The organism is Streptomyces sp. NPDC001194, assembly GCF_042896985.1.
Lineage (GTDB): Bacteria > Actinomycetota > Actinomycetes > Streptomycetales > Streptomycetaceae > Streptomyces.
On sequence record NZ_JBIAXU010000009.1, the window covers coordinates 1 to 57,671 of the forward strand.

At 75.1% G+C, this 57,671-nt stretch carries 37 protein-coding genes, 1 tRNA gene and 2 pseudogenes (1 of these 40 running past the window's edge); 26 read left to right on the forward strand and 14 right to left on the reverse strand.

What is annotated here, in order from left to right; translation table 11 throughout:
* Together ACFY1T_RS19925 and ACFY1T_RS19930 are read left to right on the forward strand one after the other, a co-directional pair.
* Window positions 1–100 (forward strand): annotated as a pseudogene (locus tag ACFY1T_RS19925) (ABC transporter permease); the annotation flags it as partial.
* Window positions 101–117: 17 nt separating this feature from the next.
* Window positions 118–897, forward strand: coding sequence for a sirohydrochlorin chelatase (locus tag ACFY1T_RS19930; RefSeq protein WP_390789284.1), 780 nt, complete (start codon window positions 118–120; stop codon window positions 895–897).
* 185 nt (window positions 898–1,082) lie between these two features.
* Here the strand turns inward: ACFY1T_RS19930 and ACFY1T_RS19935 are convergent, their stop codons facing one another.
* Entirely contained in the window at window positions 1,083–2,084 is a 1,002-nt protein-coding gene (locus ACFY1T_RS19935) for a ketopantoate reductase family protein (protein ID WP_390789285.1), read from the reverse strand.
* Window positions 2,085–2,130: 46 nt separating this feature from the next.
* On the opposite strand from ACFY1T_RS19935, the gene ACFY1T_RS19940 reads away from it, so the two are divergent.
* On the forward strand, window positions 2,131–2,979 hold the full coding sequence (locus ACFY1T_RS19940) for an aldo/keto reductase (RefSeq protein ID WP_030863362.1): 849 nt from the start codon (window positions 2,131–2,133) through the stop codon (window positions 2,977–2,979).
* Window positions 2,980–3,009: 30 nt separating this feature from the next.
* Here the strand turns inward: ACFY1T_RS19940 and ACFY1T_RS19945 are convergent, their stop codons facing one another.
* On the reverse strand, window positions 3,010–3,561 hold the full coding sequence (locus ACFY1T_RS19945; protein ID WP_390789286.1) for a DUF1697 domain-containing protein: 552 nt from the start codon (window positions 3,559–3,561) through the stop codon (window positions 3,010–3,012).
* Window positions 3,558–4,864 (reverse strand): annotated as a pseudogene (gene mgt, locus ACFY1T_RS19950) (macrolide-inactivating glycosyltransferase). The gene ACFY1T_RS19945 and the pseudogene mgt overlap by 4 nt, the downstream one beginning before the upstream one ends.
* A gap of 86 nt (window positions 4,865–4,950) precedes the next feature.
* Between mgt and ACFY1T_RS19955 the strand changes: the two are divergent.
* Window positions 4,951–5,811 carry a phosphotransferase enzyme family protein gene (locus ACFY1T_RS19955; RefSeq protein WP_390789287.1) on the forward strand — a complete coding sequence of 287 codons (861 nt, stop codon included), beginning with the start codon at window positions 4,951–4,953 and terminating at the stop codon, window positions 5,809–5,811.
* A 377-nt stretch (window positions 5,812–6,188) separates the two neighbouring features.
* Here the strand turns inward: ACFY1T_RS19955 and ACFY1T_RS19960 are convergent, their stop codons facing one another.
* Entirely contained in the window at window positions 6,189–6,914 is a 726-nt protein-coding gene (locus tag ACFY1T_RS19960) for a 3'-5' exonuclease (RefSeq protein ID WP_390789288.1), read from the reverse strand.
* A 72-nt stretch (window positions 6,915–6,986) separates the two neighbouring features.
* The gene (locus tag ACFY1T_RS19965) at window positions 6,987–8,285 is read right to left on the reverse strand and encodes an SAV2148 family HEPN domain-containing protein (protein WP_390789289.1); all 1,299 of its coding nucleotides are present in this window, start codon (window positions 8,283–8,285) and stop codon (window positions 6,987–6,989) included.
* 307 nt (window positions 8,286–8,592) lie between these two features.
* Between ACFY1T_RS19965 and glgX the strand changes: the two genes are divergently transcribed.
* Entirely contained in the window at window positions 8,593–10,707 is a 2,115-nt protein-coding gene (glgX, locus tag ACFY1T_RS19970; RefSeq protein WP_030863347.1) for a glycogen debranching protein GlgX, read from the forward strand.
* Here glgX and ACFY1T_RS19975 read toward each other — a convergent pair.
* The gene (locus tag ACFY1T_RS19975) at window positions 10,692–12,005 is read right to left on the reverse strand and encodes an MFS transporter (RefSeq protein ID WP_390789290.1); all 1,314 of its coding nucleotides are present in this window, start codon (window positions 12,003–12,005) and stop codon (window positions 10,692–10,694) included. The genes glgX and ACFY1T_RS19975 overlap by 16 nt on opposite strands.
* Window positions 12,006–12,087: 82 nt before the next feature.
* On the opposite strand from ACFY1T_RS19975, the gene treY reads away from it, so the two are divergent.
* Together treY and ACFY1T_RS19985 are read left to right on the forward strand one after the other, a co-directional pair.
* On the forward strand, window positions 12,088–14,346 hold the full coding sequence (gene treY, locus ACFY1T_RS19980) for a malto-oligosyltrehalose synthase (RefSeq protein ID WP_390789291.1): 2,259 nt from the start codon (window positions 12,088–12,090) through the stop codon (window positions 14,344–14,346).
* Window positions 14,347–14,462: 116 nt separating this feature from the next.
* Window positions 14,463–15,797, forward strand: a complete 1,335-nt coding sequence (locus ACFY1T_RS19985) for a M14 family zinc carboxypeptidase (protein ID WP_390789292.1) — start codon at window positions 14,463–14,465, stop codon at window positions 15,795–15,797.
* Here the strand turns inward: ACFY1T_RS19985 and ACFY1T_RS19990 are convergent.
* Both ACFY1T_RS19990 and ACFY1T_RS19995 read right to left on the reverse strand, forming a co-directional pair.
* Window positions 15,787–16,302: a GNAT family N-acetyltransferase gene (locus tag ACFY1T_RS19990; RefSeq protein WP_390789293.1), complete on the reverse strand. Its 516-nt coding sequence runs from the start codon at window positions 16,300–16,302 to the stop codon at window positions 15,787–15,789. The two genes, ACFY1T_RS19985 and ACFY1T_RS19990, sit on opposite strands and share 11 nt — an antisense overlap.
* Window positions 16,303–16,343: 41 nt before the next feature.
* On the reverse strand, window positions 16,344–16,907 hold the full coding sequence (locus ACFY1T_RS19995; RefSeq protein ID WP_390789294.1) for a DUF1707 and FHA domain-containing protein: 564 nt from the start codon (window positions 16,905–16,907) through the stop codon (window positions 16,344–16,346).
* 109 nt (window positions 16,908–17,016) lie between these two features.
* Here ACFY1T_RS19995 and treZ point away from each other — a divergent pair, with 109 nt between their 5' ends.
* Together treZ and ACFY1T_RS20005 are read left to right on the forward strand one after the other, a co-directional pair.
* Complete coding sequence (gene treZ, locus ACFY1T_RS20000) at window positions 17,017–18,771, forward strand: malto-oligosyltrehalose trehalohydrolase (protein ID WP_390789295.1); 1,755 nt, start codon at window positions 17,017–17,019, stop codon at window positions 18,769–18,771.
* Window positions 18,772–18,780: 9 nt separating this feature from the next.
* Window positions 18,781–19,551, forward strand: a complete 771-nt coding sequence (locus tag ACFY1T_RS20005; RefSeq protein ID WP_390789296.1) for a class I SAM-dependent methyltransferase — start codon at window positions 18,781–18,783, stop codon at window positions 19,549–19,551.
* Between the two features lie 12 nt (window positions 19,552–19,563).
* Here the strand turns inward: ACFY1T_RS20005 and ACFY1T_RS20010 are convergent, their stop codons facing one another.
* On the reverse strand, window positions 19,564–20,709 hold the full coding sequence (locus ACFY1T_RS20010) for an aminopeptidase P family protein (protein ID WP_390789297.1): 1,146 nt from the start codon (window positions 20,707–20,709) through the stop codon (window positions 19,564–19,566).
* A 196-nt stretch (window positions 20,710–20,905) separates the two neighbouring features.
* On the opposite strand from ACFY1T_RS20010, the gene ACFY1T_RS20015 reads away from it, so the two are divergent.
* Window positions 20,906–21,424, forward strand: coding sequence for a hypothetical protein (locus ACFY1T_RS20015; protein WP_390789298.1), 519 nt, complete (start codon window positions 20,906–20,908; stop codon window positions 21,422–21,424).
* A 143-nt stretch (window positions 21,425–21,567) separates the two neighbouring features.
* Window positions 21,568–21,640, forward strand: a tRNA-His gene (locus tag ACFY1T_RS20020).
* A 61-nt stretch (window positions 21,641–21,701) separates the two neighbouring features.
* Here ACFY1T_RS20020 and ACFY1T_RS20025 read toward each other — a convergent pair.
* A complete protein-coding gene (locus tag ACFY1T_RS20025) occupies window positions 21,702–22,457 on the reverse strand; it encodes an alpha/beta fold hydrolase (RefSeq protein WP_390789299.1) in 756 nt (251 codons plus the stop codon).
* A 317-nt stretch (window positions 22,458–22,774) separates the two neighbouring features.
* Entirely contained in the window at window positions 22,775–24,835 is a 2,061-nt protein-coding gene (locus ACFY1T_RS20030) for a phosphocholine-specific phospholipase C (RefSeq protein ID WP_390789300.1), read from the reverse strand.
* Window positions 24,836–25,022: 187 nt separating this feature from the next.
* Here ACFY1T_RS20030 and ACFY1T_RS20035 point away from each other — a divergent pair, with 187 nt between their 5' ends.
* The 8 genes from ACFY1T_RS20035 (at window position 25,023) to ACFY1T_RS20070 (ending at window position 36,144) form a co-directional block, all read left to right on the forward strand.
* Window positions 25,023–27,308 (forward strand): hypothetical protein, encoded by a 2,286-nt coding sequence (locus ACFY1T_RS20035; protein WP_390789301.1) that lies wholly within the window; start codon window positions 25,023–25,025, stop codon window positions 27,306–27,308.
* Between the two features lies 1 nt (window position 27,309).
* Window positions 27,310–28,620, forward strand: coding sequence for a hypothetical protein (locus tag ACFY1T_RS20040; protein ID WP_390789302.1), 1,311 nt, complete (start codon window positions 27,310–27,312; stop codon window positions 28,618–28,620).
* Window positions 28,617–31,142: a GTPase-associated protein 1-related protein gene (locus ACFY1T_RS20045; protein WP_390789303.1), complete on the forward strand. Its 2,526-nt coding sequence runs from the start codon at window positions 28,617–28,619 to the stop codon at window positions 31,140–31,142. Before ACFY1T_RS20040 ends, ACFY1T_RS20045 begins: the two co-directional genes overlap by 4 nt.
* Complete coding sequence (locus tag ACFY1T_RS20050; protein WP_390789304.1) at window positions 31,139–32,830, forward strand: hypothetical protein; 1,692 nt, start codon at window positions 31,139–31,141, stop codon at window positions 32,828–32,830. Before ACFY1T_RS20045 ends, ACFY1T_RS20050 begins: the two co-directional genes overlap by 4 nt.
* A 46-nt stretch (window positions 32,831–32,876) precedes the next feature.
* Complete coding sequence (locus tag ACFY1T_RS20055; RefSeq protein WP_390789305.1) at window positions 32,877–33,005, forward strand: hypothetical protein; 129 nt, start codon at window positions 32,877–32,879, stop codon at window positions 33,003–33,005.
* Between the two features lie 36 nt (window positions 33,006–33,041).
* Window positions 33,042–33,704, forward strand: coding sequence for a VWA domain-containing protein (locus tag ACFY1T_RS20060; protein WP_390789418.1), 663 nt, complete (start codon window positions 33,042–33,044; stop codon window positions 33,702–33,704).
* Window positions 33,705–33,796: 92 nt separating this feature from the next.
* A complete protein-coding gene (locus ACFY1T_RS20065; protein ID WP_390789306.1) occupies window positions 33,797–34,816 on the forward strand; it encodes a protein phosphatase 2C domain-containing protein in 1,020 nt (339 codons plus the stop codon).
* Complete coding sequence (locus ACFY1T_RS20070) at window positions 34,813–36,144, forward strand: protein kinase (RefSeq protein WP_390789307.1); 1,332 nt, start codon at window positions 34,813–34,815, stop codon at window positions 36,142–36,144. The genes ACFY1T_RS20065 and ACFY1T_RS20070 overlap by 4 nt, the downstream gene beginning before the upstream one ends.
* A gap of 13 nt (window positions 36,145–36,157) precedes the next feature.
* Here ACFY1T_RS20070 and ACFY1T_RS20075 read toward each other — a convergent pair whose 3' ends face one another.
* The 3 genes from ACFY1T_RS20075 to ACFY1T_RS20085 form a co-directional block, all read right to left on the reverse strand.
* The gene (locus ACFY1T_RS20075) at window positions 36,158–36,484 is read right to left on the reverse strand and encodes a hypothetical protein (protein ID WP_390789308.1); all 327 of its coding nucleotides are present in this window, start codon (window positions 36,482–36,484) and stop codon (window positions 36,158–36,160) included.
* A 29-nt stretch (window positions 36,485–36,513) separates the two neighbouring features.
* Window positions 36,514–38,016: a hypothetical protein gene (locus tag ACFY1T_RS20080; RefSeq protein WP_390789309.1), complete on the reverse strand. Its 1,503-nt coding sequence runs from the start codon at window positions 38,014–38,016 to the stop codon at window positions 36,514–36,516.
* 196 nt (window positions 38,017–38,212) lie between these two features.
* Complete coding sequence (locus ACFY1T_RS20085; protein WP_030863290.1) at window positions 38,213–38,416, reverse strand: MbtH family NRPS accessory protein; 204 nt, start codon at window positions 38,414–38,416, stop codon at window positions 38,213–38,215.
* A gap of 231 nt (window positions 38,417–38,647) precedes the next feature.
* Here ACFY1T_RS20085 and ACFY1T_RS20090 point away from each other — a divergent pair, with 231 nt between their 5' ends.
* From ACFY1T_RS20090 to ACFY1T_RS20120, 7 genes are all read left to right on the forward strand, one after another.
* Window positions 38,648–40,999 carry a lantibiotic dehydratase gene (locus ACFY1T_RS20090; RefSeq protein ID WP_390789310.1) on the forward strand — a complete coding sequence of 784 codons (2,352 nt, stop codon included), beginning with the start codon at window positions 38,648–38,650 and terminating at the stop codon, window positions 40,997–40,999.
* Window positions 40,999–42,507 (forward strand): amino acid adenylation domain-containing protein, encoded by a 1,509-nt coding sequence (locus ACFY1T_RS20095; RefSeq protein WP_390789311.1) that lies wholly within the window; start codon window positions 40,999–41,001, stop codon window positions 42,505–42,507. Before ACFY1T_RS20090 ends, ACFY1T_RS20095 begins: the two co-directional genes overlap by 1 nt.
* Complete coding sequence (locus ACFY1T_RS20100) at window positions 42,504–43,619, forward strand: threonine/serine dehydratase (protein ID WP_390789312.1); 1,116 nt, start codon at window positions 42,504–42,506, stop codon at window positions 43,617–43,619. Before ACFY1T_RS20095 ends, ACFY1T_RS20100 begins: the two co-directional genes overlap by 4 nt.
* Window positions 43,620–43,734: 115 nt before the next feature.
* Window positions 43,735–44,016: an acyl carrier protein gene (locus ACFY1T_RS20105; protein ID WP_390789313.1), complete on the forward strand. Its 282-nt coding sequence runs from the start codon at window positions 43,735–43,737 to the stop codon at window positions 44,014–44,016.
* A 10-nt stretch (window positions 44,017–44,026) separates the two neighbouring features.
* Window positions 44,027–46,318, forward strand: coding sequence for a lantibiotic dehydratase (locus tag ACFY1T_RS20110; RefSeq protein WP_390789314.1), 2,292 nt, complete (start codon window positions 44,027–44,029; stop codon window positions 46,316–46,318).
* Between the two features lie 198 nt (window positions 46,319–46,516).
* Window positions 46,517–52,870 carry an amino acid adenylation domain-containing protein gene (locus ACFY1T_RS20115; protein WP_390789315.1) on the forward strand — a complete coding sequence of 2,118 codons (6,354 nt, stop codon included), beginning with the start codon at window positions 46,517–46,519 and terminating at the stop codon, window positions 52,868–52,870.
* A gap of 51 nt (window positions 52,871–52,921) precedes the next feature.
* Window positions 52,922–57,671, forward strand: partial view of an amino acid adenylation domain-containing protein gene (locus tag ACFY1T_RS20120; RefSeq protein WP_390789316.1) — the 5' portion only. Its footprint extends 2,588 nt past the window's final position; the window shows 4,750 of its 7,338 coding nt (coding positions 1–4,750); its start codon is at window positions 52,922–52,924; the stop codon falls past the right edge of the window.

Below are 57,671 nucleotides of genomic sequence, written 5' to 3' on the forward strand. Positions count from 1 at the left end.
CCTCCTCATCCTCGTCGTCGGCATCGCCATCGACCTCCTCATCTTCAGCCCCGTCGAGCGCCGGGTCCTGCGCAGCCGCGGCCTGCTGGTCAAGAGCTGAGGCGCGCCGTGCGTTCCGTGTTCCGTACTCCCGGCGCCGGCCCCGCCCCGGCTCCCGTGCTGCTGGTCATCGCCCACGGCAGCCGCGACCCGCGGCACGCCGCGACCGTGCGCGCCCTCACCCGGCGGGTGCGGGCGCTGCGGCCGGGGCTGCGGGTGGAGACGGCCTTCCTGGACTTCGACACCCCGACGGTGGCGCAGGTGACCTCCGCCCTGTACCGGTCGGGCGTACGGGAGGTCGTCGCCCTCCCGCTGCTCCTGACCCGGGCGTTCCATGCGAAGTCCGACATACCCGCGGTGCTGGCCGATGCCACGTCCCGGCTGCCGGGCTTCTCGGTCCGGATCGCGGACGTCCTCGGCCCGTCCCCGCTGCTGGTCGGCGCCCTGGAGCGCCGCCTCGCGGAAGCCGGCCTCACCCCGGCGGACCGCGCCACCACCGGCGTGGTGCTCGCGTCCGCCGGTTCCTCCGACCCGGAGGCGATCGCAGTGATCGCTGAAATCGCGCGGGAGTGGCGGCACACCGGTTGGTGCGCCGTGCGGCCTGCGTTCGCCTCCGCCCGCCTGCCCCGTACGGAGGACGCCGTACGGGCCCTGCGCGCCGAGGGCGTCCGCCGGGTGGCGGTCGCCCCGTACGTCATCGCCCCCGGGCGCCTGCCGGACCGTATCGCCGCGGGCGCGGAGACCGCCGGGGCGGACCTGGTGTCCGGTGTCCTCGGCGCGGCCCCCGAGCTGGCCCGCCTGCTCCTGCGCCGCTACGACACGGCGCCGCGCACCGCACCCCTCCTCGCCGCGGCCTGACGCCGTGCCCGCCCGGCGGGCACGGCGACCGCACGTTCCGACGCACCGTCCAGGGACCGACAGGACAACCCCTAGGGGGTGTCCGCAAAGTCCCGCCTGTCCCGCGACGCCCGGCACGCGCTCTCGGCGCACCGGACGCCGCGGGACCGCCCTTCGGGCGGACGGCGCCACTTTGCGGACACCCCCTAGGCCCTGGCCGCCGCTTCGTCGGCCAGGGTCGTCAGGTCCTCGATCGCCATCGCGCCCGGCGGCAGGCCCTCGCGGGCGAAGATGTTCGCCGCGTGGCGGAGGGTGTCGTTCACCGGGGTCGGGACCCCGTGGAGGCGGCCCAGCAGGGAGATCTCGCCGTTGAGGTAGTCCGCCTCGATGGAGCCGGTGCCCCGGTGCAGGGACTGCCAGGAGGAGCCGCCGCGTACGCCCGGAGGCTGGCCGACCTTGCCGTCGCGGGCCGCCGCCTGTTCCGCGTCGGAGGCGTAGGCGATCCCCGCCGCCCCGAGCGCCGCCCGCCCCTCCCGCTGCGCGCGCAGCAGCAGGGCCGCCTTCGCCGGGTGCGGCTCCGGGCCCGTCGTCGCCTGGACGGCGTTGCCCAGGTTCCCCAGCAGCTTCGCGTACTTCCAGCGCATCACGTCCTCGACGACCGGCGCCTCGAACCCGGACTTCTCCAGGTCGGCGGCGATCCGCCGGGCCCGTGCGTCCGCGCCCCCGGCCGCGAGCCCGATGTGCAGGATGCCCGTCAGCGGCGCGCACAGCGCGGAGACCACGCCCGGCTCGAGGAAGGTGGCGGGCAGCCAGACGCAGACCCCGTACACGCGGGCGAAGCGGCGCAGCGCCAGCCGCTCGCTCTCCACCCCGTTCTGGGCGCAGAGCACCGGCAGCCGCTGGGCCGCCGTACCGCCGCCCGCCACCTCCGCGTCGCCCCACGCGTCGAGCGCGGCGATCGCGTCCTGGGTCTTCACGGTGAGCAACAGGACGTCGTCGGGGCGCAGTTCACCCAGTTCCGCCGGGCCCGTGACCACGGGGATCCGGTGCACCCGGGCCCCGTCCGCCGTGGTGAGCCGCAGCCCGTCCGCCGTGAGGGCCTGCGCGTGCGCGCCGCGCGCGACGAGGACGGCCTCGGCGCCCGCCTCCGTCAGCCGTCCGCCGATGGTCGCGCCGATCGCCCCGGCGCCGATGATGATGTAACGCATGCTCCGGAGCCTGGCACATCCGGTGCCCTGCGTTACCGTCGGGGGCATGGTGGACGACGTGTTCCTTCTCGGCGGAGAACTCCCCGTACGGCGGCTCGGTCTCGGCACGGGCGGCCTGGTCGGCCCCGGTTACTGGGGCCCGCGCGGCAGTCGCGCCGGGGCCCGGGCACTGCTGCGCACCGCCGTCGAGCGCGGTGTCACGCTCATCGACACCGCCGACAACTACGGCCCCGACCTGGCCGAGGAGCTGATCGCCGAGGCCCTGCACCCGTACGGGGAGCGGCTGGTCGTCGCCACGAAGGGCGGGGTGGTGCGCACCGGCCCCGACCGGTGGCACGCCGCGGGTCGGCCCGAGCAGCTGCGGGCGATGTGCGAGGCGAGCCTGCGCCGGCTGCGGGTGGAGAGCATCGGCCTCTACCAGCTGCACCGCTTCGATCCGGCGGTCCCGGTGGCGGAACAGCTGGGCGCGCTGGCCGCGTTGCGGGCGGAGGGCAAGATCCGGCACATCGGCCTGGACACGGTGACCGCCGGTCAGCTGCGGCAGGCGCTGGAGGTGGTCCCGGTGGCCTCCGTGCAGAACCCGTACAACCTGATGGACCGCTCTTCGGCGGAGGTGCTCGCGCTGTGCGAGGAGCGCGGGATCGCCTTCCTCCCGTACTACCCGCTGGGCAGCGGCGCCCTGACGCGCGAGAGCGCGGCGGCGGTGACGGCCGTGGCCTCCGAGCACCGGGCGGGGCCGGGGCAGATCGCGCTGGCCTGGCTGCTGCACCGGTCGCCGGTGCTGTGTCCGACGCCCGGGACCGGGTCCCCGGCCCACCTGGCCGAGAACCTGGACGCGGCGACCGTCCGGCTGACGCCGCGGGAGATGTCCGTACTGGACGCGCTCGGCCGGTAGCCCGGCGCCGTCGCGGCCGTCGGCCCGCCGTCAGCCGGCCGTGAGCTCGACGAGTTTGGCGACGGTGTTCCAGTTGCGGGTCGTCGCGTCGATGCCCTTGAACACGGCGGGTTTGTGGAGCGCCTCGCCCAGCTTGGAGCGGCCCAGGCCGTCCGGGGCGTAGAGGTAGACCACCCGGTCCCCGATCCGGTACTCCTCCGGGAGGTACGAGGGCCCGTCGATCGAGGCGAACCGTTCCTCGGCGGGCTGTGCGGAGAGGAAGGTGGCGTGCAGCTGCCGGCCCTCCAACTCGGCGGCCGGGAAGGGGCAGGCCTCGGCGACGGCGCGCAGGTACTCCCCGTCGGCCACCAGGCAGGCCACCGCGAAGCCGAAGCGGGCCTCGATGGCCCGCTCCAGCTCGCGGGCCAGGGCGGCCGGGTCCTTCTCCGGGCTCGTGAAGACGGCGTTGCCGCTCTGCAGGTACGTCCGGACCTCGGTGAGGCCGAGCCCCTCGAGGACCTCGCGCAGCTCGGCCATCGGGACCTTCCTGGCACCGCCGACATTGATTCCGCGCAGCAGGGCGGCGTACTTCTTCGTGGTCATGACCGAACGATAGGACGGCGCGCCGACGATGCGGGCGGTGCGGGCGGTGTGGGCCGTGCGGCCAGTTCGGCCTCGATGAGGTCGGCGGCCTGTCGCGTACCGCCCTCGGTGGCCATCTGCGCGCGGACCGCCTCGGCGCGGGCGGCGACCCCGGGGTCCGCGACGAGTGCGAGGACGGCCTCCCGCAGGGTGCGGGCGTCGGCCTCCTCCATGGGGAGGTGGCGGGCGACGCCGAGCCCCTGGAGCATGTCGGCGTTGCCGAACTGGTCGACGGCCTGCGGGACGGCGACCATCGGGGTGGCGGTGGCGAGGCCCTCCTGGCTGCCGCCCGCGCCCGCGTGGGTGATGAAGGCGTCCGCCTGGCGCAGGACGTCCAGCTGGGGGACCCAGCGGCGGACCTCCACGTTGGCGGGGACGGCGCCGAGTTCGGCCTCGTCGGTGAACTTGCCGATCTGGAGGACGACGTGCCAGTCGGGGAGGTCGCGGAAGGCCTCGACGCAGGCGCGGTAGAACGCGGGCTGCTTGGTGAAGGTGGAGCCGAGGGAGACGAGCAGGACCTTCTTCCCGGCGGCCGCTTCCGGGCGTTCCCAGCTGCCCTGGGCGGCGCTGCGGTCGCCCTGGCAGGCGCCGACGAAGGTGTGGACGGTCTCGTCGACGCGGTCGGCGTGCGGCTGGAGGGCGCGCGGGATGAGCACGATGCTGCGGCGCGGCCGGCCGACGAAGGGGTCGCAGTCCTCTTCGATGCCGTTCTCGTCGAGCCAGGCGCGGAAGCGGGCGTAGTACGCCCGTCCGCGCTCGGTGGCGCGCAGTGCGGCCGTCATCGGCTCGCCGACCTCCTCCTCGTAACCGGTCCAGGCGACCAGGTTCGGGGAGAGGGAGACGGCGGGGACGCCCCAGCGGTGGGCGAGGACGCGCGCCGGGTAGGAGGTGATGTCGTGGAGGACGAGGTCGGGCTCGTCGCCCTCGAAGGCGGCCGCGAGCTGCGGCAGGGCCTGGACGGCGTCCCGCAGGAACGGCTCGAGGTTGTCGATGGGCTCGGCGCCCCAGGCCTCGGGGTCGTCGTCGGTGGGGAGGGTGGAGTTCCAGATCACCGGAGCGGCACCGGTCTCCGCGATCTTCCCGGCGAAGGAGGCCGGGATGGCGTAGCTGACCCGGTGGCCGCGGGCGACGAGTTCCCGGATCACTTCGATGCTCGGGTTCACGTGCCCGTGGGCGGCGATGGAGAACATGGCGATGTGCGCGGGCTTGGCGGGGATGGCTGAGGTCATGCACCGAACCTAACGAGACGAGACGTCTCGTGCAACGCGAATTTCCGGCCACCCACGGACCGGGGTGCGAAACTGGGCGGATTCACGAAGATCCGGATCCGGAGAGGCTCGGAACGAGGGCATGGACGAAGCGCAGGCCAGGGACGTACTGACGGCGGCGGGCCTGGCCGGACCGGCCGGTCCGGCCACACTGCTGGCGCTCGGCGAGAACGCGGTGTTCGCGGTGGGCGGGCTGGTGGTGAAGGTCGGCCGGGAGGCGGCGCTGCTGGAGCGGGCCGGGCGGGAGCTCGCGGTGGCGGGCTGGCTCGAAGAGGCCGGGATCCCGGCGGTCCGCGCGGCCGAGCCTCAGGCCCGGCTGGTGGCGGGCCATCCGGTGACGGTGTGGCACCGCCTCCCGGACCCGGTCCGCCCGGCCGGCCCCGAAGACCTGGCGGTGCTGCTGCGGCGGATCCACGCCCTCCCGGCGGCGCCGGTCGCGCTGCCCGCGCGGGACCTGCTGGGCGGGGTCGAGCGCTGGCTCCGGCTGGCCGGGGAGTCCGTCGACCCGGCCGACGCCGCCTACCTGCGGGCCCGGCGCGACGCCTACGCCGAGGAGGTCGCCGCGCTCACCCCGCATCTGCCGCGGGGCCCGATCCACGGCGACGCCCTGCCCCGCAACGTCCACGTGGGCCCGGACGGGCCGGTCCTGGTGGACCTGGAGACCGTCTCGGCCGACCTGCGCGAGCACGACCTGGTGGTGATGGCCCTCTCCCGCGACCGGTACGGCCTCCCGGCGCAGTCGTACGAGGCCTTCGTGACGGCGTACGGCTGGGACGTACGCGACTGGGAGGGCTGCGCGGTCCTCCGCGGCGCCCGAGAGACGGCCAGCTGCGCCTGGGTGGCCCAGCACGCCCCGGCCAACCCGAAGGCCCTGACAGAATTCCGCCGCCGCGTCACCTCCCTGCGCGACGGCGACCCGGAAACCCGCTGGCACGCCTTCTAGGGCGTACCAGGAGCGGCACACGACACTGCGCACCACGATCCACACCGCCCGCCTGGGCGCGGCGGAGTTCAAGGTCATCCGCCCGGCCCGGACCCCCGTCCGCGCGCTGCTCGTCGACGACCCCTGGTACGTGAACGGCTGGTTCGACCAGGAGAACCGGGACCGGTTCCGCCAGGACGTCCACGGCAAGACGCTGTTCAAGACCGGCAGCGCCCGGACCTGCCGGGAAGCCGCCGGGGAGTTCGCCGAGCTCGCCCGCACGGGCCCCGGCCGGCAGTTCAACCACGGGGGGAGGCACTGCTGCCGGAGCGTGGACTGCCATCCCGCCGACCGCGACCTGCACATCGTCCACCGCGAGGAGTGGCCGGCCCGAGCCGTCAGGCCGTCGCCGGGAGGGCCGTGCGCAGCGGCCAGTTGGGGTCGATCACCGCGTCCGGGGTGCCCTGGCGGCGCAGGTAGGACTGGAAATCGCGGGCCCAGCGCTCGTGCCAGGCGCCCTGGCGGGCGTGCAGGGCGGCCGGGGTGAGCTCCGCCACCTCGGGGTGGCGGGCGGCTATCGCACGGGCCACCTGCACCGCGGCCAGCGCGTCGGCGCCCGCGTCGTGCGCGGAGTCCAGGGTGACCCCGTACACCCCGCACACCGCCTCCAGCGTCCGCTTGCCGCGGCGGTAGCGGTCCACGGCCCGGTCTATGGTCAGCGGGTCCACCACCGGCCCGGTCTCGGCCCCGCCCAGCCGGTCGGCCAGCGAGGGCAGCCCGTGCCGGGCGAGCTCGGCCGTCAGCAGGGACAGGTCGAAGGCCGCGTTGTACGCGACGACGACCGCGCCCCGGCGCCAGTGCTCCACCAGCGCCCGCGCCACCTCGTCCGCGACCTCCCGCACCGGGCGGCCTTCCGCCACCGCCCGCTCCGTGCTGATCCCGTGGATCGCCGCGGCCTCCTCGGGGATCGGTATGCCGGGATCCGCGAGCCAGCCGCGCCGCCCGCGCACCTCGCCCGCCCGCACCTCGACCACCGCCGCCGTCACGATCCGCGACTCCCCCGGCTCCGTGCCGGTCGTCTCCAGGTCGAATCCGATCAGCACACCGCCGTGCCAGTCCCCCATGCCGCGCCCCTCCCCCGCACTCCCCGTGCACCTTCTGTCTGTGACTTTCAGCCTGCCACGGGGCACTGACAGTCAGGACACCGGGCGGGAGTCCTCCCAGATCGACTCGAATTCCTCGCGGTACGTCGGGAACAGCCCGTGCTCCGCGTCCCGCGCCGGACCGCGGGTGCCGCCGCCCCGCAGGACCAGCACCGGCGCCTCCATGCCGCGCGCCCGGCGCAGGTACGACTGCACGACCGCGATGCCCGAGGTCTCCCCCTCCACCAGGTAGGCGGTGAAGCGGGGTGTCTCGTCGAAGACGTGGATCTCGAACCGCGAGGGATCCCGCAGCCCCGCCCGCACCCGGCGCACGTGCAGGATGTTCATCTCCACCGAGCGGCTCAGCTCGCCCTTGCGCAGGCCGAGCTCGCGCTCGCGCCGCTTCACGGCGCTGCTGGCCGGGTTCAGGAACAGCAGCCGGACCCGGCAGCCGGCCTCCGTCAGGCGCACGAGTCTTCGCCCGGAGAAGTTCTGCACCAGCAGGTTGAGCCCTATGCCGATGGCGTCGAGCCGCCGCGCGCCCCCGAACAGGTCCTCGGCCGGGAGCTGCCGCTGCAGCCGTACCCGGTCCGGGTGGACCGAGATGACGTCCGCGTACCGGTCGCCCACGAGGTCCTCGACGGCGTCGATCGGCAGCCGGTCCGCCCCCGGGGAGCCCGCGCCGCCGCCCAGCACCTCCAGCAGCCGCGCGGAGGCCCGCTCGGCCTGCTCCAGCACCGCCCGCGACAGGGCCCGGTTGCGGGAGACCACGTTCCGGGTGACCTCCAGCTCGTCGAGCGCGAGCTCGATCTCCCGCCGGTCGTCGAAGTACGGCTCGAAGCACGGCCAGTGCTGGACCATGAGCTCGCGCAGCTGCGGGAGCGTCAGGAAGCTCAGCACGTTGTCGTCCGCGGGGTCGAGCAGGTAGCCCTTGCGCCGGCTGACCTCGCGGACCGCGACGGCCCGCTGCACCCACTCCTGCCCGGCGGGCCCGGCGGCCGCGACCACCCAGTCGTCCCCGCCGTGCACGGGCTCGTAGATCGGCCGCAGCACGGCGCCGACGACGGCACGCAGCCGCTGCTCGATCAGATTCAGCCAGATGTACGCGCGGCCGGCCCGCTGCGCGCGGGTGCGGACCTCGCTCCACGCGTCCGCGCCCCAGTCCAGCTCGGCGCCGGCCCGCACACTCCCGGCCGCCGTCGGGGCCAGCGACACCGCCCCGGCCGGCACCCCCGTCGGCATGCCGCCGGACACCCCGCCGGGCGCACCATCGGGTGCACCTCCTGGGGCGTCCTCCGGGCCGCCCTCGTGACCGCTGTCACCAGGGGGCAGCTCCAGACCTCCCGAGCTCACCCGTGCACCGCCTTCTGCGTCTGGACGCCCGTCTCCAGTGATCACGGAAGGGTACTCCGAGCTCGGCGCCCGGTGCAGCCCGATGCGGTCCGACGGGCCGCACACGGGTGGTCCGTTGACCCATTATCGGATGCCCGCATAGTCCGCTGACCCGCCTATCAGCTCTCCGGGTCACCCGGTAGGAGCATCCCAAGTCCCCGCGTGCGGGCCCACTTTCGGGGAAGATCTGGAACAGACACGGTCCACGCCGGATCGGCACCGAGACATCAGCCCGCCAGCCGGGGGAACGAGGGGAAGAGCCGAATCCATGCAGGTCTGGCCGGGACAGGCGTATCCGCTCGGCGCCACGTACGACGGCGCCGGCACCAATTTCGCGGTCTACTCCGAGGCCGCCCGACGCATCGAGCTGTGCCTCCTGCACGACGACGGATCGGAGACCGCGGTCGAACTGCGCGAGACCGACGCCTTCGTACGCCACGCCTACCTGCCCGGAGTGATGCCCGGGCAGCGCTACGGCTTCCGCGTGCACGGCCCGTACGAGCCCGAGCGGGGGCAGCGGTGCAATGCGGCCAAGCTGCTGCTGGACCCGTACGCGCGGGCCATCGCCGGGAGCGTCGACTGGGGTGAGCAGGTCTACGGCTACCACTTCGGCCGGCCCGACTCGCGCAACGACCTCGACTCGGCTCCGCACACGATGAGTTCGGTCGTGGTGAATCCGTACTTCGACTGGGCCAACGACCGCCCGCCGCGCCACGAGTACCACCACACCGTGCTGTACGAGGCGCACGTCAAGGGGCTGACCATGCGTCACCCCGACCTGCCCGACGAGCTGCGCGGCACGTACGGGGCGCTCGCCCATCCGGCGGTCATCGGGCACCTCACCAAGCTGGGGGTGACGGCGCTGGAGCTGATGCCCGTGCACCAGTACGTCAACGACCACCGGCTGGTCGACGACGGGCTCAGCAACTACTGGGGCTACAACACGATCGGCTTCTTCGCCCCGCACAACGGCTACGCCTCCGGCGACCGCGGCCAGCAGGTGCTGGAGTTCAAGTCGGCGGTGCGGGCCCTGCACGAGGCGGGGATCGAGGTCATCCTCGACGTGGTCTACAACCACACCGCCGAGGGCAACCACCTGGGCCCGACGCTGTCCTTCCGCGGGCTCGACAACGCCTCGTACTACCGCCTCACGGACGACCCCCGGCACTACATGGACACCACGGGGACGGGGAACTCGCTGCTGATGCGGTCCCCGCACGTGCTCCAGCTGATCATGGACTCGCTGCGCTACTGGGTCACCGAGATGCACGTGGACGGATTCCGCTTCGACCTGGCCGCCACCCTCGCCCGGCAGTTCCACGAGGTGGACCGGCTCTCCTCGTTCTTCGACCTGGTCCAGCAGGATCCCGTGGTGAGCCAGGTGAAGCTGATCGCGGAGCCCTGGGACCTGGGCGAGGGCGGCTACCAGGTGGGGAACTTCCCTCCGCTGTGGACCGAGTGGAACGGCAAGTACCGGGACACCGTGCGGGACTTGTGGCGCGGGCAGCCGCGCACCCTCGCGGAGTTCGCGGGCCGGCTGACCGGCTCCTCGGACCTGTACCAGGACGACGGCCGCCGCCCGCTGGCGTCGATCAACTTCACCACCTGCCACGACGGTTTCACCCTGCACGACCTCGTCTCGTACGACGAGAAGCACAACGAGGCGAACCGCGAGGGGAACAGGGACGGGGAGACCCACAACCGGTCCTGGAACTGCGGGGTGGAGGGGCCCACGGAGGAGCCGGAGGTCCTGGAGCTGCGCGAGCGCCAGATGCGCAACTTCACGGCCACGCTGATGCTGTCGCAGGGCGTGCCGATGCTCAGCCACGGCGACGAGTTCGCCCGCACGCAGGGCGGCAACAACAACGCGTACTGCCAGGACAACGAACTGTCCTGGGTGAACTGGCCGGAGCCGGGCAAACCGGCGCCCGCCCTGCTGGAGTTCACGCGGCGGATGGTGTGGCTGCGGCGCGACCACCCGGTGTTCCGGCGGCGCCGGTTCTTCCACGGCCGGCCGGTGGAGGGGACCGACGACGAGCTCTCCGACATCGCCTGGTTCACCCCTCACGGGGAGCCGATGCGGGCCCGCGACTGGCAGGCGCAGCACGCGCGCTCGCTGACGGTGTTCCTCAACGGGGAGGCCATCTCCGAGCCGGGCTCGCGCGGGGAGCGGATCACCGACGACTCGTTCCTGCTGATGTTCAACGCGGGGGCGGATCCGCAGGAGTTCACGATCCCGGCCGGGCACGGCGCGCAGTGGCGCCTCGTCGTGGACACCGCACGTCCGGACGTACTGCCACCCGGTACCGGACCGCAGTTCGCGGCCGGGGACCGGGTGGCCCTGACGGGGAGGTGCCTGGTGGTGCTTCAGCGCCCGGCGTAGGGGGTGCCGGACGGGGCTCCTTCCGGGGAGGCGGTCTGCTGCGCCGGGATGAACGCCTTCGGCGCGGCCGGGTGCGCCCGGGCGGCCGGCACCCGGGTCACGAGGGCGAGGACGAGGGACAGCGCGGCCGCCCCGACGGCGACCGCGAAGGCCCCGGCGGGCCCGTACCGCTCCGCGAGCCGTCCGGAGGCGGCGAGCGCCGCGGCCTGCCCGGCGACGAGCGAGCTGGCGGCGAAGGCCATGGCCTCGGCGAGCCGGGCGGGCTCCACGGCCCGCTCGGTGAGCGCGAAGGCGGTGATCAGGTGCGGAGCGTAGGCGGCCCCGAGCACCGTGACGGCCGCGTACAGCGGCCACAGGGCGTCGGTGAAGAGCAGCGGTACGGAGAACACCAGCGCGGCGGCGGTGGCCGCCCGCCAGCGCACCCGCAGCCCGATCCGGGCGGGCAGCGCGCCGAGCGCGAGGCCCACGGCGGCGCTGACGACACCCATCGCGGCGTACACGATGCCCGCCTGGCCGGGGACGCCCAGACGAGCGGTAAGGGCGGCTATTCCGGCCTGGCAGGCGCCGAACATGGCGCCCTGGAGGAGCAGGGAGCCCCGTACGGCGTACACGACGCGCGGGTGGCGGGCGGGGCGGCGGGCGGCGGCCCCGGCTCCGTCCCGCGCTCCGCCCTTCGGGGCCGTGCCGGCCGTGACGGAGGCGGTCGGGTGCAGGGCGAAGGCGGTGCCGAAGACGGCCACGAGGGCGGCGGCCCCGCCGAGGGCGAACGCGGGGTGCGCGACGAGCGCGGCGAGTCCGACGAGGGCCGGACCGAAGACGAAGGAGACCTCGTCCAGGGTGCCTTCGAGCGAGTGGACGGCCCCCACGACGCCCTCGTCGGACCCGGACCGGCGGGCGAGGGCCACGGAGCGGGTCCGGGCGAGCGGCCCGATCAGCGGTACGGAGGCCCCGGTGACGGCGCCGACCGCGGCGAGCGGGGCGGTCGCGAGACCGCCGAGGGCCCCCGCCACCAGGGCGCCCGTGGCGACCGCGTTGACGGCGGCGGCGGCGAGCACCACGGGCCGCTGCCCGTACCGGTCGGCGAGCCGGCCCAGGACGGGCCCGAAGACCACCTGCCCGGCGGAGAGGGTGCCGCCGACGATGCCGGCGGTGGCGAGCGAGCCGCTGGTCTGCGCGACCAGCAGCACACTGCCGAACTGGGACATCGCGACGGGCAGTCGCGCGAGGAAGGAGAGGAGCGGGAGGAGGGGCCCGGTCAGGGCGATGACTCTTCGATAGGTGTTGACGGTTCCGGCCACTTGATCAACGCTAACCCGGTGCAGTCACCCGGATGCATTGGGTAATGGCACGGAATCCGGCAAGCTGGGTACGTACGTTCTCATGAGCCAGCCGTATGCGCGCATCCAGACGGAATCAGCCCCGAGTTCGACGTACCGGCTTCAACTGCGACCGGAGTTCCCCTTCGCCGCGGCCGAGGCGGCCGTGCCCTACCTCGCCTCGCTCGGGGTGTCCCACCTGCACCTCTCGCCGGTGCTGGAGGCGGTCCCCGGCTCGGCGCACGGGTACGACGTCACCGACCACACCCGGGTGCGGGCCGAGCTCGGCGGCGAGCCCGGGCTGCGGGCGCTGGCCGCGGCGGCCCGGGGGCACGGGCTCGGCCTGGTGCTGGACATCGTCCCGAACCACATGGCGGTGCCGTCCCCGCTGCGGCTGAACGGGCCGCTGTGGGAGGTGCTGCGGGAGGGCCCCGGCTCCCCGTACGCGCGGTGGTTCGACATCGACTGGGAGGCGGGCGGCGGCCAGGTGCTGCTGCCGGTGCTCCCGGGGCCGCCCGAGCCGGACGCGTTCACGCCCGACCGGGACCGCGGCGTGCTGCGCCACGGGGAGCTGGAGTTCCCGCTGCGGGAGGGGACCGCGGGGCTGGCGCCGGCCGAGCTGCTGGCCGCCCAGTGGTATCGGCCGGCCTGGTGGCGAGAGGCCCGCACGCGGCTCAACTACCGCCGGTTCTTCACCATTTCGGAGCTCATCGGGGTCCGGGTGGAGGACCCGGAGGTGTTCGCCGCCACGCACGCGAAGGTGCTGGAACTGGTGCGCGACGGGGTGGCCGAGGGGCTGCGGATCGACCACGTGGACGGGCTGGCAGACCCGGAGGGGTACCTGCGGAGGCTGCGGGCGGCGGTGGGCGGGGGCTGCTGGGTGGTGGTGGAGAAGATCCTGGCCCGCCACGAACGGCTGCCGCCCGCCTGGCCGGTGGCGGGGACCACCGGGTACGACGCCCTGCACCGCGTGGACGGGGTGTTCACCGACCCGGCCGGGGCCGCGGAACTGGCCCGGCGGTACGTGGAGTTCACCGGCAGCGCGGCCTGGGAGCAGACGGCCGGGGCGTGCGCGCGGGAGGTGCTGACCGGCGACCTGGCGGCCGAGCTGGCGGCCCTGGAACGGGCAGCCGGGCCGGAACTCGCTCCGGCTGTGAGGGAGTTGCTGATCGCTTATCCGGTCTACCGGCCGTACCCCGGGCAGCCGGAGCTCGACCGGCAGGCCCTGGCGGCGGCCGCCGCGCCGGCCGGTCCGGGCGCGGTGGCCGGCGTACGGGACCTCGTACGGGGCGATCCGGCCTTCGCGGCCCGCTTCGCCCAGACCTCGGCGGCGCTGCGGGCCAAGTCGCTGGAGGACCGCGCCTTCTACCGGTACGCCCCGCTGCTGTCGGCCACGGAGGTCGGCGGGGACCCGGGGCGGCCGGCGCTCCCGCCCGCCGAGTTCCACGCGTACTGCGCCGAGCTCGAGCGGGACTGGCCCGGCTCCGGGACGGTGCTGTCCACGCACGACACCAAGCGCAGCGCGGACGTCCGGGCCCGGATCTCCGCCCTCTCCCAGGCCCCCGAGGCGATGGGCGGGCCCGCCGGACCCGACCCCCAACTGGCCTGGGTGGCCCGCCAGACCTCGCTCGGCCTCGGGGAGGTCCCCGAGCGCGCCGAGCGGCTGCGGGAAGCGCTCCTGAAGGCCGTCCGCGAGGCCGCCCTGCACACGAGCTGGACCGACCAGGACCCGGCGTACGAGGCCACCGTCTCGGACCACGTGCCGGACGGCCCGGAGCTGCCCGCCGCTCTGGCCGAGGCGGCCCGGGCGAACCTGCTCGGCATGACGCTGCTGCACCTGGCGATGCCCGGGGTCCCGGAGGTCTACCAGGGCGCCGAGACCGAGTACCGGGCCCTGGTGGACCCCGACAACCGGCGCCCGGCCCTGTTCCCGCACGAGGCCCTGGCCCGGCTGGACGCGGGGGCTACGCCGCGGGGGCAGGCGGAGGAGAAGCTGGCGCTGACGGCCGCGCTGCTGCGGCTGCGGCGGAACAGGCCCGGGCTGTTCTCCGGGTACGCCGCGCTGACCGCCCGCGGCGCGGCGGCGGAGCACTGCCTGGCCTTCGCCCGCCCGGCCGGGCTCGTCGCGGCGGCCACCCGGCTCTCGCACCGGCTCGCCGGAGCGGGGGGCTGGCGGGACACCGTCCTGCCCCTGCCGCCGGGGCGGTGGACGGCGCTGCTGGAGCTGGGCGGCCCGCAGGCGTACGAGGGCGAGGTCCGGCTCGCGGAGCTGCTCTCGGCGCGGCCGGTCGCCGTCCTGCTGCGCGAGGAGGGGAGCGGCTGAGGGGGTCTTCCGGATCACGCGGAAGGCCGCCGCGGCAAGGCGTTGGCCAGGGGTTTCCGGGAAGTGTGGGGCGCGCGGAGCAGTAGGGGGCGTGCACGGCGGGCATTGCATGAGACGTGACCCTCCTCCGTGACATCCGCTACCCCACACCATCCGAACTTGCCCTGGCCGCCCGCGCCCTGGCCGACGAGCATCCCGGCCCGGTACGGCTCCGCCGGACCGGCACCTCCCGGGCCGGCCGGCCCCTGTGGCTGCTCTCCGTCGGGCCGAGCGGCCGCCCGCGGGGCGCGGGCGTGCTCGTCGTCGCCGGGGCCCACGCCAACGAGCCCGTCGGCGGGGCCACCGCGCTCGCCCTCGCCCGGCGCGTCCTGCACGATCCGGTGTTCCGCGCCGGACGCGGCTGGCACTTCCTGCTCTGCGCAGATCCCGACGGGGCGGCCCTGCACCGCACGCCCCGCCCCCACTCCCTGCTCGACTACCACCGCAACTTCTTCCGTCCCCCCGGCCCCGAACAGCCCGAGTGGGCGCCGTCTTTACTGCCCCCGGACCGGCTGCCGCCCGAGACCCGGGCCCTGACCGCGCTCATCGACGAGCTCCGCCCCGCCCTTCAGGTCTCCCTGCACGGGACCGACCTCGGCGGCTCCTGGGTCCAGCTCACCCGGGACATACCGGGCCTGGCGGAGCCGTTCGCCAAATCGGCCGCCGAGCTGCGGATCCCGGTGGAGACCGGGGCCTCGGACGCGGCCGGCTGGCCCTCCCCCGGGCCCGGGATCTTCGTGATGCCGCAGCCCGGGGCCGACCCGGGCGGGGCGTTCCACCCGGAGGACACCCGGCTCAGCACCTGGTACCACGCCCACCGGTACGCCGGCACCACGGCCATCGTGGAAGTCCCCATGTGGGCCTCGGACCTGGTGGACGATCCCGCCCCGCACCCCGACCCGCGCGGCGCCCTGCGAACCCTGGCGGGGCGGCTCACCGCCGACGCCGCGCTGGTGGCCCGCGTACGGGACCGGGTGCCGGCGGCGCCGGAGCCGGGCGCGGACGCCGATGCGGCCGCCCTGCTGCGCGCCGTCGACTGGACGCTCGCGCTGATCCCCCGGATCACCGTGGAGTGGACCGGTGCCGGGGCCCCAGCCGAGGCCACGGCGGCCGCCATCGGCAGCATCGACGCCTTCGGGCGGCGGCTGTCGCTGCGCGCCGCCGCGATGCTGCTGCGGGTGCTCCGCGCCCAGGGCCACCCGGCGGCCCCGGGGCTGGACCGGCTCGTCACCGGCTGGTGCGAGGAGTTCTCCTCCCGGTTCCGGGCGCGCCCGATCCCGGTGGCCGCGCAGGTCGAGCACCAGACCCGTACGGTCCTGGCGGCGTACGAGCGCCTCCTTCTCACGGAGGGGCCGGCCGGGGCCGCCGGCCCCGGCCGGACGGAGGGACCCGACGGGACGGTCAATGCGTAGCGTCCGCCGCGGCCTGCCCGGGCCGCGGCGGCACGGGCAGGGCGTAGCGGCGCTTGGGCGCGCCGGCGGCCCCGAGCCGGTCGTAGAAGCGGATCGCGCCCTCGTTCCAGTCCGGGGTCTGCCACTGGACCTGGTCGAGGCCGAGCTCGCGGGCGAGGTCCGACACCCCCTCCATCAGGGCGGCGCCGAGTCCGTGCCCGCGGGCCGCCTCCGCGAGGTAGAGGCAGTCCATGTGGAGGTGGTGGCGGGCGTCCCAGAAGGCGAACTCGGCGGAGCAGGCGGCGTATCCGGCGACCGATCCGTCCGGGGCCTCGGCCAGCAGCACCCACAGCCGGGAGCCTTCCTCGAACAGCTGCGGCCCGAGCCGGCCGGCGAGGTCCGGGGGCCGGGGCGCGGACTTCTCGTACGCGACGTGCTCGTGGACGAGCTCGACGAGGCGGGGCAGGTCCGCGGGGCGCGCGGCGCGCACGACGGGCCGGTGTTCCCTGGTTTCTTCGGCTTCCATGGGCACCATCTTCGGGCCGGACAAGATCGGCGGGGCACCCGCTAGCCGGACGAGAGCCGGAAGTTCATCCGCCCGAAGCCGATCTGGTCCCCGTCGCGGACCGCCACCGAGCCGGTCACGCGACGGCCGTTGACCGTGGTGCCGTTGGAGGAGCCGAGGTCCGTGAGCACCCACACCCCGTCGCGCAGCCCGAGCTCGGCGTGGACCCGGGAGACCGTCTCGTCGGTGAGCCGCAGCCCGTTCCCGGGGTCGCGGCCGATCCGCAGGGACCGGGCGCTCGGGTGCGGGAGCAGCAGCTTGGGCAGCCTCTCGGCGTTCCAGGCCCGCCGGACCCCGGCGGACACGGCCGAGGCCCGGCCCACCCAGGCGAAGACGCGACGGGTCCACGGGCCTTCGCCGCCCCCGCGGCTGCCGAGGTCTGCGGTGAGGACCGCGAGGTCCTCGGAACGGCGGGCGACGAGGGCGAGTTCCATGCGGCGCAGGAACGTGTCGTGGGACAGCTTCCCGAGGGCCGCACCCTCGCGGAGCTGCTCCAGCGCCCGGTCGCGCTCCGCGTCGGACAGGCGCGGTACCGGGAAGGCGGGGAACTCGAAACTCGACGTCACAGGGTGATTGTCGGCCCGTCAGGGCCGGAGTGTCCAGAACTCCTCCGGCCGTCCGCGCGATGATGGCCCCGGCACACGTTCCGGGTACCGCAGACGAGGGGAACCGTCCGTGCAGTTCGAGGTGTGGGCACCGCTGACAGACCGGGTCGCGCTGCGGCTCCGCGAGGCGACGTACGAAATGGCACGCGATCCGGACCGGGCCGGGTGGTGGACCGCCGAGGCCGAGGCCGCCGAAGGGGACCGGTACGGATTCCTGCTGGGCGTGGCGCCCGGGGAGGAGCCCGTACGGCCGGACCCGCGCGGGCGGCGTTTGCCGGACGGGCCCGACGGCCTCTCGGCGGTGGTGGATTTCGAGCCGCTCACCCCGCGGGCTCCGGCGCCCGGCACCCGGCTGCAGGACGCGGTCCTGTACGAGCTGCACATCGGTACCTTCACCCCCGAGGGCACCTTCGACGCGGCCGCCGCCCGCCTGGGCCACCTCACCGCGCTCGGGGTCACGCACGTGGAGCTGATGCCGGTCTGCCCCTTCCCCGGCCGGCACGGATGGGGGTACGACGGGGTCGCGCCGTGGGCGGTGCACGAGCCGTACGGCGGCCCGGCCGGGCTGGCCCGGTTCGTGGACGCGGCCCACGGGGCCGGGCTCGGGGTGGTGCTGGACGTGGTCCACAACCACCTGGGCCCCTCCGGCAACCACCTGCCGGCCTTCGGCCCGTACTTCACGGACACCCACCACACCCCGTGGGGCGCGGCGGTCAACCTGGACGCGGCCGGCTCCGACGAGGTGCGCGCGTACCTGCTGGGCAGCGCCCTCGCCTGGCTGCGGGACTACCGGATCGACGGGCTGCGGCTGGACGCCGTGCACGCGCTCGCCGACGGGCGGGCGCTGACCTTCCTGGAGGAGCTGTCGGCCGCCGTGGACGAGCTGGCCGCGGAGACGGGCCGCCCGCTGTTCCTGATCGCCGAGTCCGACCGGTGCGATCCGCGCACCACGACCGCGCGGGGGGCCGGGGGGCTGGGCCTGCACGCGCAGTGGAACGACGACTTCCACCACGCCCTGCACTGTGCGCTGACCGGCGAGTCCCAGGCGTACTACGCAGATTTCGCGGACGCCCCGCTCGCCGCCCTGGCCAAGACCATGACCCGGGCGTTCTTCCACGACGGGACCTGGTCCTCGTTCCGGGGACGCAGCCACGGCCGCCCGGTGGACCGGCGCCGGACCTCCGCGCACCGCTTCCTCGGCTACACGCAGACCCACGACCAGATCGGCAACCGGGCCTTCGGCGACCGGCTCGCGGCCTCGCTCTCCCCCGGGCTGCTGGCGTGCGGCGCGGCGCTGGCGCTGACCGGGCCGTTCGTGCCGATGCTGTTCATGGGCGAGGAGTGGGCCGCGGGCACTCCGTGGCAGTACTTCACCGACCATCCGGATCCGGAGCTGGCCGAGGCCGTACGCAGCGGCCGGCGCCGGGAGTTCGCGGCGCACGGCTGGAAGGCGGAAGAGATCCCGGACCCGCAGGACCCGGCCACCCGGGACCGCTCCTGCCTGGACTGGGCGGAGCCGGAGAGCGCCCCGCACGACCGGCTGCTGGCCTGGTACCGGACCCTGATCGCCCTCCGGCGCACCCACCCGGACCTGCGCGATCCGGACCTGGGGGCGGTGCGCGTGGCGTACGACGAGGAGCGCCGCTGGGTGACCTTCCGGCGGGGCGACGTCCGGGTGGCGGTGAACCTCTCCCCCGAGCCGGTGACGATCGCCCTGGGCCGCAACGGGGTCCGGGTACTGGCCGCCTGGGAACCGGTCGAGCACCCGGGGCCGGACGGCCGCGTGCACGTCCCCGCGGAGTCGGCGGTGCTGCTGGGGCCGTAGCTTTCCCCCATGGAACAGACACGTGAAGGGGAACACGCGCCGGCGGCCGTCTACGACCGCATAGGGATCGGCTACAAGAAGGTACGGCTGCCCGATCCCCGGCTGGCGGGACTGATCCGGCAGGCGCTGGGCGGTGCCCGCACCGTCGTCAACGTCGGTGCGGGGACCGGGTCGTACGAGCCGCGGGACGCCGAGGTCACCGCCGTGGACCCGTCCCAGGTGATGCTCGACCAGCATCCCGGTCGGCGCAAGGTGAAGGCGGGGGCGGAGGAACTGCCCTTCGGGGACGGCGCGTTCGACGCGGCCATGGCCGTGCTGACCGTGCACCACTGGCGCGATCCGCACCGCGGGCTCGGCGAGCTGCGCCGGGTCTCGCGCCGCCAGGCCGTCTTCACCTGGGACCCCGGTCACCGGCCCGAGCTGTGGCTGGTGGAGGAGTACCTGCCGGAGATACGGGAGATGGACGCGTCCCGGTTCACGCCGCTGGCCGAGGTCGTGGAGGCGCTGGACGCGCACACCGTCCTGCCCTTCCCGATCCCGCACGACTTCACCGACGGGCTGCAGACCGCCCACTGGCGCAGGCCCGAGGCCTACCTCGACCCCGCCGTACGGGCGGCCAGCTCGACCTTCGCCACGCTGCCCGCCTCCGTGGTGGAACCGGCGATGGAGCGGCTGCGCGCCGACCTGGAGTCCGGGGCCTGGCACCGGCGCCACGCCCGCCTGCTGGAACAGGAGAGCGTGGACTACGGCTACCGCCTGCTCGTCGCCGGAGAGTCGTGACGGATCGGGCGCTCACTCCACGACGGCCAGCTCGCGCGGGGCGTTGTTGAGGCTGCGGCCGCCGTCCTCGGTGACCGTCACGATGTCCTCGATGCGCACCCCGAAGCGGCCGGGCAGGTAGATGCCCGGCTCCACGGAGAAGCACATTCCGGGCACCAGGGGCCGCTCCTCGCCCTCGACCATGTACGGGGGCTCGTGGGTGGTCACGCCGATGCCGTGGCCCGTGCGGTGGATGAACCGGTCGCCGTAGCCGAACTCGGTGATCACCGCGCGGGCCGCCCGGTCCACGTCCTGGCAGGCGATGCCCGGGCGGACGGCCGCGCAGGCGGCCCGCTGGGCCTCGCGGACGATGTCGTGGACGCGCTGCTCCTCGGCGCTCGGCTCGCCGACGTGCACGGTGCGGGAGATGTCGGAGCCGTAGCCGTGCTTGAGCCCGCCGAAGTCGAGGACCACCATGTCGCCGCGCTCGATGGTCCGCTCGTCGGCCTCGTGGTGCGGGTCGGCTCCGTTGGGGCCGGAGCCGACGACCGTGAAGTCCACCTGGGAATGGCCGTGTTCGCGCAGCAGCGCGGCCAGGTCGGCGGCGACGTCGGTCTCCCGGCGGCCGGCGAAGGGGACCCCGAGGATCTGCGCGTACGCGGCGTCGGCGGCCGCGGCGGCCGCCGCGAGCCGCTCCAGCTCCCGCTCGTCCTTGACCGCGCGGAGCATCGGCAGGACGTCGGTGAGCGGGGCGTACGAGGTCGCCGGCAGCTCCCGCTGGAGGCCCAGCAGATGCAGGGCCCAGGTGTTGTCGCTGACTCCGAACCGGCCGCCGGCGTCGAGGAGCGGCGCGGTGGCCCCGTACGGGCTCTTCCCGTCGGCCCAGTCGCGCAGGGCCAGCGCGGGCGCCCCGGGGGCCTTGGCCGCGTCGGGTGCCTCCAGGGCGGGCACGACCAGGACGGGCTCCTGCCCGGCGGCGAGCACGAGCACGGTCAGCCGCTCGGTGTCGGCCGGCCGGTAGCCGGTGAGGTGGGCGAGGTCGGGTCCCGGGGCGATGAGCAGGCCCGCGAGGCCCGCCTCGGCGGCGCTCTGCGCGGCGGCGGCCATCCGGGCCGCGTAGTCGGCGTGGGTGAAGGGATCGGGTTCGCGGTCGAGGTCGAGGTCGCGTTCGAAGTCCATGGGGCGATCCTCCCGCCGCCCCGGGCCGCGCGCGAGCGGTTGCCGGAGATGGCGAGCCGGGCGGCGGGCGGCGGCGTACCGCCGTCGCGGGACGGGCCGGGAGAGCGCCGTCGCGGGACCGGCCGGGAGACCGCCGTCGGGCGTACCTTCGGCGTGGCCGGGGTGCGGCGGGGCGCGGGCTCCCTATCGTGGCGGGGTGAGCATCCCCAGTGGCCGGCCCGCGGGCCGCAGCAGGCCACAGCGCGCCCGCCGGACCGACTCCGCCGGGGCCGTCTACGGCTCCCTGCTCGCCACCTCCGTGGTGGCCACCGCCGGCACGGCCGGCGAGTATCCACGGGTTCAGCTCGTGGTTCTCCTGATCGTCACGGGGCTGGTGTTCTGGGCCACGCACGTGTACGCCCAGCTGGCAGGGGAGCGGCTGGTCGGCGAGCCCTGGAGCCGGCAGGAGATCCGCCGCGTCGCCCTGCACGAGTGGCCCATCGTCGAGGCCGCAGCCCTGCCCGCGGCCGCCGTCGCCCTCAGTGGCGTCCTCGGGCTGGACTACGCGGAGACGGCGTGGCTCGCCATGGGCGTGGCGGTGGCCCAGCAGGTCGTCTGGGCGTGCCTCGGTGCCGCCCGCGCCGGTGCCACCCGCGGCCAGCTGGCCACCGAGGGGGTCGTCAACCTGGTCCTCGGACTGGTGCTGGTGGCCACCAAGGCCGCGCTGAAGCACTGATCAGGTCGGCCCTTCCCGCGGGCCGGGCCGGGCCCGCACGCCGCGTCCGCACTCGGCGCGGCCGGATAACGCGTGGCGGGACCACCCTCCTGATCAGCTATGCTGTGCATGCACATCGAACGGGCGGCCCGCCGCCCTTCGTGGTGGGTGTAGCTCAGTTGGTAGAGCACCTGGTTGTGGTCCAGGTGGCCGCGGGTTCAAGTCCCGTCACTCACCCTGATCCCCCTGGGGTACGAGGTCTCCTCGTACCCCAGGGGTTTTTCGCGTCCGCCTCCCGCTACCCCCGCAGGAACGCCTCCACCGCCGCGGCGAACGCGACCGGGGTCTCGTGCGGCGGGTAGTGCCCGGCTCCGGGGACGGGGTGGACGCGGCAGTCGGGGTACGAGACCTGCCAGGTGGCGCGCATCACCTCGGGGGTGAGGGCGAGGTCGTACTCCCCGACGAGGACGAGCACCGGGACGGTGCTGCCCTTCACGGCGGCGGACAGGTCCAGCGGCTGCCAGCTCTCGAGGTAGGCGGCGAAGGCCTCCGGGCGGGAGACCTCGAGCGAGTGCCCGATCATCCGGTCCAGCCAGTGGCGGCTCGCGCGGTGGCCGGTGACGAGGTCGAGGATGGTCCGCCGGTTCTCGGCGCTGCCCGCGGCGCCGTGGAAGAGGGCGTGGGTCGCGTCGTCCATCTCGTACGGGCCGGCGGGGACCGGGTTGATCCCGATCAGCTTCTCGATCCGCTCGGGGGCCCGGACCAGGACCTGCTGCATGACCTTTCCGCCCATGGAGTGGCCCATGAGGGAGAAGGTGTCCCAGCCGATCTCGTCGGCGAGCGCGAGGACGTCGTCGGCGATCTCGGGGACGGTGTAGCGGCCGGCGACGTCCCTGCGGTCGCCGTAGCCCCGGTAGTCGAGGAAGACGTACGAGAACCCCTCGGGGTCCAAGTAGTCCAGTGCGGAGCCCCAGTTGGCGGAGGTGCCGAACCAGTCGTGCAGCACGATGACGCGGACGGGGCCGGTGCCGGTCCTGCGGTGGGCGATGGCCATGCGTTCTCCCTCGGTGACGGTGGTGGCGGAGGCGGACGCCGTACGTTCTGCCCAACCGCCCCGCCGTCACACCGCCCGGTGCCCCGCGCGTGACGCGGCCGCTCTCAGGCCACCGTGGACTCGGTGTCGCCGACGGATCTCCGCGAGCCGGTACGCCCGGACCTCTGCCGGGAGCCGGACCACGGCCGCCCGCTCGCCTCGAACCGCTCCGCCACCTCGCCCACGAGGATCACTTCCCTTGAGCCGCGCCCGTGAAGTCGACGCAAGCGTTGACTTCACGGGCGCGAAAGTCGAGGCGCTCACCCCTGGAGGTGGTGTCACACGGTCTTGATCGCCGGGTCCGAGATGCCCGGGGTGCCGGTTTCCACGTGGCCCGCGAAGCGGCGGAGGAAGGTGGTGTCCGCGGCGGAGGTGACCTTCACGTCGTACCACCGGCCCGTCGCGGACAGGTCCGCCGTGTACGGGGCCGTGCCGCCCGCCGCCACCCGCAGGGTCTGGGTCGCGCCGCCGTAGGCGTTGGTCACCGTGAGGTCGACCGCCGCCGTGCCCGAGTTGGCCAGCGTCAGCTTCAGGTTGCCCGTCGCCGCGTCGTGGCGGGCCGTGACCTCCGGGCCGGTCTTCTTCGCCGGGCCCTTCCAGGTGCGCAGGAACCCGTTCGGGCCCCAGACCGTCAGGTTGATCTGGTTGCCGGTGGAGCTGCTGGTGCTCCAGGTGTCCGAGAGGGTCTTGCCCGCCTCGACCGTGTAGGGCCAGGGGCCGTCCGTCCGGTTGCCCGAGGTGCTGTGGAAGTGCGCGCCGAGGGCGGGGCCGGAGGAGAAGGTCAGCGTGAACTGGCCCGTGGAGGGGGTGGCCTTGCCGTCCACGTAGGGGGCGTAGCCCAGCGCGCGCGTCGGCTTCCCGCCCGCCTCCTGCCTGGGCAGGGTGCCCGTCGCCGGCGGGACCGGGTGGTAGGAGGGGTGAGCGTTGTGGTCCGGCGGGACGTAGCCGGCCGTCGAGGGCAGGGCCGCCGGCGTCGCGTCGGCCTTCGTGAAGTCGAACGCCGAGGTCAGGTCGCCGCACACCGCGCGGCGCCACGGCGAGATGTTGGGTTCCTGCACGCCGAAGCGCTTCTCCATGAACCGGATCACCGAGGTGTGGTCGAAGGTCTCGGAGCAGACGTAGCCGCCCTTGCTCCACGGGGAGACCACGATCATCGGGACGCGCGGGCCGAGGCCGTACGGGCCGGCCGCGTAGCCGCCGCCCCCGGCGTACAGGTCCCGGGTGACGTCGGCCGTGGACAGGCCCCACGCGGCCGAGGCCGGCGGGTACGGCGGGACGACGTGGTCGAAGAACCCGTCGTTCTCGTCGTAGGTGATGAAGAACGCCGTCTTGGCCCACACCGCCGGGTTGGCGGTCAGCGCGTCCAGGACCTGCGAGATGTACCAGGCGCCGAAGTTGACCGGCCAGTTCGGGTGCTCGCTGAAGGCCTCGGGGGCGGCTATCCAGGAGACCTGGGGCAGCGTGCCGTTCACGACGTCGGCGCGGAGCCGGTCGAAGTAGCCTTCGCCCGCCTTTGCGTTGGTGCCCGTACGGGCCTTCTCGTACAGGGCGCTGCCCGGCGCCGCGTTGCGGTAGCTGTTGAAGTACAGCAGCGAGTTGTCTCCGTAGTTGCCGCGGAAGGAGTCGCTGATCCAGCCCCAGCCTCCGGCGGCGTTCAGACCGTCGCCGATGTCCTGGTAGATCTTCCAGGAGACCCCGGCCGCCTCCAGGCGCTCCGGGTAGGTCTTCCAGCCGTAGCCGGCCTCCTGGTTGCCGAGGACCGGGCCGCCGCCGGTGCCGTCGTTGCCCGTGTGGCCCGTCCACATGTAGTAGCGGTTCGGGTCGGTCGCGCCGATGAACGAGCAGTGGTAGGCGTCGCAGACGGTGAAGGCGTCGGCGAGCGCGTAGTGGAACGGGATGTCGTTCCGCGTCATGTACGCCATGGTCGTGGCCGTCTTGGCCGGAACCCACTTGTCGTACTTGCCGTTGTTGTACGCGGCGTGGCCGCCGGCCCAGTCGTGGTTGAGGCCCTCGACGAACTGCATGCCCAGGTTGGTGACCTGGGGGTTGAAGGGGAGGATGTCCTTCGTCCCGCTGGACTGGTAGAAGACGGACTTTCCGTTGTCCTGGAGGACGGGGCGCGGGTCGCCGAAGCCGCGTACGCCCTTCATCGAGCCGAAGTACTGGTCGAAGGACCGGTTCTCCTGCATGAGCACCACGATGTGCTCGATGTCCTGGATGGTGCCGGTGGCGCCCTGGGCCGGGATGGCGGCCGCGCGGGCGATGCTCTCGTTCAGCATCGCGGCCGCGGCGGTTCCGCCCGCGATCTGCAGGAACCTGCGGCGATTGAGTTCAGCCATGGGGTGACGACCTCTGCGGGTGAGGGGGTTGTCGAGGGGCGCCCCAAGGAGAGCGGCCCCGGGGTACCGGACGGAGATCGGTTCGTGACGCCACGCGGTACAGCTGGAGAACGGAAAGACCTCCCGCACGCTCCGCACATCTGCTGAAATGACCTCCGAAACACACTGCACGGGGGGTGCGGAGCAGATGACGGGGACCGAGTTCGGGCATGCCCTGGGGCGGTCCCGCGCGCTTTCCGGCCTGCCGGCCGCTCCGCTGGTGGCACGGTACGGGGAACTCCTCGCCGAGCAACAGGCCCTGGGTATCAGCCACTTGGGCGAGTTACTGGTCCCGGCCGGGGGGCGGCTGCGGGTGCTCGACGGCATCTTCGCGGTCGGCGGCCCCGGGCGGCGCCGGCACATGGGCGCCGAGGCGCTGCGGGAGCTGCGCGAGCTGCGGGCCCCCCGCGGTGGCCCCGAGGACGGGACCGGCGCGTTACTGGACCGGCTGATCGCCATCCAGGAGCGGGACCCGGCCGCGCTGCGGCGGATCCTGCTGTACCAGCTGGTGCGGCTGCTGCACGACCATCCCCGGGGGGATCTGGCCGACACGGCCGCCGGGTTCGGGGTCGACCCCGACGAGGCTGCGGCCCTGGTGCACGCCGCCGCCGCGAGCCCCCGGCTCGACGCGGCCGGGCGGGCGGCCGCCGAGGGGCTGGAGGACGCCTGGCTGGCCGGGCGGGTGCGGGCCGCCGCCCGCGACGCCGCCGCGCTGCCGCGGACCGCGGCCGCCGGGGATCCGCTGCTGGCCGGCCGGCTGGCCGGGCTGGCCGCGCGGGTACGGGCCGCGGACGCCCTGCTGGACGAGGCCCGCACGCACGAGGACCGGCAGGATCCGGCGCGGGCCGCGGCGGCGTACGGGCGGGCGGCCCGGCTGGCCTGGGACTGCCCGCGCGCCGTGCGGGGCCTGGTCCGCACCCACCGGCCGGCCGAGGGGGATCCCGGACCGCTGGAGGCCGTCCCGGTACCGGGCGGGGTGGCCCTGCGCAGACCGCCCGGCGCCGACCCGGACGGGACCTGGCGGGTGGTCCGGCTCACCCGCCGCGAGCCGGTCACCACGCCGCTCCCCGAGGTTGCGGGTCCGCTCGGCTCCGGGCCGCTGACGGACGGCCGGGCCCCGCTCGGCCGCGAGGTGCGGTACGTGGCCCTGCCGGGCGACGGCGGCACCCCGCTGATCAGCGCCCCGCTGCTGGTGGCCCCCGAGGTGACGGAACTGCGCCTCGCCGACGGCCGCTCCCGCGTCGCCGCCTCCTGGCTCCGCCCGCCCGGCGCGGCCGGTGTACGGGTGACGCTGACCGACCCCGAGGGGCGCACCACGGACCTCGGCGCCCCGGGCGCGGCCGTCCCGGCGGACGCGGACTCCGGGACGGACGGCCGGGAGACCGGCCGCGAGGGTGTGCGGGCCGAGGGGATCGGGCCCGGCCGGTACGTCCTTCGGGTGCGGTGCCGGTACGCGGGGGTCGGCGGTGAGGTGGTGTCCGGCGGGGTCGAGGCCGCCGCCACCGTGCATCCCTGGCCGGAACCGGTGGCCGGGCTCAGGGCGACCGCCCGCGGCGCCGGGGGGCTGGAGCTGCGGTGGACGGGGGGCGGCGGGGGCGACGTACGGTTCGTCCAGTGGCCCGGCCAGGCTCCCGCCGAGGGGGCCGAGCTGGCGGCCGCCGAGCTGCCCGCCGCACTGGCCTGGGTGGATGCCGCCGGGATCGCCCAGCCCCCGCCCGGCACGCTGGCCACCGTCAGCGCCGTCGCCGTCCTCGGCGAGCGGGCGCTGGCCGGCCCCGGCGTGGCGGTCGAGGCCCCCGAGGCGGTCTCGGGGCTCACGGTCCGGCGGACCTCCGCCGGACGGGCCAAGGTCAGCTTCGACTGGCCCGAGGGCACCGGCCGGGTCACGGTCGCGGTCACCCCCGAGTCCGGCGGCGAGCGCGCCGAACACGCCGTCGTACGGGCCGTGTTCCTGCGCGAGGGGCTGGAGCTGCCCGTCGGCCCCGGCGCCGCCCGCATCACCGCGTACGCCGCCCCGCGCAGCGCGCACGCGGTCGCGGCCGCGCCCCGCGACGCCGGGCAGGCGAGCCTCCCGGCCGACGTGGCCATCGCGTACCGGCTCCTGCCCGGGGCCCGGCGGTTGCTGCGGCGCGGTCCCGCCGTCCTCCGGGTGAGCCTGCTCTCCCCCGGCGGCGACCCCGGCTCCGGGCTGCCCGACTTCGTCCTCGTCCGCGGAGCGGGCGGTGGCGGCCCACGGCCCCACCGGCCCTCCGACGGCGCCGAGTTGTGCCGGGTGACCGGTGCCGAGCTCGCGGACTCGGGGACCGTCGAGCGTGAGATCCTCCCCGACCTCCCCGGCGGCGGCCCGTACGCCGTACGCGGATTCCTGCTCGGCGGCCGTGCCGCCTCCGTCCGGCTCGACGAGCCCTCCCTCACCTCCCTGGTGGTCCGCTGACATGACCTCCGTCGTCTGCCCCTACTGCTTCGACCGCTCGGCCGCCGCCCGGCTGCCGTTCCGCTGCCAGATGTCCGCCACCGGGGTACGGGGCGGCAGACCCTGCACCGCAGAACTCGACGACACCTGGGCGGAGTTCATGGGCCCGAGCGTGCCGCCCGCGCTCAAGATGCGCGGACCGGTCTTCACCGCCCCGCGCGGCCTCGCCGGCCGCCTCGTCAGCGGCGGGGGGACGCGCGCGGACTGCCCGCACTGCGGGGTGTCCACCCCCGTCCGGGTCTGCCTGCGCTGCCACAGCGACTTCCCGAGCGACTACACCGACCAGGACACCCGGATCATCGCCCTGCTGGGCCCCAAGGCTTCCGGCAAGAGCACCTACGTCTCGGTGCTGATCAACGAGCTGCGCAACCGGGTGGGCCGGGCGTACGGCGCCTCCATCACGGCGATGGGCGGCGAAACCCAGCGCCGGGACCGGGAGATGGCCGAGGACCTGTACGACCGGCTGCGGCTGCCGGAGGCGACCAGACCCGCCGCGCTCGGCTTCAACGACCCGCTGCTGTACCGGCTGAGCCTGCCGCTGCGCCGCCGGCTGCGCGGGGACGGCAGCCGGCACACCGCGCTGGTGTTCTTCGACGCCGCGGGCGAGGACCTGGGCAGCGCCGAGGCCATGGACCGCTACACGCACTACCTGGCGGCCGCCGACGGGATCATCCTGCTGGTGGATCCCCTCCAGATGAGGGCCGTGCGGGACCAGCTGCCGGTGGACGCGGACCTGCCGCTGCCCACGGTGGAGACCCCGCCGCAGCAGATCGCGGCGGACCTCGCGGCGCAGCTGCGGGCCCACGGGCGGGGCACCTCGCGCGGCCGGGTCACCACGCCCGTGGCGGTGGCGGTGACCAAGACGGACTCCCTGTTCTCGCTGGTGGGGCCGCACTCCCCGCTGCGGCGCAACGCCGGCCACGCGGCCGGTGCGGTGGACGAGGAGGACCGGCTGGCGGTGCACGAGGAGATGCGGGGGCTGCTCGACGGCTGGGACTCCGGGGCGCTGTTCCGGCAGCTGGACCGGGACTTCGCGCAGCTGTCGCTGTTCGGGCTCTCGGCGCTGGGCTCCCCGCCTCCCGCGCACGCCCCGGCCGACGCCCCGAAGTCGGGGCCGCAGCCACTGCGGGTCGAGGACCCGCTGCTGTGGCTGCTGGGGCTGGGCGGGCTGCTGCCGCGCACCGGTACCGGCGGCCCCGGCGCGGGGCGTCGTACGGCGGCCGCCGCGAGCGGGGCCGAGGGCCTGCGTCACGGTGCGGGAGGAGAGGCGTGAACCTCGCGCAACTGCACTACACCTCGGCGCCGCCGGGTCCGGACGGCTCGGGCTTCCGGTTCACGGCGGTCAGCCCCGGCGTGCCCGCCTCGCTGCTGCGCGAGGCCGAGCAGCTGATCGGGTACGAGCCGCCCCGGGACGCGCCACCGCGCCCCAACGCCGCCGAACTGGGCTCCTTCCCGCAGGCCTTGAGCCTGAACGTGCTCTCCGACGGCAGCCGGCTGTTGGCCCGCTCCGTCTACACCGGCGCCGACTACAGCGGCCGCTGGGGCAATTTCCACGCCCACGCGATCCACCTGCCGCAGCCCGCCGACGCGGAGCGGCCGGCCCGCGGGCAGCTGCCGATCACCGCCTGGGGCTCCCCGCAGTGGGCGGCCGACTCCCCGCCGGCCGGCGCGCCCGTACCGCCGCTGGCGTCGGTGCCCGCCCCCGGTCCGCTGGACCTCGGGGCGCTCGCGGCCTTCGTGGCCTCCAGGGGGCGCTGGCTCGCGGGGTTCTTCGCCGATGTGCGCCGGCTCGCCGAGGAGCCGGCGGCCCCGCAGCTGGTGCTGGTGGAGCAGGACAGCGAGGCCGTGGCCTGGTGGATCATGCTGGCCTGCAGCGTGCTGCCCCACCGGCGCGGGCAGTGGCTCACCTTCACCACGTACACCCGGCGGCCGCAGCTCGCCCGGCAGCAGATCATCGGCGTGGTGCCGGAGGACGGGCTGGGCCTCTCCGGACAGGAGCAGCGCTACCGGGTGTACGACGCAGCCCGCGCGGCGGCGCCCGCCCCGGCCCACGATCCGTGGGCGCAGACCGCCGCACGGATCTGGCAGGCACAGCGGCAGGAGCTGTTCGCGCACGTCCGGCGGCTGCCGTCCGGACCGCCCGGCGCCCCGTCGGACGGTCCGTACGAGGCGGGGCCGCTCGCCGCGCTCGCGCTCGTCGCCGGGGTCGGCCTGGACTCGGCGGGCCGGGCCGCGGCCGCCGACTGGGCGGCCGGACACCGGGACGCGCTGGACGGGGCACAACTGCACGAGCTGGCCCGGGCGCTGGCCCGTCCGGCCGGGGACCGGGGGCCCGAGGAGGCCGCCGCGAGCGGGCGGCTGCTGTCGGCCCTGGCCGGCTGGGCGCCGCCGGCGGTGAGCGAGCCGCTGGTGGAGCTGGCGGTGGCCGGGGCGGTCCGCTCGGGCGGCGCCGCGCCGCCCGCGGGGCTGCTGGGCGAGAGCGCCCGGCTGCGGCTGGCCGCCGAGCTGGAGCCGGAGCTGCGGGCGGCGCTCACCGACCCGGGGCGCGGGCCGGCCGACCGGGTCGCCCTGTTGCGGGTGTCCGCGCAGCTCGGAGTCGACACCGAGGCCCTCCTGCCCGATGTGGCGCGGCAGTTGGCACAGGCCCTGATCTCCGATCCGGAGTCGGCGTACGGGGAGGCGGCAGGGGCCGCGCTGGCGGAGCTGCCGCGGCTGCGGGAGCTCGTACTCGACCGGCTCGACGGGCTCGCGGCGGGCGATCCGGCCGCGGGGGCGCGGCTGTTCGCCCTCACCCCGCTGCGGCCGGCCGGGGCCGGGGCGCTGCCGCATCTGCGGATGTGCGCGCAGGCGCCCGGGGCGGCCGCCGGGGACCGGGTGAAGGCGCTGACCCGGCTCGTGGAGTGCTCCGGGGTCTCGCCGGAGGAGGATCCGCTGGTGCTGCGGACGGCGATGCGGCTGGTGTGGGGCGCGGAGCCGCCCACCACGGGCGAGGCCTGGCTGGCCCTGTCGGCGCTGGGCGAGCGGGCCCACCGGGAGGCCGGCACCTGGGAGTCGCTCGCGCGGGCGGCCGTGTCCGCCCCGGCCGGGGACCGGGACGCGGAGGCCCTGGCGGTGGAGCTGCTGCGCCACGGGTCCGCCGGACTCCCGGCCCCGCTGCGGGCATCGCTGCTGCTGCTGGAGCTGGCGCGGAACCTGCGGACCGGGGAGATCGGCCCGGGCTGGGTCCGCCAGGCCATGGCCCTGGGCACGGCGGACCCGTCGCCGTCGGCGCGGGAGCACGCGTACGCGGCGGTGGCCGCGCAGCTGCTCGCCGAGGACCGGCCCCAGAGCGAGCTGCGGGCCCTGATCGAGAGCAACGACGCCGAGCTGCTGGCGGCGTACCGCCGGGCCGCCCGCCAGCCGCGGATCGCGGACCGGCTCACGCTCGACGCCCGGTACGCGGCGGAGCGCTTCGCCGACTGGTCCTCGCAGCCCCAGGCGAGCCCGGTCTGGCAGGAGGCCCGCGCCGACCTGCTCGACGGCGTGCTGCGCCCGGTCGTACGGGGCCTGCCGGCGGGGCAGCTGGCCGCGGTGGAGGAGGCGCTGGCCCGGCTGGGCGGACGCTGGGCGGAGGACTTCCGCGGCTGGCAGCGGCCCGGCGCGTTCGGTCGGCTGCGGGACCGCTTCGGCGGTTCGGGCCGGCGCGGCGCGAAGGGCGGGTCCGGGAACGCGCCCCTGCGGGGCGCGGGCGGCCCCCTCGCCCCCGGTGACGCCGGCGGATCCGGCGGATCAGGCGACGACGGGAGGCGGCCGTGACCACCGGCGACGTGGACCCCGTGGTCGTGGCGAGGATCTTCGGGCTGGCCACCGTGGCGATCGGGGTGCTGATCTGCCTCGGGTTCGGGCTGTGGCGCTTCCTCGGGCTGGCCCTGGGGGCGGCCGCGACCGCCTTCTCGCCGCGCACCCCCGGGGCGCCCGACCCGCGGATCTCCCCGTACACCGGTCCGGAACCGACGCAACCCGCCTACTGGGCGCGGCAGATGTGGACCGACGCGATGGCCGCCGGGCGGACGGCCGCGCGTGCCGTGTGGTACCTGCTGGTCCACCACTGGCTCGACGAACTCGTCCGGCGCCGCCTGCTGAACGGGCGGGGCCCGTCGTCCGGGGAACGTGCCGAGCACGTCCTCGGGCGGCTCGTGCTGCGGCTGCTGGCCCCGGCGACGGCGCTGGCCGCGCTGCTGTCGGCGCTGCTCGCCTCCGCGCTGCTCCTCGGCGTCGCGGTGGCGCTCGCCGCCCAGCTGGCGCTCGTCGGGGGCGTGGCACTGGCCGGGGTCCTGGGCGGGAGGGGCGCGGAACGGCTGTGGAAGCTGGCCCGCGGCATCCGCATGAAGTGCCCGTACCCGGGCTGCTACCGGCCGTTCCCGCTGGCCGTGCACCTGTGCCCGGGCTGCGGGGCCGCCCACCGCGAGCTGCGGCCCGGCCGGTTCGGCGCGCTGCGGCACGCCTGCCGGTGCGGGCGGGCGCTGCCCACCACCGCCCTGGCCGGCAGGCGGGGGCTCGCGCTGCGCTGCCCGCACTGCGACCAGGCGCTGCCGGCGGCGGTGGGTACGACCCGGGTGGTGCACCTGCCGCTGATCGGGGGGACCTCCGCGGGGAAGACGATGCTGATGGCGGCGATGCTCGAGGGGCTGCGGTCCTGGTCGCACGAGTCCGCCCTCACGGTCGAGTTCGCGTCGACCGCGGACCGGCGCGAGGCCAACACCCTGAGCCGGCAGCTGGGGACCTCGGGGTGGGCGCTCAAGACGCAGGGCGGGCAGCCCCGAGCCCTGATGCTGCTCGTCGGGCACGGGCGCGGCCCGCTGAAGCGCCGGCGGCTGTTGTACGTGTACGACCCGATGGGCGAGTCGCTGCGCGACGCGGCCACCACGCGGCTGCAGCAGTACCTCGCGCACGCCGACGGGGTGGTGCTGGTCGCGGACGTGCTGGCCGCTCCCGGCGTACGGCGCGCGCTGCGCGAGGGCGACGGGAGGCTGGCGGTGGCGGCCAGGCCCGCCGACCTCGGTCCGGTGGACACGTACGCGGCGTTCGCCGGGGAGCTCCAGGGCCTCGGCGGGCGGCGGGGGCGCCTGGGGGTGGCGGTGGTGGTGACCAAGCGGGACGTACTGGACCGGCTGAGCTCGCTGCCGCGGCCGGACGGACCGGTCGACGCCTGGCTGGGCGAGATCGGGCTGGACGGGCTGGTCCGTACCCTGGACCACGATTTCGCGGCGGCCCGGTACTGGGCCGTCAGCGCCCACGCCGCCACCGGGGCGGGCGCCTTGGTGGCGGAGCAGCGGCGGGCGGCGGAGCCGGTGCTGTGGCTGCTGTCGCGGACGGGCCTGCGCTTCGGCGGGCCCTCGGCGGCGGCCCGCAAGCCCCGGCTGCCGCGCCCGCGCGGCCGTACGCGCGCCGCCGGGCCGACCGGCCCGGACGACCCGCCGACACCGGATCGATCAAGCCTGTGACGTGGGGCGAGCGACCCCCTAAGGTCGCTGGGAGGAGCAAGTGCCCATGGTGACACCGCAGATCGCACGGGGACGGCTGCTCATGCTGATCCTGTCCGTGGCGGCGGTCGTGATGACGGCGTCCGCCGGGGTGGCGGCGCTCGTGCGGTACGTACCGCAATGGTTCGGGAGTTGAAGGAGATTAGCGGTGAGTGACATCCCCGGTGGGCCGATGGCGAACCGGCCCGTCCACTTCATCTGGCTGCTCGACTGCTCGTATTCGATGCAGGGCGAGAAGATCGGCCAGCTCAACTATGCGATCAGAGAAGCCGTCCCGGAGATGCGCTCGGTGGCGCAGGACAATCCGGCGGCCCAACTGCTGCTGCGCACACTGACGTTCTCCACCACGGCCCGGTGGCACCACCAGGACCCGGTGCCGGTGGAGAACTTCACCTGGCAGGACGTCCAGGTGGACGGCATGACCAACCTGGGCGAGGCGCTCCAGATGGTGGCCCGGGAGCTGGACACCCCGCCGATGCCGCAGCGGGCCCTGAAGCCGGTGCTGGCGCTGGTCTCCGACGGGGTGCCGACGGACGACTGGAAGACGGGGCTGCGGGCGATCGACGCGACCCCGTGGGGGCGCAAGGCCGTACGGGTGGCCATCGCCATAGGCGCCGACGCCGACCGCACCGTGCTCCAGGAGTTCCTCGGCAATCCGGAGCTCCAGCCGCTGGACGCGAACAGCCCCAAGCAGCTGGCGGCGGCGATCCGCTGGGCTTCGACGGCGGCGGTGAAGGCGGCCTCGCAGATGGTGGCGGGGGCGACGGACCCGCTGGCGAAGCAGCACGCGTACGCCCCGCCGGTGCTCGACGACGACGATGACGACGTGTGGTGAGCGGGCCCGTGTCGCCGGAACCACCCCCCGTACGGCCCTCGGCACCGCCGTGGCCGGCGCCCGCGCACGAGCCGGGTCCCGTACCGTCGGCCGTGGCACCCGTGCCGCCCTGGGCCACGCTCCTCGAGAGCATCCAGGGCGTGAACAAGACCCGCAACCAGGACTACTGCGAGGTGCAGGGCCGCGGCACCGCCGAGGAGCCGCTGATCATGGCGGTGGCCGACGGCCACGGCTCGGCGGCGCACGCCCGCAGTCATCTGGGCTCCCGCTTCGCCGTGGACCTCTTCGTGGAGGAGGCCCGGCGGTTCGGGACGCTCGCCCAGCCGCGCGGCGACGAGCGGCCGCCGAGCCTGGCCTGGCTGATGCACTACGCCGAGCACGCCTTCCCCCGGCAACTGGTCAGCGCCTGGCGGGACAAGGTGCTCGGCCACTGGACGCGGACCAGCTCCCACGAGGAGCCGGGCCTGTCGGAGGAGCACAAGGTGCTGCTGTACGGGAGCACGCTCGTCGGCGCGGTGCTCACGCCCCGGGTGTTCGCGGCCTGGCAGCTCGGCGACGGGGAGCTGACGGTGGTGGACGACGCCGGGCAGGTGACCGTACCGCTCGCGCCGCCCGAGGCCGACCTGGGGGACGAGACGGAATCGCTGTGCACCCCGAAGGCGTGGCGCCGGGTACGGACGCACTGGTCTCCGGTGACGGCCCCCTGGCGGGCGCCCCGGCTGATCGCGGTCTCCACCGACGGGCTGTCGAAGAGCTTCGCCTCGGACCGGGGGTTCCTGCAGTTCATGGCCGGACTGGACGACCGGCTGTCGACGGAGGGCGCGGACAGCGTACGGGCCGTCCTCCCGCAGTGGCTGGCCCGGGCCTCCCGGCATTCGGGGGACGACACCACCCTCGTGGCCGCCTGGCACCAGGGCAATCCGCCGGCCCCGGAACCGGCCGCGGCTCCCGAACCGGTCCCGGCTCCCCCGGAACAGGCCGCGGCTCCGGGACCGGCCGTGTCCCCGGGACCGGCCGCGGCCCCGGGACCGGAGCCGGAACCGGCCGCGCCACCGGCCCCACCGACCACCGACCCGGCACCACCGGCCGACCCTCACGGGAGAGACGAATGAGCGGCATGCTCGACAGCGGGACCCTGCTGACGACCGACAGCGGTCTGGGCGTGGAGGTGTTCGACCTGCTCGGGGCCGGTGGGCAGGGAGAGGTCTACCGGGTGCGGACCCCCGCCGGGTACCAGGCGCTCAAGTGGTACTACCCGGCCTGCGCGACCCCCGCGCAGGAGGCCATCGTCCGCCAGCTGGTGGGCCGCGGCTTCGAGGACGACCGCTTCCTGTGGCCCCTGGACTTCGTGGCCGACGCCCGCGGCGGCTTCGGGTACCTGATGGACATCCGCCCGGACCGGTTCAAGGGCCTGCCCATGCTGTTCCGGCGGCAGCTGCGCACTTCGCCGCGGGCCCTGCTCAAGGCCTGCCTGTACACGGTCGAGGCGTACCAGGCCCTGCACTCGCGCGGGATCGCGTACCGGGACATCTCCTGGGGCAACATCTTCTTCGACCCGGCCACCGGCGACGTGCTGGTCTGCGACAACGACAACGCGGTGGTGGAGGGCGACAGCACCGGCATCTCGGGGACCATGGAGTTCATGGCGCCGGAGCTGGTGCGCGGCGATCCGGGGGTCGCCCCGGGCACGCAGAGCGATCTGCACTCCCTGTCGGTGCTGCTGTTCATGCTGCTGATGAACCATCATCCGCTCAAGGGGCGGCGGGAGCTGGCGATCCACTGCCTCGACGAGGCCGCGGAACGCAAGCTGTACGGGAAGCAGCCGTTGTTCGTCTTCGACCCGCAGGACCGCTCCAACGCGCCCGACCCGGCCGAGCAGGCGACCGTACTGGCCACCTGGGCGGCGGCTCTGGACTCGCTGCGCGCGCTGTTCACCAAGAACTTCACCGCGGGGCTGCACGATCCGACGACCCGGGTCCGGGAGTCGCAGTGGCGGGACACCCTGCGGGCCGTCCTCGACGCGGTCGTGGAGTGCGCCCAGTGCGGGAAGCAGAACATGACCGAGCCCCGGGCCACCGATCCGGGCGCCTGCTGGAGCTGCGGGAGCGCGCTCGTGCTCCCGCCGCGGCTGGTGCTGACCACTCCCCCGCCGCGCACCGAGCACCACATCCTGCTGCACCGCTCCTCGCGGGTGCAGGCGCACCACCTGGCCCCGGAGCCGGCCCGGCACGACTACGGCGACGGGACGCTGGTGGCGGTGCTGACCGAACACCCGCAGAAGCCGGGCCGGTTCGGGCTCGCGAACCGGTCGGCCTCGGCGTGGACGGGGACCCGCGCGGACGGCTCCACCCAGCGGATCGACCCGGGGCAAACCGTGCCGCTGCGCTCGGGCCTGGAGCTGGACTTCGGGGGCGCGCGGGCCGTCGTACGGTCGAAGTAGCGCTCGGGCCGGGTCAGTTGCCCAGGAGACGGCTGATCTCCTGGGCGAGGGCGAGTCCGCCGCTGCCGACTCCGAGGCCGAGGGTGATGGTCTCGAGGGAGCGGCGGATCACCCCCGGCTCGGCGGGGCGGCGCTCCTGCGCGGCCTGGTCCAGCTCGGCGCGCAGGACGTCCGCCGCCTCGATGCGGGCCGGGGCAGCGCCCTGGTCGCGGAGCCACTGGGCGAGCTCGGCGGCCAGCCGCAGGGTCTGGGCGGCGCCTTCCTGCTGCCCGATGTTGATGGTGCCGTTGTCGCCGATGATGCCGGCGTTGACGTCCCGGTTGAAGTTGAAGGTGCCCATGGGCTCTCCTGTTTCCGCTGGTGGTGTGGTCAGGGCGCGCCGCGGCCCGGGCCGCCCGCCGGGCCGCCGGGCGGCGCGCCGGGCCCGCCGTTGTGGTTGACGGTGCCGTTGTCCCCGATGACGCCGGCCTGCACGCTGCCCTGGAAGGTGTAGGTGTGGGTGTTGATGACCTGCTGCGCCTGGTCGTAGGAGCTGGTGTCGACGTTGTGGTCCTTCAGGAACCGCTCGGTCGCTATCAGGACACCCTGCTGGAGGCGCTGGAGGAAGTCCTGGGAATCGGTGCGTTCGGTGTAGCCCAACTGGTCCCAGTCGGCGACGCGTTCGCGGATGCTGTCGACGGCTCCGTAGTCGTACAGGAGGTGCCGCTTGTCGATCTCGCGGCGCAGCTTCTCCAGGTCGCGGGCGCGCCGGCGCCGGGCCGAGGAGCGGCGTGAGATCCGTGCGGCGGCTCCGAGCAGCGCGGGCCCGGCCGCTCCGGTGGCGTGCGAGACCAGGCTCCACCAGCGTTCGAAGCCGTCCACCGGCAGCCGGTTCACCCGGTCGAAGCGCTCTTGGAGCGGGGGGATCCCGTACGCGGACACCTCCCAGGTGAGGCTGGGATGGTGGAGGCGGGCGCGCAGGTGCATGGAGACGATGGCGCGGCCGCCCTCGCCGGCCCGGACCAGGCTGAGGTAGGTGCGCATGCCGGCGCCCGACTGCATCAGCCCGGCCTGGACGAGCTGCTTGGGGATCTGGGCGAGCGGACGGCTGAGCCGGTCCGGCAGCAGCTCCGCCCCGACGTACGGCACGTGATTGCCTATGACGTAGAGCCGGTTGCGGACCTGGAGGCCCTTGAGGCCGGCGATGTGCTCCATCTCGCGGGCCACGTAGGTGTGCAGGTCGACCGCGTCGAAGGGTTTGATCGGCAGTTTGGCGCCGTTGCCGGCCGGGTCGTCGGCGGGCCGGCTGACGTCGATGGGCTGCCAGACCACCTCCTTCAGTTTGGAGCCGCTGCCGACGAAGGGGTTGGTGCGCTCGGCGCTCGCCGTGTACGGGACCACATTGGCCCGCTTCTGCTCCAACAGCCGCTTCTCCACCTCGGGTTCGACGGCGGGGGCCAGGTCGGCGGGGCGCTGCGCGCCGTGCTCCACGGCCAGGGCGGCCGCGCGGGCCCGGCTCTCGGTCCGGTGCACCAGCCACCAGGCGCTCGCGTACGCGAGGACGACGAGCCCGAGGGCCGCGCAGGCGAGCCCCCAGGCCCCGTTGACGACGGCGTACAGCAGCAAGGGCACGGCGAACCACACCCCGACGCCGCAGATCCAGGCCAGAGACCGGTCCCGCGCGTCGATCCGCCGGACCGCGGCCCGCCCGTGGCGGGCCAGCGCCACCAGATCGATGCCGAGGGAGAGCCCGGTGGCCCGCAGCCGGTCTTCCGTGAGCTCCACGTCCACGTCCCGCGCGAAGCCCTCGTCCAGATGCGTGCCCGCGCACAGATGGCGCGTCACCGCATCGGTCCGGTACTGCGCGAGCGCGGGTAACTGCCGTGCCCCCATGCACCCCTCCCCCGTGTCCCCGCCACCCTACGGAAACGCACGGCCCGTGTCCCGCCGTTGACCACGACCGGCGCGGGCGTGGCCGGCGCGGATCGCGGATCGCGGGTGGTGGGGTGGTGGGGTGGTGGGGTGCACCGGTCGGCGGGGCTCCGTTCCCCCGCGGCTCAGCCACGCCGACCGGCGTTCGTGGCCCCGTTCAGGATGCCGCCATGCGGCGGCGCAGGCTCAGCGGGCGCATGTCCGTCCACACCCCGGCGATGTGGTCCAGGCACTCCTGGCGGGTGCCCTGCGTGCCCTCGGCCTGCCAGCCCGCCGGGAGCTCCCGGTCCGCACGCCAGATGGAGTACTGCTCCTCGTCGTTGCGCACGACCCGGTAGCCGTTCTCGTCGGTCTCGGTCATTGGTCCGGCCCTCCCTTTGCTGTTCGGCTGTTCCGTGATGGGTCACAGCGTGCAGCGCCGGGGCGGGGCGCCATAGGGACAAACGCGCAGAAGGACCGGCGGTCGGTGCTGCCGCTCCTTCCCTGGTGGCACGGGTGTGCGCGGCGGCAGTGTTCGGGGCAGCCAGGGTGGCGACCGAGAGGTACAGCGCCGCCGGCCACGTCACCCCATCAGGCTGGAAGGAGCTCCGCCATGTCGGACACCCCAGAGATCGTGCACCTGCCCACCGGCGGGTGGCGGTTGTGGGAGCACTTCGCACTCCGCGGTCCGGGTTTCCCGGCCGAGGGGGTCCTGCGCATGGCCCCGCCCGGACTCACCCTGGCCGCAGACAAGTTCGGCCCCGGTGAGGCCCTCGCCGGCCCGGACTGGGAGGCGTTCACCGGGGCCTTCGACACCGGCGCCGTCGGCACCGCCGAACTGCTCCAGGAGATCGCCGCCTCACCGCGCTTCCGGGCCGCCGTGGCCTGGCAGAACCCGGCCGTGCTGCGCACCGGCATCGCCCCGTTCCTGAACTGGACGCCGACCGCGGCGGGCCGGACCAGCATGCCCCGCCAGCGCGAGGAGCTCGTCGCCCACTACTGGCAGCGGTTCTGCGTCAAGAACGACACCATCGGGTTCTTCGGCCCGGTCGGATGGGGCCGCTGGGACCTCGCCACCGACGGGGTCCGCGTCGACCCCGGCACCGGCGGGTTCCTCGCGGACTCCCGCGTGTACTTCGCCAGCTGGGCCATCGACGCCCTGGCGAAGTCGCTGAACGCCGACCCCGCGATGCGGGCGTGGATCCCGCCGCGCCGGGTGTCCTTCGTACGGACCGAAGGCCTGGCCGTGCACCTGCCGGGCCGGCCGCCGCAGCCGATCGGCGAGGGCGCCCGCGCCGTACTGGACCTGTGCGACGGGACCAGTCCCGTGGCCGCGATCGCCGAGGCGCTGGGGATCCCGGTGGCGGAGGCCACCGAGACCGTGCAGTGGCTGCAGGCCAAGCGGTGGGTGCACTGGCGCCTCGACGTGCCGACCGGCACCTACCCGGAGCGGGAGCTGCGGGCCGTGCTGGAGCGGATCGGTGACCCGGCCCTGCGCGAGCCGGCCCTGGAGAAGCTGGCCGTCCTGGAGCGCGGGCGGGACGCCGTGCAGGCGGCCGGGCTCGACGCCGAGGCGCTGACCTCGGCGATCGCCGCCCTGGAAGCGGACTTCGCGGCGCTGACCGCCACCGATGCCCAGCGTTCCAAGGGCGAGCGCACCGCTCCGTGCCGGGGGCTCGTGTACTCGGACGCCCGGCGCGCGGCGACGGCCACCCTCGGCACCGCCCTGCTGGACGAGCTGACCCCGCTCGCGCAGTGCCTGACCGCTGCGCGCTGGATGACGAACCGCTTCGCCGAGCGGGTCCGCCCCCGGCTCCGCGAGGTGTACGAGCGGCTGCGCGCGGCCGGCCCGGTGGACCTGGGGGCGATGTGGCTGGGCTGCCTGCCCTCCCCGTACCCGGAGGCGACCCGCGACCTCGACGCCGTCCAGGCCGAGCTGCGTGCGAAATGGGCGCGGATCCTGGCCGTGCCCGAGGGCGCGCGCCGGGTCCGGGTGTCCTCGGCGGAGATCGCGCAGCGGGTGCGCGAGGAGTTCGACGAGCCCGGCGCGGGCTGGTCGCTGGCCCGCTACTTCAGCCCGGACGTCCTGCTGCTCGCCGACAGCGCGGACGCCGTCGCCCGCGGGGACTTCGAGATGGTGCTGGGCGAGATGCACAGCGCGCTCAACACCATGGGCGCCTCGCTCTTCGTCCACCAGCACCCCGACCGCGAGGAGCTGATCGCGGAGACCAGCCGCGACTTCCCCGGGCCCCGGCTGCTGCCGATGCTGCCCAAGGAGCTCCCGCTCAAGTGGTCGACGCGCAGCAGGCCTTCGCTGGACCGGCCGCAGGACTACTACGTCTCGCTGGTCGACGACACCGGCGACCCGCACCGCCCGCGCACCGTCCTGTGCGCCGACGTTAGGGTCGAGGACCGGGACGGCCTGCTGATGGCGGTGCTGCCCGACGGGGCCGCGTTCGACCTGCTCGACGTGTACGCCAACACCCTGACCCAGCGCGTCATGGACCGGTTCACGCTGCGCCCGGAGGGCGACCACACCCCGCGCATCAGCATCGACAAGATGGTGGTGGCCCGCGAGACCTGGGCCTTCCCGGCGTCCGAACTCGCCTTCGCCGAGGAGAAGTCCGAGGCCAAGCGGTACGTGCGGGCCCGGCACTGGAGGCAGGAACACGATCTGCCCCGCTTCGTGTTCGTGGTGTCCCCCACCGAACCCCGCCCGTTCTACGTGGACTTCGACAGTCCGGTGTACCTGACCATCCTGGCGAAGGCGGCGCGCCGGCTGGCCCGCAAGGATCCGGGGGCCAAGCTGAAGGTCAGCGAGATGCTGCCGACGCCGGAGCAGGCCTGGCTGACCGACGACGAGGGGTCCACGTTCACCTCGGAGCTGCGCTTCGTCGCCGTCGACCAGACCGTCACCGACGTCTCGCGGCCCGCGCCGGAGCCCGCCGCGGACGGGGGCGCGTGATGCGGACCTTCGTCGACGACATCGCCGCGCACGCGGCCCTCGACCCGGGCCGGGTCGCGGTGACCACCCCGGCCGGGGAGGTGACGTACGGGGAGCTCATCGCCCGTATCGACGCGCTGGCGGCGGTGCTGCGGGCCCGGGGGGCCCGGCCCGAGACGGTGTGCGCGGTGGCCGTGGAGCGCGGGGTGGACGCCGTGGTGGCGCCCGCGGCGGTGATCCGCTCCGGGGCGGCCTTCCTGAGCCTCGATCCGGAGCAGCCGCCGGCCCGGCTGGCGGCGCTGGTCCGCAGCGGCGGCGCCGACATGCTGCTGACCTCCTCGGCCCTGGCCGGCGGTCTCGACCTGCCGATACCCGGGAGCCCCGTACTGCTCGACCGTCCGGGGAGCACGGCGGGCGGGCATCCCGGGACGGGCGGGCCGCCGCTCGGCGGGCGGGCCCTCGCGTACGTCAGCCACACCTCCGGGAGCACCGGGGAGCCCAGCGCCGTCCTGGTCGAACACGCCGGGCTGGACTCGTACCTGCGCTTCGTCGCCCGCGACTACGGCCTCGGCCCGGACACGGTGGCGCTCCAGGTGGCCCCGCTGGGCTACGACGCCTCCGTGCGGGACACCTTCGCCCCGCTGCTGGCGGGCGGGCGGCTGGTCGTGGTGCCGCGTTCGGCGCTGCTGCGGCCCGAGGAGTTCGGCGCCGCCGTACGGGAGCACGCGGTGACCGCGCTGCTGAGCGTGACGCCGTCCTTCCTGGCCTTCCTGGCCGGGCAGCCGGACGCGGACCGGCTCCTGGAGGGCGTACGGGTGGTGGTGTCCAGCGGTGAGTCGCTGCGGCCGTTCCTGACCGCCGGCGGCCGGGCCCTGGTGCCGGGCGCGCTGGTCAACCAGTACGGGCCGACCGAGTGCACGATGACCTCGACCCGCCACGCCGTACCCGCCGAGCCGGACGTGCTGGCCGACATCGTGGGCACCCCGATCGACGGGGTCGTGGTCCGGCTGCTGGACCCCGGGCTGTCACCGGTGCCCGACGGTTCGGTCGGGGAGGTCTGCATCGGCGGGGTGGGGGTGGCCCGGGGCTACCGCGGGCGGCCCGCCCGTACGGCCGAGTGCTTCGTGCCCGATCCGCTCGGGCCGCCCGGTGCGCGGATGTACCGGACGGGCGACCTCGCCACCCTGGGCTCCAACGGGCTGGAGTACCTGGGGCGCCGGGACCGCCAGGTCAAGATCCGCGGCTACCGGGTGGACCCGGCCGAGGTGGAGGGCGCGCTGCTGGCCCATCCCGGGGTGACGGGGGCGGTCGTCACCTCCGACACCGACGCGCAGGGGCGGGTGTTCCTGGTCGCGCACGTCACCGGGGAGCTGGCGCAGGTGAAGGACGCGGCGCTGCGCGCCCATCTCGGCGCGACGCTGCCCCCGCATCTGATGCCGCGCCGGTTCGCGCGGCTGGCGGAACTGCCCACCACCCGCGGCGGGAAGGCCGACCGCCGCGCCCTCTCGCAGACCGGAGGCCGGCCATGACCACCGCACCGAGCGCGCCGCGCGCGCCCAGGACCTCCCTCGCGCTGCCCGGGCCGCGCGCGCCCATGACGCCCAGGGCACTGGCCGCGTCCACCGCGTCCACCGCTCCCGCCACATCCATCACACCGGCCGCACCGGCCCCCCGGGGCCTCCCGCTCGGCCGGGCCGATGTGGAGGCCGCGGCCGCGCGGATCGCGGGCCACGTACGGAGGACCCCGCTGCTGGCGGGTCCGGCCGGGACCGAGCTCCACCGGGCCGGCCGGAGACTGCTGCTGAAGGCCGAACACCTCCAGTACGGCGGGTCGTTCAAGCTGCGCGGGGCCGCCAACGCCGTCCTGGCGCTGGGCGCCCGCCGGATCGTGACCGGCTCGTCCGGGAACCACGGGATCGCGCTGGCCCGGCTGGCGGCCCCGCTCGGAGCCGAGGTGACCGTGGTGCTGGCCGGCGGGGCGCATCCCGCGAAGATCGCCGTGATCAAGGCGCTCGGCGGGCGTACCGTCCGGGTGCCGGGCGGGGTCGCCGAGCGCGACGCCCGGGCGCGGGAGCTGGCCGAGGAGACGGGCGCGGTGCTCATCCCCTCCTCCGACCACGAGCTGGTGGTCGCCGGGCAGGGCACGGTCGGCCTGGAGGTCCTCGCCGAGGCGCCCGACGCCGAGACCGTGTACGTGCCGACCGGCGGGGGCGGGCTGCTCGCCGGGGTGTGCCTCGCCGCGTACGGGCACCCGGTGCGGGTGGTGGGCGTCGAGCCCGCCGGCACCCCCCGCTACGCCCGGTCCCTGGCCGCGGGGCACCCCGTACGGCTGGCGCCCGGCGACACCGTCGCCGACGGGCTGCGCGGGCAGCAGCCGGGGGCGGTGCCTTACCCGATCATCCGGGACCGGGTCGACGACCTGATCACCGTGTCCGACGCGCAGATCCTCGACGCGGCCGCGCTGCTGCGCCGGCGCGGGTTCGAGGCCGAGCCCTCCGGCGCGGTCGCGCTGGCCGGGGCGATCCGCGCGGGCCGCGGCACCGGCCTCGCCGTCGCCGTCGTCTCGGGCGGCAACACCAAGGCGGCGTTGATGAGGGCCGCCGCGGCCGGGCCCCCTGCCCGTGCCCACTGCACCGCCTGAACCCGCCCCGACGACCGGTACGACCCGCACCGCTCACGCCAGGTGCACCACTCACGCCACCCACACCACCCACACCACAGACGCCACCCGTACGTCCGCTCCCGGAGGAGAACCCATGACCATGACCGCGAACGAGACCGCCGACCTGACCGCGCAGCTGAGCGCCACCGCCCTGACCGAGCTGGTCGTCTCCATCTACCGCGAGACCCTGGGCGTCGCCGACCTCGACGAGCAGAGCGACTTCTACGAGTGGGGCGGCGACTCGCTGACCGCGTTCCGGATCACCGCACGGCTCGAGGAGGCGCTCGGGGCGGAGGTCCCGGTGGCCCTGGTCTTCGCCTACCCCTCGCCGGCGGACCTCGCCGACGTCGTCCACGCCGACTTCGTCCAGGCATGAGGGGCCGGTCATGACGGACACCTACGTACCCGGCGGCCGCTGGCGGCTGTGGGACCAGTTCGCCCTGCGCGGAGCGGGCTTTCCGGCCGGGGGCGTGCTGCGGCTGGCCCCGGCCGGGCTGGCCCCGGCCGCCGACAAGTTCGATCCCGAAGAGGGTCCGGCCGGCCTCGCCGGGGAGCGGTGGGGGGAGTTCGCCGCCCTGTTCGCCGACGCCCAGGTGGAGGTGGCCCACACGCTCCAGGACATCGCCCGGACGCCCGCCTTCCGGGAGGCGGTGGCCTGGCAGAACCGCCCGGTGCTCACCTCCGGGATCACGCCCTTCCTGAACTGGACGCCGACCGCGGCGGGCCGGACCAGCATGCCCCGCCAGCGCGAGGAGCTCGTCGCCCACTACTGGCAGCGGTTCTGCGTCAAGAACGACACCATCGGGTTCTTCGGCCCGGTCGGATGGGGCCGCTGGGACCTCGCCACCGACGGGGTCCGCGTCGACCCCGGCACCGGCCTGATCGCCGGATCGCAGGTGTACTTCGCCAGCTGGGCCATCGACGCCCTCGCCGCGCGGATCGACGGCGATCCGGCGGTACGGGAGTGGGTGGCGCCCCGGCGCGTGCCGTTCGTCCGCCAGTCCGGCATGGACGTGACGGTGCCGGGACGGCCGCGTCAGGCGCTCGGCGAGGAGGGGCGCGCGGTGCTCGCGCTCTGCGACGGCGTCCGCCCGGCGCGGGAGATCCGCGCCGCGCTGCCGGGCGTGGACGTGTCGGCCGCACTGGCCGACCTGGTGGCCCGCCGCTGGGTGGTGTGGAAGCTGGAGGTGCCCGCCGACGCCCGCCCCGAGCGGTATCTGCGGGCCTGGCTGGACCGGGTCGGGGACGCGGGGCTGCGCGAGAGCGGCCTGGCCGCCCTGGACGCCCTGGAGCGGGGCCGGGACCGGGTGGCCGGGGCGGACGGGCCCGAGGCCCTGGTGGCCGCGCTGACGGAGCTGGAGGGCGAGTTCGTCGCGCTGACCGAGACCGCCGCCGTACGCGAGAAGGCGGCCGGTACGGCGCCCTGCCGGGCGCTGGTGTACTCCGACTGCCGGCGGGCGGCGACCGCCACCCTCGGGCGGAGCGTGCACGAGGCGCTCGCCCCGCTGGATCCGCTGCTGACCAGCGCCGGCTGGCTCACCGCGCGGCTCGCCGACGCCGTGATGGCCCGGGCGCGGGAGGTGTACCGCCGGCTGGCCGGGCAGGGGCCGGTCGACCTGGCCGCGTTCTGGTTCGCCTGCATGCCGATCCTGCACGGCGCCGCCCGTACCGAATCCGCAGAACTGCAGCAGGAGTTCCGCAGGCGCTGGGACGCCATCCTGTCGCCGCCGCCGGGCGCCCGCCGGGTCAGGCTGCCGCTGGAGGCCGTCGCGGGGCCCGTCGCCGAGCAGTTCGGCGGCCCGGGCGGGGGCTGGACCGCCGCCCGGTACCTCAGCCCCGACATCATGATCGCCGCGTCCGGGGAAGAGGCCGTCGCCCGCGGCGACTTCGAGCTGGTCCTCGGCGAACTGCACGTCGCCGCCAACACCCTGGGCTCCTCGCTGTTCGTCAACCAGCACCCGGACGCCGCGGAGCTGCTCGCCCTGACCGGCCGGGACCATCCCGGTCCGCGGCTGGTGCCGCTGCTGCCCAAGGAGCACCGCTCGCGGCTCTCCGTGCGGACCCGGCAGGTCCTGGTCCGTCCCGAGGACCACTACGTCGCCCTCGTCGACTTCACGGCCGATCCGGGCCGTCCCCGTACCGTGCTCAGCGCCGACGTGGCGGTGACCGAGCGCGCGGACGGCGAGCTGGCGGTGGTGCTGCCCGACGGGTCCGAGTTCCTCGCGGTGGACGTGTTCTCGCACGTGCTGACCACCCTGGCGATGGACCTGTTCCAGATCCTGCCGGACGATGCGGACCACTCCCCCCGGGTCACCGTGGACCGGCTGGTGGTGGCCCGGGAGACCTGGCGGCTGCCGCCGTCGGACATGGACTTCGCCGAGGAGAAGGACGAGGCGCGCCGGTTCGTGCGCGCCCGGCAGTGGCGGGAGCGGCGCGAGCTGCCGCGGTTCGTGTTCGTCGTGCTGCCGACCGAGACCCGGCCGTTCTACGTGGACTTCGACAGCCCGGTGTACGTCAACATCCTCGCCAAGGCGGTCCGCAGGATGGCCCGCAAGGAGCCGGGGGGCCGGGCCGTGTTCACCGAGATGCTGCCGAGCCCCGAACAGGCCTGGCTGACCGACGACCGGGGCGAGGCGTACACCTCCGAGCTGCGGTTCGTGGCGGTGGACGAGGGCTGACCCCGGCGGTGCACCACGCGGCACAGTCACATACGGAGCGACGCGTACCGGCGGCGCGCACGGCGCAACGACAGGCCGTGCGGGGCCGCCGTTGCGCGTTCTACCCCCCGGCGGCTGCGCACGCGGCTGCGTCTTCTTCCCTACTGACGGATCTCCGCGGACAGCAGTGTTGTGGAAAACACCGCTTGGAGGCCCACAGTGAAGGTTGTCGCAGCGCACGGCGGACCGGCGAGGCACGGCAGCGAAGCCGACGACGTCGTACGTGACGGTGACGGAGTGTCGTTCGCGCAGCGGAGGCTGTGGTTCCTCGACCAGCTCACCGGAGGCTCCGCCGAGTCCCTGCTCCCGCTGGCCCTGCGCATCCGCGGCGCCCTCGACGTCCCGGCGCTGGAGCGCTCGCTGGCCGGCGTCGTGGACCGGCACGAGGTGCTGCGCACGCGGTTCACGGCCGTCGACGGGGAGCCCGTACCCGTGGTGGACCCGGCGGGCCGCACCCGGCTGGCGCGGACGGAGGCGGGCAGCACCGAGGAGCTCTTCGACCGTGAGCTGGCACGTCCGCTGGACCTGGCGAAGGAGCACCCGCTGCGGGCCACGCTCGCCCGCATCGGTTCCGACGAGCACGTGCTGCTCCTGGTGGTCCACCACATCGCGGTGGACGGCTGGTCCTGGGACGTGCTGCTGCGCGAACTGGACGCCGGCTACCGGGGCGAGGCGGTGGACGCGCCGCCGCTGCAGTACACCGACGTCGCCCGGACCGAGGCCGAGCGGCTGAGCGGGCCGCGGATGGAGCGGCTGCTCGGGTACTGGCGGGAGCGGCTGGCCGGGGTCTCCCCGCTCGCGCTGCCCGCCGACCGGCCGCGGCCGGCGTTCTGGGACGGCTCGGGCGACGTGGTCCGCTTCGAGCTGCCGGCCGACCTGGTGGCCGAGGTGGACCGGGTGGCCCGCGAGCAGCGCGCGACCCGCTACATGCTGCTGCTCGCCGTGTACCAGGCCCTGCTGGGCCGGTACTCCGGCCGCTCCGACATCGCCGTGTGCACCACCCTGGCCGACCGCGGGCGGGCTGAAGTGGCCTCCCTCATCGGCCCGTTCGTGAACACGATCGTGCTGCGCACCGACCTGTCCGGCGGTCCGAGCTTCACCGAGCTGCTGGGCCGGGTGCGTTCGGGGGCCCTGCGGGACTTCTCGCACTCCGAGGCGCCGTTCGACCGGGTGGTCGGCGAGGTGGTCACCGAGCGCGACCTGTCCCGGCACCCGCTCGCCCAGGCCTCCTTCACCCTCCTCAACACCGTCCCGTCGGCGGCCCGCCTGGACGATCTGGACGTCGGCCTGGTGCGGACCCCGCTGACCGGCACCCCGCTGGACGTGTTCCTCGACCTGAGCCTGCGCGCCAACGGGGACATCGCGGCGCGGCTCCAGTACTCGACCACCCTGTTCGACCAGAGCACGATGGTCCGCTTCACCGAGGGGTACCTGGAACTGCTGCGCGCGGTGACGGCAGCGCCGCAGGCCCCGGTGGCCGAACTCGCGGGCCGCCTGGAGCCCCTGCCGGGCAAGGAGCGGGCCCGACTCGTCGAGATGGCGGGCGCGGAGCGCCCCGCACCGGCCCCGGCGCCGTTCGGCGTGGCGGGCGAGCCGAACGCGGTGGCCCTGGTGTGCGGGGAGAAGATCCTGCGCTACCGCGAGCTGGACGCCCTCGGCGGCGGTCTGGCCACCGCCCTGCGCGCGGCCGGAGTCGGCCCGGGCACCCCGGTCGGCGTGTGCATGAAGCGCGGCATCGGCTCGGTGGCCTCGATGACGGCGATCTGGCGGGCCGGCGGGGTCTACGTGCCGCTGGATCCGGCACTCCCCGAGGAGCGGCTGCGGTTCATGGCCGAGGAGGCCGCGCTGGCCTGCGTCCTCACCGATGCCGCCACCGCGGAGCTGGCCGGCGCCCTGGGCCCGCGGGTGCTGCGGGTGGAGGACGCGGAGCCCGACGCGGGCGCCCCGCACCACGCCCCCGACCCGCACGACCTCGCGTACATCATCTTCACCTCGGGCTCGACCGGCCGCCCGAAGGCCGTCGGCATCGAGCACGGCGCGATCGACGCGCATGTCGCCGCCGCCCGCGAGGAATTCGGGATCACCGCCCGGGACCGGGTGCTCGCCTTCTCCTCCTTCTCCTTCGACGCCTCGCTGGACCAGCTGCTGACCGCGCTCGGCTGCGGGGCCACCCTGGTGGTCCGGCCCGACGAGCAGTGGCTGCCCGCGCAGATCCCCCTGGTGGTCGAGCGGTACGGGATCACCGTGCTGAACCTGCCGCCCACGTACTGGGCCGAGCTGGCCTTCTCCCTCACCGACCGCACCGCCGCCTCCCTCGCGCCGCTGCGCCTGCTGGTCCTCGGCGGGGAGTCCGTCCCGGCCGCGGCGCTGGCCGCCTGGCGGGCGCGCGCCCCGCACGTACGGGTGCTCAACGCGTACGGCCCGACCGAGACCACCGTGACCGCCACGACGCACGAGGTCGGCGCGGAAGGGGACCCCGGCCGGGTGCCGATCGGGCGGCCGCTGGGCTCCCGCCGGGTGTACGTGGTCGACGCGCGGGACGAGCTCGTGCCGGTCGGCGAGCCCGGCGAGCTGCTGATCGGCGGCCCGGAGCTGGCCCGCGGCTACCTCGGACAGCCCGCCCTCACCGCGCGGAAGTTCGTACCGGACCCGTACGGCGAGCAGGGCGGACGCCTCTACCGCACCGGCGACCTGGTCCGCCGACTGCCCTCCGGGGAACTGGAGTTCCTCGGCCGCACCGACGACCAGGTCAAGATCCGCGGCTTCCGCATCGAACTCGGCGAGGTGGAGGCTGCCCTGGGCGAGTGCCCCGGAGTGGTGGCCGCGGCGGTCGCCGTCGGCGCGGACGCCCAGGGCGGCAAGAGCCTGACCGGCTACGTGGTGGCCGGCCCCGACGGCCCGGTGGAGCCCGCCGTGCTGCGCTCCTTCTGCGCGGGGCGGCTGCCGCACTACGCCGTGCCCGCCGACTTCGTGGCGCTCGACGCGCTGCCCGTGAACGCCTCGGGCAAGCTCGACCGGGCCGCCCTGCCCGCCGCCCGCCCGGACGGGGAGCGGGCGGAGCGGGACCGGGCGGCCGCGGGCGGCCCCGAGTTCATCGCCCCGCGCGACGCCACCGAGCAGGTCGTCGCCGACATCTGGTCCGAGGTCCTCGGCGTCGACCGCGTCGGCATCGACGACGGGTTCTTCGACCTGGGCGGCCACTCCCTGCTCGCCACCATGGCCGTGTCCCGGATCGCCGAGCGCCTCGGCCGCGAGGTCGAGCTGCGCACCCTGTTCGAGAACCCCCGCATCCGCGAGTTCGGCCCGCTGGTGGCCGCGGCCCGGCAGTCGGGCGCCGCCACCGTCGTCCCGGTGGACCGGTCGGGACCGCTGCCGCTGTCCTTCGCGCAGGAGCGGATGTGGTTCCTGGACCGCATGTCCGACGTCGGCGACGAGTACGTGCTCTGGTTCTCGTGGCGGATGCGCGGCGGGCTCGACCGCGACGCCTGGCAGGGCGCCCTCAACGAGGTGGTGGCCCGGCACGAGGCGCTGCGCACCGCCCTGGTCGAGGTGGACGGCAAGCCCGCGCAGCGGGTGGTCTCCGGGGTCCGCGTACCGCTGGTGTGGCAGTCGGCCCCGGCCGGCGACGACGAGGCCGTACGGCTGGAGCGGCTGCGCGCGGTGGCCGTCCCGTACGCGACCCGGCGCTTCGACCTGGCCGGTCCGCCGCTGCTGCGGGCCGGGGTGTGGGAGCTGGACCCCGAGGACCACGTGGCCGTCATCGCCTTCCACCACGCGGCGACCGACGGCTGGTCCAAGGACGTGATCATCGGCGAGCTGGCCGAGTCGTACGCCGCCCGCGTGGCCGGGCGTCCGGCCGAGCTGGCGCCCGTCCCGATCCAGTACGGGGACTTCGCGGTCTGGCAGCGCGAGCGGATGGCCGGCGAGGTGCTGGAGCGGCAGCTGGCGTACTGGGAGCGGGCCCTGGCCGGTGTGCCCGTACTGGAGCTGCCGACGGACCGGCCGCGCCCGGCGGGCTGGTCGGGCCGGGGCGGCGCGGTCGAGATCGACCTGCCGAAGGAGCTGGAGACCGCGCTCGGCGAGCTGGCGCGACGGCACGGGGTGACCCGGTTCACGGTCCTGCTGGCCGTGGTGCAGATCGTGCTGGGCCGCTGGTCGGGGCAGCAGGACGTGGCGGTGGGCACCCCCGTCGCGGGCCGCGGGCAGATGGAGCTGGAGCGGCTGGTGGGGCTGCTGGTGAACACGGTGGTGCTGCGCGGGGACTTGTCCGGCGCGCCCTCGTTCACGGAGTTCCTGGGCCGGGTGCGGGAGTCGGTGCTCGGGGCCTTCGATCACCAGGAGGTGCCGTTCGAGCGGCTGGTGGAGCACCTCCGCCCGGAGCGCGACCCGTCGCGCAACCCGCTGTTCCAGGTGATGTTCGACGTGCAGGAGAGCGCGGCGGGCGGGCCGCGCGTCGAGGGCCTCGACGTGGAGCACTTCGTCCTGCCGTGGGGCTCGGCCAAGTTCGACCTGACCGCCACCTTCCTGCTCTATCCGGACCGCTTCGCGCTGAACGTGGAGTACGCGAGCGACCTCTTCGACGCGGCCACGGTCACCCGGTTCGCCGGGCACGTGGGCCGGGTGCTGGAGGCGGTGGTGGCCGATCCGGAGCAGGCCGTCGGGCGTCTGGAGCTGCTGTCGGCCGCGGAACGCGCCGAGCTGGCCCGGACGGCGGGCGCGGCAGCGGCCGCCCCGGTGGCGGCGCCCTTCACCGTCTCGGGCGCTGCGGACGCCGTCGCCCTGCTCTGCGGGGACGAGAGCCTGACGTACGGCGAACTGGACGGCCTCACCGGCGGGCTGGCCCGGGCACTGGCGGCCGCCGGAGTACGGCGGGGCTCGCCGGTCGGCGTGTGCCTGCGGCGCGGCGTCCGCTCGGTCGCCGCGATGGCCGCGATCTGGCGGGCCGGCGGGGTCTACGTACCGCTGGACCCGCGGCTGCCCGAGGACCGGCTGCGGTTCATGTGCGCCGAGGCGGGCGTGCACAGCGTCCTGGGCGACGCCTCGACCCACGCGCTGACCGCCGGGCTCGGGCCGCGGACCGTCTCCGTCGACACCGTCGTGCCCGACGCGGACGCGCCGCACCACACCCCCGATCCGCACGACCTCGCGTACACCATCTTCACCTCGGGCTCCACCGGCCGCCCCAAGGCCGTCGGCGTGGAGCACCACGCGCTGGGCGCGCACGCCGCCGCGGCCCGCGAGCTGTTCGGCATCACGGCCGAGGACCGGGTCCTCGCCTTCGCCTCCTTCTCCTTCGACGCCTCGCTGGAGCAGGTGCTGCCGGCGCTCGGCGCGGGGGCCTCGGTGGTGGTGCGCCCGGACGAGGTGTGGTCGGTGGAGGAGCTCGCCGAGACCGTCCGCACCCGGGACATCACGGTCATGGAGGCCACCCCCGCCTACTGGGAGGAGATCGTCGCCCGCCTGGATGCGGTCGCCGGGGACCTCAAGGGCCTGCGGCTGCTGGTCACCGGCGGCGAGGCGCTGCCCTCGGCCCCGCTGGCCCGCTGGTTCGCCCACCTGCCCGACGTACCCGTCGTCAACACCTACGGCCCGACCGAGTCGGTCATCTCGGCCACCGCGCACACCGTCACCGCGCCCGTCGAGGGCCGGGTGGCGATCGGGCGGCCGCTGGGCTCCCGCCGGGCGTACGTCGTGGACGCCCTCGACCAACCGGTCCCGGTGGGGGTGCCGGGCGAGCTGCTGATCGGCGGCCCGGAGCTGGCCCGCGGCTACCTCGGACAACCCGCCCTCACCGCGCGGAAGTTCGTACCGGACCCGTACGGCGAGCAGGGCGGACGCCTCTACCGCACCGGCGACCTGGTCCGCCGACTGCCCTCCGGAGAACTGGAGTTCCTCGGCCGCACCGACGACCAGGTCAAGATCCGCGGCTTCCGCATCGAGCCGGCCGAGATCGCGGCCGTCCTCGAACAGCACCCGGACGTGCACGCGGCGACCGTCCTGGTCCGCGAACTGCGGGGCGAGCGCGCCCTCGTCGGCTACGCGGCCGGCCGGGACGGGGGCCCGGACGCCGAGGCGCTGGCCGCCTGGTGCCGGACCCTGCTGCCCGGCTACATGGTGCCCGCCGCCTTCGTCCTGCTCGACGCCCTGCCCCGGACCGTGCAGGGCAAGGTGGACACCGGAGCCCTGCCCGATCCGCAGCCGGCCGCGCCGGCCGCCTCCGTGGCACCGCGCACCCCGACCGAGGTGGTGACGGCCCAGATCTGGGCCGAGGTCCTGGGCCTTCCCGAGGTCGGGATCCGGGAGGACTTCTTCTCCCTCGGCGGCCACTCGCTGCGCGCCGTGGCGGCCGCGTCCCGCCTGCGCACCGCGTTCGACTGCCCCATCCAGGTACGCGACCTGTTCGACCACCCGACCGTCGAACTGCTCGCCATCGAAGTGGAACGACAGCTCATCGACCAGATCTCCTCGATGAGCGACGACGAGATCGACCTGTCCCTGACCTCCGAGTTCTGACCGCCGCCGCGTCCGAACCTCGATCCCAGCCTTGATTGGACGGCACTTCCGATGACCACTGCACAGGTCGAACCCTCCGCCACTTCCCCCGCCACCCCCGCTTCCTCCACGACCCCCGGCGGCCTCTCCCCGGCGGCCCGCCGGCTCCTCGAAATGCGCCTGCGCGGCAAGGCCTCCGCGGCGCCCGCCGGGATCCCCCGCCTCGACCCGCGCCCCGCGCAGGCCCCCCTGTCGGCGGCCCAGCAGCGCCTGTACTTCCTCGACCAGCTCGACCCCGGCGGCGTCGAGTACCTGATGCCCGCCGCCTGGCGGTTCGCCGGTCCGCTGGACACCGTCGCTCTGGGCGCGGCGATCGGGGACCTCGTCGCCCGCCACGAGCAGCTGCGGGTGGTGTTCTCCCACGAGGACGGCGTGCCCGCCCAGCGCGTGCTCCCCGCCGCCGACGCGGCCGGCCTCGACGTGGTCGACCTGCCCCCGGCGGTCCGCGAAGGCGGCCCCGAGGCGATCGCCGCGGCTGTGCGGGAGGTGGCGCTGCGCCCCTTCGACCTGGCCGCCGCGCCCCCGTTCCGGGCCACCCTGCTGCGGATCTCCGCCGAGGACCACGTCCTCGTCCTGGCCATGCACCACATCGTCTCGGACGGCTGGTCGCTGGACATCCTGACGGGCGACCTGGGCGCCTGCTACCGCGCCAGATGCGGGGGTTCGGCCCCTCGGCTCCCGCAGCCGCCGGTCGACTACACCGACTACGCGCACTGGCAGCGCGGGGCCGACGAGAGCGCGGACCTGGACTACTGGCGTTCTACGCTGGCCGGCCTGACCCCGCTCGAACTGCCCACCGACCACCCGCGGCCCGCCGTCCGCAGCTCCGCCGGCGCCGTGCACACCGTGGAGCTCCCCGCGGCGCTGACGGCGGCCCTGGCCGAGCTCGGCCGCCGGGCCGACACCACCTCGTACATGACGCTGATGGCGGCCTTCCAGGCGGCGCTCGCCTTCCACAGCGGCCAGGACGACATCGCGATCGGCACCGTCGTCGCCAACCGGGAGCGTCCGGAGACCGAGCAGCTGGTCGGGTTCTTCGTGAACACCCTGGTCATCCGCACCGATCTGTCGGGCGACCCGACCTCGGCGCAGCTCCTCGCCCGGACCCGGGAGAGCGTGCTGGGCGCCCTGTCCCACCAGAGCCTGCCGTTCGAGCGGGTCGTCGACGAGCTGAGCCCCGAGCGGGACCTGTCGCGCAACCCCCTGTTCCAGGTGCTGTTCTCGCACTCCGCCGGTGCGCGCCAGGGCGGCGCGTACACCCTCGGCGGGGCGACGGGCACGGCCTTCCCCATCGACCTGACCACCGCGAAGTTCGACCTGACGCTGGACGTCGGCGAGGACGCGGACCGCCTGCGCCTGCAGTTCGTCTACCGCCCCGACCTGTTCGACGCGGCTTCGGTGGCGCGGCTGGCCGAGCACACCGTCGCGGTGCTGCGGGCCTTCGCCGAAGCCCCGGACGTGCCGCTCGGCATGGCCGACCTGCTCACCGCCGGCGAGCGGGCCGCGCTCCTGGGCGCCGAAGGGCCGGCGAACCGCGCGCCGGCCGGCGCCGCGCCCGAGCCGGCCCCGCGGCTCGCCATGGAGCGCCTGGCCGAGCGGATCCGGCTGGCCCCCTCCGCGGTGGCCGTCTCCGGCGGCGGCCGCAGCCTGACGTACGCCGAACTCGACGCGGCCTCGCTGGCCCTGGCCCGGCGGCTGCGGGCGGCGGGCATCGGCGCGGAGTCCCTGGTCGGCGTGTGCCTGGGCCGCTCCGTCGACCTGGCCGTCGCGCTGCTCGGCGTCTGGCGGGCGGGCGCGGCGTACCTGCCGCTGGACCCGGCCCACCCGCGGGCCCGGCGGGAGTTCACCGTCGAGGACGCCGGAGTGGAGTGGGTGGTCGCCGACGCCGTCGGCCACGCCGCGGTGGAGGGGCTGTCGGTGGGCGTGATCCCGCTGGACGACCCCGCCGACGACACCTCCGACGACACCGAGGACCTGCACTGCACCGCGCTCCTCGGGGCGCAGGCGCTCGCGTACGTCATCTACACCTCGGGATCGACCGGGCAGCCCAAGGGCGTCGAGATCACCCACGGCAACCTGGCCTGGCTGCTCGGCGCCGCCGACCGTCACTTCGACTTCGGCGCCGACGACGTGTGGACGCTCCTGCACTCCCCCGCCTTCGACTTCTCCGTCTGGGAGCTGTGGGCCCCGCTGGCCTCCGGCGGCCGGGTGGTGGTGCTGACCGAGGACGAGGTCCGCGACCCCGCCGCCGTCCACGCCGTGCTGCGCGACGAGCGCGTCACCGTGCTCAACCAGACCCCGGCCGCCTTCAAGGGACTGCGGGCCCACCTGGCCCAGCAGGGCGAGGAGTTCGGCGCGCTCGCCCTGCGCACGGTGGTCTTCGGCGGGGACGCCTTCGACGCCCGCGACTACCGCGACTGGTTCGCCGCGCCCGAGGAGGGGCGGCCCGCGCTGGTGAACATGTACGGGATCACCGAGACCACCGTGCACGTCACGTACCGGCTGATCACCGAGGAGGACACGGTCTCCCCCGTGTACTCGCCGATCGGCCGGCCCCTGGCCGGCCAGCACGGCTACGTCCTGGACCGGGCCGGCCGCCTGGTGCCGCACGGCACCGTGGGCGAGCTGTACGTGTCCGGCGGCGGCGTCGCCCGCGGCTACCGCAACCGCCCGGAGCTGTCCGCCGAGCGCTTCCCCCTCGACCCCTTCGGGCCGGCCGGGACCCGCATGTACCGCACCGGCGATCTCGTACGGGTGCTGCCCGACGGGCAGTTGGCGTACGCGGGGCGGGCCGACCACCAGGTGAAGATCCGCGGCTTCCGCATCGAGCCCGGCGAGATCGAGACGGCGCTGCGCGCCCTGCCCGGCGTACGGGACGCCGCGGTGGTGGCCCGGCCGGAGGCGCACGGCGGCGCCCGGCTCGTCGCCCACGTGGTGCTGACCGAGGGCCGGCCCCTGGACGCGCCGGACCTGCGCGACCGGCTGCGGCTGACGCTGCCCGAGTACATGGTGCCCGCGCTGTTCGTCCGGCACCCGAAGCTGCCGATCACCGCCAACGGCAAGGTGGACCGCAAGTCCCTGGTGGCGGTGGCCGCCGAGGGGGCCGCCGCCCCCGCCGGGCACGTCCCGCCGGCCGGTCCGGCCGAGGAGGCGCTGGCCCGCATCTGGTCGGACGTGCTGGGCGCCGAGCGGATCAGCCGTACGGCGAACTTCTTCGACCTGGGCGGCGACTCGATGCTGGCCCTGCGCGTGATCGGGCAGGCGCGCAACGCCGGACTGGGCCTGAGCGTCCCGGACCTGTTCCGGGCCCGCACCCTCGGCGACCTCGCCGCGCTGGCGACGCAGGCGCCCGAAGGCGCCGGCCCCGCCCCCGTGGAGCCCTTCTCCCAGCTGGACCCCGCCGACGCGGCCCGGCTGCCGCAGGGCCTCGACGACGCGTACCCGCTGACCATGCTCCAGGCCGGCATGCTGCACGAGATGCTCGCCGACCCGAGCCGCGGCGCCTACCACAACGTCACCGACCTCAAGATCACCGTGCCGGAGGGCTTCGACCTCGCCGCCTTCCGGACGGCGGTGGACACGGTCGTACGCGGCCACAGCATCCTGCGCTCCTCCATCGACCTGGTCTCCTTCTCCGAGCCGCTCCAGCTGGTGCACGCCCGCGCCGCGCTCCCGGTCGGCTACAGCGACCTGCGCGGTCTGCCGCACGCGGAGCAGTGGGCCTCCGTACAGGGCTACGTGGACGCGGAGTTCGGCCGTCGCTTCGACCTGGCGGCCCCGCCGCTGGTCCGCATCCACCTGCACCACCTCACCGACCGGGAGCTGCGGCTCACGCTCACCGACTGCCACGTGGTGCTCGACGGCTGGAGCCTGACCTCGCTCATAGCCGACCTGCTCGACCTGCACCGGCAGGCCGTGGCCCAGGGCCGGACCCCGCAGCTGCCGCCGGCGCCCCCGTACGCCGAGTACGTCGCGCTGGAGCGGGCCGCGCTCGTCGACGAGGAGGGGCTGGAGTACTGGCGCTCGGCACTGGGCGACCTGAGCCCGGTCCGGTTCACCCGGCGGGGTACGGAGGCCTCCGACAGCGGGCAGTTCGTGCACGAGGCGCGCCGCTCGTACGCCGCCCTCGCCGAGCCGATCGGCCGGCTGGCGCGGCTGGCCGGGGTGCCGCGCCGTACCGTCCTGCTCTGCGCGTTCCACCACACCATGAGCCTGTTCGCCGAGCGCGACGGCTCCGCCGGGGGGCACTCGGTCGGCCTGGTCACCAACGGCCGGCCCGAGGTTCCCGGCGCCGACCGGATGCGCGGGCTGTTCCTCAACACGGTGCCCTTCGGGGTCCGGCGCCCCCGCGGCAGCTGGCTGGAGTACCTGAAGGCGGCGTTCGCCGCCGAGCAGGAGATGCTCCCCCACCGCAGGGTGCCGCTGGCCCGCCTCGCGCAGCTGCGGCCGGGCGAGCCGAGCCTGGCGGACACCCTGTTCAACTACGTCAACTTCCACCGGCTGTCCGGGGACAGCTGGGACGACTCGCTGGAGATCGCCCGCACCGCGTTCCCGCTGATGCTCAACGCCAGCGTGGAGTCCTTCACCCTCGACGTCGACCCGGACTACCTGGCCCCGGACACCGCCGAGCAGCTCGCCGACCTGATGTGCGGGGTGCTGAAGGCGATGACCGCGCGGCCCGACGCCCCGGTCACGGCGCCGGCGCTGGCCGGGGAGGCGCGGATGCGCGCGCTGGAGGAGTGGGGCCGCGGCCCCGAGCTGG

What these genes read in the sequence shown, in the direction of transcription:
- ACFY1T_RS19935 (WP_390789285.1), bottom strand. Translation starts at nt 2,084, where the DNA reads ATGCGTTACATCATCATCGGCGCCGGGGCGATCGGCGCGACCATCGGC.
- ACFY1T_RS19940 (WP_030863362.1), top strand. Translation starts at nt 2,131, where the DNA reads ATGGTGGACGACGTGTTCCTTCTCGGCGGAGAACTCCCCGTACGGCGG.
- ACFY1T_RS19945 (WP_390789286.1), bottom strand. Translation starts at nt 3,561, where the DNA reads ATGACCACGAAGAAGTACGCCGCCCTGCTGCGCGGAATCAATGTCGGC.
- ACFY1T_RS19955 (WP_390789287.1), top strand. Translation starts at nt 4,951, where the DNA reads ATGGACGAAGCGCAGGCCAGGGACGTACTGACGGCGGCGGGCCTGGCC.
- ACFY1T_RS19960 (WP_390789288.1), bottom strand. Translation starts at nt 6,914, where the DNA reads ATGGGGGACTGGCACGGCGGTGTGCTGATCGGATTCGACCTGGAGACG.
- glgX (WP_030863347.1), top strand. Translation starts at nt 8,593, where the DNA reads ATGCAGGTCTGGCCGGGACAGGCGTATCCGCTCGGCGCCACGTACGAC.
- treY (WP_390789291.1), top strand. Translation starts at nt 12,088, where the DNA reads ATGAGCCAGCCGTATGCGCGCATCCAGACGGAATCAGCCCCGAGTTCG.
- ACFY1T_RS19990 (WP_390789293.1), bottom strand. Translation starts at nt 16,302, where the DNA reads ATGGAAGCCGAAGAAACCAGGGAACACCGGCCCGTCGTGCGCGCCGCG.
- ACFY1T_RS20005 (WP_390789296.1), top strand. Translation starts at nt 18,781, where the DNA reads ATGGAACAGACACGTGAAGGGGAACACGCGCCGGCGGCCGTCTACGAC.
- ACFY1T_RS20010 (WP_390789297.1), bottom strand. Translation starts at nt 20,709, where the DNA reads ATGGACTTCGAACGCGACCTCGACCTCGACCGCGAACCCGATCCCTTC.
- ACFY1T_RS20025 (WP_390789299.1), bottom strand. Translation starts at nt 22,457, where the DNA reads ATGGCCATCGCCCACCGCAGGACCGGCACCGGCCCCGTCCGCGTCATC.
- ACFY1T_RS20030 (WP_390789300.1), bottom strand. Translation starts at nt 24,835, where the DNA reads ATGGCTGAACTCAATCGCCGCAGGTTCCTGCAGATCGCGGGCGGAACC.
- ACFY1T_RS20035 (WP_390789301.1), top strand. Translation starts at nt 25,023, where the DNA reads ATGACGGGGACCGAGTTCGGGCATGCCCTGGGGCGGTCCCGCGCGCTT.
- ACFY1T_RS20040 (WP_390789302.1), top strand. Translation starts at nt 27,310, where the DNA reads ATGACCTCCGTCGTCTGCCCCTACTGCTTCGACCGCTCGGCCGCCGCC.
- ACFY1T_RS20055 (WP_390789305.1), top strand. Translation starts at nt 32,877, where the DNA reads ATGGTGACACCGCAGATCGCACGGGGACGGCTGCTCATGCTGATCCTG.
- ACFY1T_RS20060 (WP_390789418.1), top strand. Translation starts at nt 33,042, where the DNA reads ATGGCGAACCGGCCCGTCCACTTCATCTGGCTGCTCGACTGCTCGTAT.
- ACFY1T_RS20070 (WP_390789307.1), top strand. Translation starts at nt 34,813, where the DNA reads ATGAGCGGCATGCTCGACAGCGGGACCCTGCTGACGACCGACAGCGGT.
- ACFY1T_RS20075 (WP_390789308.1), bottom strand. Translation starts at nt 36,484, where the DNA reads ATGGGCACCTTCAACTTCAACCGGGACGTCAACGCCGGCATCATCGGC.
- ACFY1T_RS20080 (WP_390789309.1), bottom strand. Translation starts at nt 38,016, where the DNA reads ATGGGGGCACGGCAGTTACCCGCGCTCGCGCAGTACCGGACCGATGCG.
- ACFY1T_RS20085 (WP_030863290.1), bottom strand. Translation starts at nt 38,416, where the DNA reads ATGACCGAGACCGACGAGAACGGCTACCGGGTCGTGCGCAACGACGAG.
- ACFY1T_RS20090 (WP_390789310.1), top strand. Translation starts at nt 38,648, where the DNA reads ATGTCGGACACCCCAGAGATCGTGCACCTGCCCACCGGCGGGTGGCGG.
- ACFY1T_RS20095 (WP_390789311.1), top strand. Translation starts at nt 40,999, where the DNA reads ATGCGGACCTTCGTCGACGACATCGCCGCGCACGCGGCCCTCGACCCG.
- ACFY1T_RS20100 (WP_390789312.1), top strand. Translation starts at nt 42,504, where the DNA reads ATGACCACCGCACCGAGCGCGCCGCGCGCGCCCAGGACCTCCCTCGCG.
- ACFY1T_RS20105 (WP_390789313.1), top strand. Translation starts at nt 43,735, where the DNA reads ATGACCATGACCGCGAACGAGACCGCCGACCTGACCGCGCAGCTGAGC.
- ACFY1T_RS20110 (WP_390789314.1), top strand. Translation starts at nt 44,027, where the DNA reads ATGACGGACACCTACGTACCCGGCGGCCGCTGGCGGCTGTGGGACCAG.